At 44.1% G+C, this 53,558-nt stretch carries 45 protein-coding genes and 1 pseudogene (1 of these 46 only partly in view); 33 read left to right on the forward strand and 13 right to left on the reverse strand.

Annotation, left to right across the window (positions count from 1 at the left end; genetic code table 11):
- Both ACX0G7_RS16745 and ACX0G7_RS16750 read left to right on the forward strand, forming a co-directional pair.
- On the forward strand, window positions 1–1,236 hold the 3' portion of the coding sequence (locus tag ACX0G7_RS16745; RefSeq protein WP_458924657.1) for an outer membrane protein assembly factor BamB family protein. The gene continues 1,002 nt to the left of window position 1, outside the view; the window shows 1,236 of its 2,238 coding nt (coding positions 1,003–2,238); its start codon lies beyond the left edge, outside the window; the stop codon is at window positions 1,234–1,236.
- Between the two features lie 64 nt (window positions 1,237–1,300).
- Window positions 1,301–2,416 carry a twin-arginine translocation signal domain-containing protein gene (locus ACX0G7_RS16750; RefSeq protein ID WP_458924658.1) on the forward strand — a complete coding sequence of 372 codons (1,116 nt, stop codon included), beginning with the start codon at window positions 1,301–1,303 and terminating at the stop codon, window positions 2,414–2,416.
- Window positions 2,417–2,506: 90 nt separating this feature from the next.
- Here ACX0G7_RS16750 and ACX0G7_RS16755 read toward each other — a convergent pair whose 3' ends face one another.
- Entirely contained in the window at window positions 2,507–3,394 is an 888-nt protein-coding gene (locus ACX0G7_RS16755) for an alpha/beta hydrolase (protein ID WP_458924659.1), read from the reverse strand.
- 225 nt (window positions 3,395–3,619) lie between these two features.
- Between ACX0G7_RS16755 and ACX0G7_RS16760 the strand changes: the two genes are divergently transcribed.
- Window positions 3,620–4,171: an RNA polymerase sigma-70 factor gene (locus ACX0G7_RS16760; RefSeq protein ID WP_458924660.1), complete on the forward strand. Its 552-nt coding sequence runs from the start codon at window positions 3,620–3,622 to the stop codon at window positions 4,169–4,171.
- Between the two features lie 51 nt (window positions 4,172–4,222).
- Here ACX0G7_RS16760 and ACX0G7_RS16765 read toward each other — a convergent pair whose 3' ends face one another.
- From ACX0G7_RS16765 to ACX0G7_RS16785, 5 genes are all read right to left on the reverse strand, one after another.
- Window positions 4,223–5,473, reverse strand: a complete 1,251-nt coding sequence (locus tag ACX0G7_RS16765; RefSeq protein ID WP_458924661.1) for a polysaccharide pyruvyl transferase family protein — start codon at window positions 5,471–5,473, stop codon at window positions 4,223–4,225.
- Between the two features lie 143 nt (window positions 5,474–5,616).
- Window positions 5,617–6,972 carry a polysaccharide pyruvyl transferase family protein gene (locus tag ACX0G7_RS16770; RefSeq protein ID WP_458924662.1) on the reverse strand — a complete coding sequence of 452 codons (1,356 nt, stop codon included), beginning with the start codon at window positions 6,970–6,972 and terminating at the stop codon, window positions 5,617–5,619.
- A gap of 174 nt (window positions 6,973–7,146) precedes the next feature.
- On the reverse strand, window positions 7,147–8,850 hold the full coding sequence (locus ACX0G7_RS16775; RefSeq protein WP_458924663.1) for a RagB/SusD family nutrient uptake outer membrane protein: 1,704 nt from the start codon (window positions 8,848–8,850) through the stop codon (window positions 7,147–7,149).
- Window positions 8,851–8,862: 12 nt separating this feature from the next.
- On the reverse strand, window positions 8,863–12,243 hold the full coding sequence (locus ACX0G7_RS16780; RefSeq protein ID WP_458924664.1) for a SusC/RagA family TonB-linked outer membrane protein: 3,381 nt from the start codon (window positions 12,241–12,243) through the stop codon (window positions 8,863–8,865).
- Window positions 12,244–12,306: 63 nt separating this feature from the next.
- On the reverse strand, window positions 12,307–13,338 hold the full coding sequence (locus ACX0G7_RS16785) for a FecR family protein (protein WP_458924665.1): 1,032 nt from the start codon (window positions 13,336–13,338) through the stop codon (window positions 12,307–12,309).
- A gap of 265 nt (window positions 13,339–13,603) precedes the next feature.
- On the opposite strand from ACX0G7_RS16785, the gene ACX0G7_RS16790 reads away from it, so the two are divergent.
- From ACX0G7_RS16790 to ACX0G7_RS16830, 9 genes are all read left to right on the forward strand, one after another.
- The gene (locus ACX0G7_RS16790) at window positions 13,604–14,641 is read left to right on the forward strand and encodes a PAS domain-containing sensor histidine kinase (protein ID WP_458924666.1); all 1,038 of its coding nucleotides are present in this window, start codon (window positions 13,604–13,606) and stop codon (window positions 14,639–14,641) included.
- A gap of 94 nt (window positions 14,642–14,735) precedes the next feature.
- Window positions 14,736–15,548 (forward strand): phytanoyl-CoA dioxygenase family protein, encoded by an 813-nt coding sequence (locus tag ACX0G7_RS16795; protein ID WP_458924667.1) that lies wholly within the window; start codon window positions 14,736–14,738, stop codon window positions 15,546–15,548.
- A 119-nt stretch (window positions 15,549–15,667) separates the two neighbouring features.
- Window positions 15,668–16,126 (forward strand): hypothetical protein, encoded by a 459-nt coding sequence (locus tag ACX0G7_RS16800; protein ID WP_458924668.1) that lies wholly within the window; start codon window positions 15,668–15,670, stop codon window positions 16,124–16,126.
- Between the two features lie 118 nt (window positions 16,127–16,244).
- Window positions 16,245–16,571 carry a PadR family transcriptional regulator gene (locus tag ACX0G7_RS16805; protein ID WP_458924669.1) on the forward strand — a complete coding sequence of 109 codons (327 nt, stop codon included), beginning with the start codon at window positions 16,245–16,247 and terminating at the stop codon, window positions 16,569–16,571.
- Between the two features lie 2 nt (window positions 16,572–16,573).
- Entirely contained in the window at window positions 16,574–19,267 is a 2,694-nt protein-coding gene (locus ACX0G7_RS16810; RefSeq protein ID WP_458924670.1) for an ABC transporter permease, read from the forward strand.
- Window positions 19,268–19,333: 66 nt separating this feature from the next.
- Window positions 19,334–20,026 carry a hypothetical protein gene (locus ACX0G7_RS16815; protein ID WP_458924671.1) on the forward strand — a complete coding sequence of 231 codons (693 nt, stop codon included), beginning with the start codon at window positions 19,334–19,336 and terminating at the stop codon, window positions 20,024–20,026.
- Window positions 20,023–20,184 (forward strand): hypothetical protein, encoded by a 162-nt coding sequence (locus ACX0G7_RS16820; protein ID WP_458924672.1) that lies wholly within the window; start codon window positions 20,023–20,025, stop codon window positions 20,182–20,184. The genes ACX0G7_RS16815 and ACX0G7_RS16820 overlap by 4 nt, the downstream gene beginning before the upstream one ends.
- Before the next feature lie 137 nt (window positions 20,185–20,321).
- Window positions 20,322–20,636 carry an ArsR/SmtB family transcription factor gene (locus ACX0G7_RS16825; RefSeq protein WP_458924673.1) on the forward strand — a complete coding sequence of 105 codons (315 nt, stop codon included), beginning with the start codon at window positions 20,322–20,324 and terminating at the stop codon, window positions 20,634–20,636.
- 1 nt (window position 20,637) lies between these two features.
- A complete protein-coding gene (locus ACX0G7_RS16830) occupies window positions 20,638–21,129 on the forward strand; it encodes an SRPBCC family protein (RefSeq protein ID WP_458924674.1) in 492 nt (163 codons plus the stop codon).
- Between the two features lie 198 nt (window positions 21,130–21,327).
- On the opposite strand, the gene ACX0G7_RS16835 is transcribed toward ACX0G7_RS16830, so the two are convergent.
- Both ACX0G7_RS16835 and ACX0G7_RS16840 read right to left on the reverse strand, forming a co-directional pair.
- Window positions 21,328–21,837: an anti-sigma factor family protein gene (locus ACX0G7_RS16835; protein WP_458924675.1), complete on the reverse strand. Its 510-nt coding sequence runs from the start codon at window positions 21,835–21,837 to the stop codon at window positions 21,328–21,330.
- A gap of 19 nt (window positions 21,838–21,856) precedes the next feature.
- Window positions 21,857–22,441 (reverse strand): RNA polymerase sigma factor, encoded by a 585-nt coding sequence (locus ACX0G7_RS16840; protein ID WP_458924676.1) that lies wholly within the window; start codon window positions 22,439–22,441, stop codon window positions 21,857–21,859.
- Window positions 22,442–22,788: 347 nt separating this feature from the next.
- Here ACX0G7_RS16840 and ACX0G7_RS16845 point away from each other — a divergent pair, with 347 nt between their 5' ends.
- The 3 genes from ACX0G7_RS16845 to ACX0G7_RS16855 all read left to right on the forward strand — a co-directional run bounded on the left by ACX0G7_RS16845 (window position 22,789) and on the right by ACX0G7_RS16855 (window position 24,331).
- Window positions 22,789–23,142, forward strand: a complete 354-nt coding sequence (locus ACX0G7_RS16845; protein WP_458924677.1) for a DUF6249 domain-containing protein — start codon at window positions 22,789–22,791, stop codon at window positions 23,140–23,142.
- A gap of 142 nt (window positions 23,143–23,284) precedes the next feature.
- Window positions 23,285–23,836: an acyl-CoA thioesterase gene (locus tag ACX0G7_RS16850; protein ID WP_458924678.1), complete on the forward strand. Its 552-nt coding sequence runs from the start codon at window positions 23,285–23,287 to the stop codon at window positions 23,834–23,836.
- 111 nt (window positions 23,837–23,947) lie between these two features.
- Window positions 23,948–24,331 (forward strand): hypothetical protein, encoded by a 384-nt coding sequence (locus ACX0G7_RS16855; protein ID WP_458924679.1) that lies wholly within the window; start codon window positions 23,948–23,950, stop codon window positions 24,329–24,331.
- Between the two features lie 26 nt (window positions 24,332–24,357).
- Here ACX0G7_RS16855 and ACX0G7_RS16860 read toward each other — a convergent pair whose 3' ends face one another.
- Window positions 24,358–25,956 carry a S41 family peptidase gene (locus ACX0G7_RS16860; RefSeq protein WP_458924680.1) on the reverse strand — a complete coding sequence of 533 codons (1,599 nt, stop codon included), beginning with the start codon at window positions 25,954–25,956 and terminating at the stop codon, window positions 24,358–24,360.
- Window positions 25,957–26,064: 108 nt separating this feature from the next.
- Here ACX0G7_RS16860 and ACX0G7_RS16865 point away from each other — a divergent pair, with 108 nt between their 5' ends.
- The 17 genes from ACX0G7_RS16865 (at window position 26,065) to ACX0G7_RS16945 (ending at window position 42,613) form a co-directional block, all read left to right on the forward strand.
- Complete coding sequence (locus ACX0G7_RS16865) at window positions 26,065–26,907, forward strand: N-acetylglucosamine kinase (RefSeq protein WP_458924681.1); 843 nt, start codon at window positions 26,065–26,067, stop codon at window positions 26,905–26,907.
- A 71-nt stretch (window positions 26,908–26,978) separates the two neighbouring features.
- Window positions 26,979–27,800, forward strand: a complete 822-nt coding sequence (gene murQ, locus ACX0G7_RS16870; RefSeq protein ID WP_458924682.1) for an N-acetylmuramic acid 6-phosphate etherase — start codon at window positions 26,979–26,981, stop codon at window positions 27,798–27,800.
- Window positions 27,801–27,866: 66 nt separating this feature from the next.
- Window positions 27,867–28,430: a hypothetical protein gene (locus tag ACX0G7_RS16875; RefSeq protein ID WP_458924683.1), complete on the forward strand. Its 564-nt coding sequence runs from the start codon at window positions 27,867–27,869 to the stop codon at window positions 28,428–28,430.
- Between the two features lie 252 nt (window positions 28,431–28,682).
- Window positions 28,683–29,516, forward strand: a complete 834-nt coding sequence (locus ACX0G7_RS16880) for a prephenate dehydratase (RefSeq protein WP_458924684.1) — start codon at window positions 28,683–28,685, stop codon at window positions 29,514–29,516.
- A gap of 121 nt (window positions 29,517–29,637) precedes the next feature.
- The gene (locus ACX0G7_RS16885; protein WP_458924685.1) at window positions 29,638–30,795 is read left to right on the forward strand and encodes a pyridoxal phosphate-dependent aminotransferase; all 1,158 of its coding nucleotides are present in this window, start codon (window positions 29,638–29,640) and stop codon (window positions 30,793–30,795) included.
- 1 nt (window position 30,796) lies between these two features.
- The gene (locus ACX0G7_RS16890) at window positions 30,797–31,636 is read left to right on the forward strand and encodes a prephenate dehydrogenase (RefSeq protein ID WP_458924686.1); all 840 of its coding nucleotides are present in this window, start codon (window positions 30,797–30,799) and stop codon (window positions 31,634–31,636) included.
- A 304-nt stretch (window positions 31,637–31,940) separates the two neighbouring features.
- The gene (locus ACX0G7_RS16895) at window positions 31,941–33,644 is read left to right on the forward strand and encodes a DEAD/DEAH box helicase (protein WP_458924687.1); all 1,704 of its coding nucleotides are present in this window, start codon (window positions 31,941–31,943) and stop codon (window positions 33,642–33,644) included.
- A 56-nt stretch (window positions 33,645–33,700) separates the two neighbouring features.
- Window positions 33,701–34,792, forward strand: coding sequence for a chorismate mutase (locus tag ACX0G7_RS16900; protein ID WP_458924688.1), 1,092 nt, complete (start codon window positions 33,701–33,703; stop codon window positions 34,790–34,792).
- Between the two features lie 131 nt (window positions 34,793–34,923).
- Entirely contained in the window at window positions 34,924–35,355 is a 432-nt protein-coding gene (locus tag ACX0G7_RS16905) for an IS200/IS605 family transposase (RefSeq protein ID WP_458924689.1), read from the forward strand.
- Window positions 35,352–36,365, forward strand: a complete 1,014-nt coding sequence (aroB, locus tag ACX0G7_RS16910) for a 3-dehydroquinate synthase (protein ID WP_458924690.1) — start codon at window positions 35,352–35,354, stop codon at window positions 36,363–36,365. Before ACX0G7_RS16905 ends, aroB begins: the two co-directional genes overlap by 4 nt.
- A gap of 47 nt (window positions 36,366–36,412) precedes the next feature.
- Window positions 36,413–37,684 carry a 3-phosphoshikimate 1-carboxyvinyltransferase gene (gene aroA, locus ACX0G7_RS16915; RefSeq protein WP_458924691.1) on the forward strand — a complete coding sequence of 424 codons (1,272 nt, stop codon included), beginning with the start codon at window positions 36,413–36,415 and terminating at the stop codon, window positions 37,682–37,684.
- 21 nt (window positions 37,685–37,705) lie between these two features.
- The gene (locus tag ACX0G7_RS16920) at window positions 37,706–38,731 is read left to right on the forward strand and encodes a chorismate synthase (protein ID WP_458924692.1); all 1,026 of its coding nucleotides are present in this window, start codon (window positions 37,706–37,708) and stop codon (window positions 38,729–38,731) included.
- A 23-nt stretch (window positions 38,732–38,754) separates the two neighbouring features.
- On the forward strand, window positions 38,755–39,054 hold the full coding sequence (locus ACX0G7_RS16925; RefSeq protein WP_458924693.1) for a DUF952 domain-containing protein: 300 nt from the start codon (window positions 38,755–38,757) through the stop codon (window positions 39,052–39,054).
- A 33-nt stretch (window positions 39,055–39,087) separates the two neighbouring features.
- A complete protein-coding gene (locus ACX0G7_RS16930; protein WP_458924694.1) occupies window positions 39,088–39,393 on the forward strand; it encodes a thiamine-binding protein in 306 nt (101 codons plus the stop codon).
- Between the two features lie 232 nt (window positions 39,394–39,625).
- Window positions 39,626–41,302, forward strand: coding sequence for a L,D-transpeptidase family protein (locus ACX0G7_RS16935; protein ID WP_458924695.1), 1,677 nt, complete (start codon window positions 39,626–39,628; stop codon window positions 41,300–41,302).
- A 72-nt stretch (window positions 41,303–41,374) separates the two neighbouring features.
- Window positions 41,375–41,836 (forward strand): septal ring lytic transglycosylase RlpA family protein, encoded by a 462-nt coding sequence (locus ACX0G7_RS16940; RefSeq protein WP_458924696.1) that lies wholly within the window; start codon window positions 41,375–41,377, stop codon window positions 41,834–41,836.
- A gap of 57 nt (window positions 41,837–41,893) precedes the next feature.
- On the forward strand, window positions 41,894–42,613 hold the full coding sequence (locus tag ACX0G7_RS16945) for a hypothetical protein (RefSeq protein ID WP_458924697.1): 720 nt from the start codon (window positions 41,894–41,896) through the stop codon (window positions 42,611–42,613).
- A 27-nt stretch (window positions 42,614–42,640) separates the two neighbouring features.
- Here ACX0G7_RS16945 and ACX0G7_RS16950 read toward each other — a convergent pair whose 3' ends face one another.
- The 3 genes from ACX0G7_RS16950 to ACX0G7_RS16960 all read right to left on the reverse strand — a co-directional run bounded on the left by ACX0G7_RS16950 (window position 42,641) and on the right by ACX0G7_RS16960 (window position 51,456).
- Window positions 42,641–46,213 (reverse strand): VCBS repeat-containing protein, encoded by a 3,573-nt coding sequence (locus ACX0G7_RS16950; protein ID WP_458924698.1) that lies wholly within the window; start codon window positions 46,211–46,213, stop codon window positions 42,641–42,643.
- A gap of 258 nt (window positions 46,214–46,471) precedes the next feature.
- Entirely contained in the window at window positions 46,472–48,187 is a 1,716-nt protein-coding gene (locus ACX0G7_RS16955; RefSeq protein ID WP_458924699.1) for a RagB/SusD family nutrient uptake outer membrane protein, read from the reverse strand.
- A gap of 23 nt (window positions 48,188–48,210) precedes the next feature.
- Complete coding sequence (locus ACX0G7_RS16960) at window positions 48,211–51,456, reverse strand: SusC/RagA family TonB-linked outer membrane protein (RefSeq protein WP_458924700.1); 3,246 nt, start codon at window positions 51,454–51,456, stop codon at window positions 48,211–48,213.
- Window positions 51,457–51,619: 163 nt separating this feature from the next.
- Here ACX0G7_RS16960 and ACX0G7_RS16965 point away from each other — a divergent pair, with 163 nt between their 5' ends.
- Complete coding sequence (locus ACX0G7_RS16965) at window positions 51,620–52,885, forward strand: multiheme c-type cytochrome (protein WP_458924701.1); 1,266 nt, start codon at window positions 51,620–51,622, stop codon at window positions 52,883–52,885.
- Window positions 52,886–52,945: 60 nt separating this feature from the next.
- Here ACX0G7_RS16965 and ACX0G7_RS16970 read toward each other — a convergent pair.
- Window positions 52,946–53,558 (reverse strand): annotated as a pseudogene (locus ACX0G7_RS16970) (penicillin-binding protein); the annotation flags it as partial.

The raw sequence follows: 53,558 nt of genomic DNA on the forward strand, positions 1-53,558 counted from the left end.
GATCTGCCAACAAATCCCAATCTTGTTACTGTAAATAAGGACGGTAAAAAGATTGATGCAATTGCCCAGGTAACTAAACATGGCTATGTTTTTTTGTTTGACAGGAAGAACGGTGAACCTGTTTTCCCGATCGAAGAAAGATCATTTCCCGGATCAGATCTGCCGGGTGAAGAAACCTGGCCCACTCAACCGATCCCAACATTACCTGAACCCTTTGCCAGGCAAACTTTTGATTCCAGCGATGTAACAGACCTCGATCCGGAAACCCATCGTGATATGATGGCAAAATATCATAAAATAAAACGCAAGGGAATGTTCGCTCCACCAGGAAAAGATGGCTCCTGGATATTTCCCGGATTCGATGGTGGCGGCGAATGGGGCGGTGCGTCCGTGGATCCCGAAACGGGCGTTTTATATATCAATAGTTCAGAGTTGCCCTGGGCGCTTACCATGATCGATGTGCCTAAAAAAACAACGGATCGCTCTCTTAAAGGAATTGGTCGTGATGTTTATGGGAAATATTGTTTGAGCTGTCATGGTGCGGGGCTCAAAGGAAACGGCACTTCATTCCCCTCATTACTGAATCTTGAGAAAAGATATAATGAGGAGAAGCTGGATGCAATTATCTCAAACGGAAGAAACATGATGCCTGCTTTCAAACAGATAGCGGATAATGATAAAAAAGCGTTGATAACATTCCTGTTGAATACTGAAGCAAAGGAACCTGGTGATGAAGTGAAAATTGTTAAGCCGGGTTCGGCCAGGAAAGATGATGCTGTTTCTGTTGCTGCCACTTCGATCATGGACGAGATTCCTTTCACCATGACGGGATACAACCGGTTCAACGACAAAAATGGTTACCCGGGCATCAAACCACCGTGGGGTACTTTGAATGCAGTTGATCTTAACACTGGCAAATTACTTTGGAAAGTGCCGCTGGGTGAGTATGCCGAACTTACCAGGAAGGGCATTCCCGTGACCGGAACAGAAGGATATGGCGGGCCGGTGGTAACTAAAGGAGGACTTGTATTTATCGCAGCGTCAAAAGATGCAAAGATCCGCGCGTTTGATAAGGATTCAGGCAAGGTACTATGGGAAGCAACGTTACCCGCTCCGGGCTTTGCCACACCGGCAGTATATGAGGTTAATGGTAAACAATATATAGTGATTGCATGCGGAGGTGGTAAGATCGGCACTAAAAGCGGGGATCAGTACCAGGCATTTTCTTTGCCCTGAGCAGTCAATTTCAATAATATCCTTAACTTAAGCACAGACCTCTTCAAAAAACTAAATTGAAATAATGAAATCAAGGAGAAGATTTATAAAAACCACGGCCATAACCGGTGCGGCGGCCTGGATTAACCCCTTAGGTACAGTGTCAGCAGCCGATAAACTGAGCCGAAAAAAAACTGACGATCTTGTGATCGGGCACGGGAAGCATCGTTATAAGGTTGATAAAGCCTGGGCAAAAATTGACGCAGGAACAACTCCTCTGGCGAACTGTCATGAGATGGTTCAGGATAGCAAAGGCAACCTGATCCTGCTTGGGGATGAGCCGAAAAACAACATACTCATTTTTGATAAAAATGGTAAGCTCTTGGATAGCTGGGGACATGGATTTCCCGGCGGACACGGTTTGTCAATTTCAAAGGAGGGGGGAACTGATTACCTCATGATAACCGACTGTGGTTATTTCAAAAATCCAAAAGGGGGTAGCAACAGCCAGGCAGGGCAGGTTGTGAAAATGACCACTGATGGCAGGCTCGTGTTTGCAATCGGTCATCCCCGGACAATCGGGGTGTATAAAGATGAAGAGCCTTTCCGACCAACAGAAACGGCCGTCGCACCTAATGGTGATATTTATGTTGCAGATGGTTATGGTTCGGACTATATCATACAATATAACAGCAAAGGTCAATACATCAGGCATTTCGGGGGACACAACAATACAAATCCCGACCATAACCTTCGCAATGCGCACGGTGTTACTGTTGATACAAGGCAAAAAGATAAACCTGTTTTGGTCTGTACATCGAGGGAAGAAAATTGTTTTAAGATTTTTTCTATGGATGGAAAATTCATTAGTAAGATTGAAATGCCGGGTATGTATGTTTGTCGTGCAGTGATAAATGGTGACAATCTTTATGCAGGTACCTGCTGGTCCAAAGATGCCACGGGAAAGAGAAAGGACCGTTCGGGTTTCGTCACCATCCTGGATAAACAAAACCAGGTGATCTCAAACCCCGGTGGCACGGCTCCCAGGTATCAATCGGGAACGCTTCAGCCGGTTATGCAGGAAGAGACTGCCGTATTCAGTCATTGTCATGATGTTTGTGTTGATGATGAGAAAAACTTATACATCTGCCAATGGAACGCAAATCAAACACCCCCGGTAAAACTTACGCTCGTGTCATAATGATATGCGTTCAATTTGGTCATACGCTTTAATCGGAACGCAGGACTTACCGATACGCTATTTATCCGGATACTATTTAGAGAACCCATATTATTTAACCTCAACTTCTTTTAAATAACCTAATAGACTGAGCCAATCACCAAATCTTTCTATCCATGTGTCGGTAGGGATGTTAAGCTTACGCATACCAAAGCCATGACTCCCTTTTTGATAGGCATGTAATTCTGCCGGCTTCTTTGCGGCTAACCATTTTGTATACAAATCAATACTATGACTGGCAAGACCCAGGTTATCATCTGAAGCCACTGCAAGAAATAACGGAGGTGCGTTATCTGCCACTGCTCCCTGTATTTGTGCAGGTATATAGCCATAGATCGGGGCAACAAAATCGGGGCGATTATCCGCAGTATAATTAAATGCCGATGCAGCCGCCACAGCACCACCTGCCGAAAAGCCCATAATGCCAATCTGTGTGGGTTTTATTTTATACTCAGCGGCATGTGCACGTACATACTGGATTGCTGCTTTTCCGTCTGCAATACTCAGTGGAACAACAGCAGCAATCTTTGGAATGAAATCGCTTTTTTTCATATTGTCGGACAATTCCTGCCCGGGGTTATCTGTCAGGCTGCGTCCAAGTCGATATTTCAATAAGAAAACAGTCACACCCTTTTTGTTCAGCCATTGCGCCACATCAGTGCCTTCATGAACAGCCGCGAGAATATAGAACCCACCGCCCGGGCAAAGAATTACCGCTGTGCCATTGGCCACCGAAGGATCTGCGGGATAAACTGTCAATGTTGGTTGGGAGACGTTGTAAATAAGCTCACTGCTTGTACCAGGTTTATACACCTGTTCCTTATAAGTCCAACTTTCGGACCCCGGAGCAGAGCCATTGTATAACTGCATCACCTTTTGCTGACCGCTTACCTGCGAAGTCATAATCAACAAAAAAGCCATGGATATATATCTGTACATGGAAGTCATTTTCATAAATGTAAGCTTCTTTGCGGCAGATTCGTCAACTTCAACCATGAGAGCCCTTTCTTTGAAGCTGGCTAAAACATGGGAACAAAAATGTTGGTGAAAAATATGTCATCATCTCTCATATAATTCCTATTCGGGCTTTGCTGGTTTGAGAATAACCATTAAATTTATAGATACTATTTATACCAAAACTTGCCAGTAGAAAAAGACTTGCTGTTGAAAATTACAGAAGGCGATGAACTTGCCTTTAAGCAGTTTTTTGATTTCTATGTAAAAAAAGTTTACCACTTTACACTTGGCTATGTTAAACATAGTGCCGAGGCCCAGGATATCACCCAGACTGTTTTTATAAAAATCTGGGAAAAACGATCTGGTATCGACCCCTCCCAGTCAATTGAGGGTTTTATTTTCACCATTACATACCGGGTCATTATTGATGCGTTCAGGAGATCAAGCGCCAGGTTCCCGGAAAAAAACAGGCGGGAATTATCCGACAATATGGCTTCATCCAATCGTAGCGATGACTTGTTACATACTCACCAGTTGGAATCATTGTACGAGCAATCACTTCGGAACCTGCCACCGAAAAGGAAGGAAATTTTTATCCTCAGCAGGCATTTTGGACTGTCGAACCGGGAAATCGGCGAACGCCTTGGCCTCTCCGTAAAAACCGTAGAAAATCAAATGACTTCAGCGCTCGCTACGCTCAGACGATTCTTTTTTAATTCTGATCTTATTCCCGCAATTATATTCTTCCTGTTTTACTAACTGGCGGAATGGGTTATTTGTCAGGCAATTTTAACAACGCTGAAAAACTGCTTAGACTCTTGCCAGGCTTTGTTTGACGATTTCCATAGTGGCTTTCTGTCTGCCAACCACGATCTTCTGCGCTTCAGCTACTTTTTGTTTGGCTTTTTTCGGATTTTGCGCGACCGACAAAACGGTTGGTACCAGCTTTGTAAGTTCTTCGTCAATATCATGGTCAAACAACCATTCACCCAGTCCTATATCACGCCACATAATTCCTTTACTGGTCTGTTCTTTAAACCGGCATACAATCGCGGGAATGCCATGCCCGATACACATGATGGGAGAATGTTGTTCGTTCCCAAATATTCCTGCAGAAAGCTTATAGGTACTAAGTGCTTCATCGGTGAGCCAGTAGCGATCGCGCCAAACGACTTTTTTCTTGATATCATCGGGCAACGGATCGTACAACATTTCCTTACCTATTGCTACCTGCGTAGTGTCTTCCGGAACGATCAGTACTTTAAGTTCTGTCTGCTGCACTATTGCGATGATGGCATCTCTTAACGGTTTATGATCATGTTCTTTCATAGCCTGGTTTCGCGCGTCTTTTTCCGCACTAAAAGGGACGTTTTTGCCGGGTATCGACCAATAAGGGGTATTGCGATATTTAGGAATTACGCACATAAATTTCCCTTCCGTTAATCCATGTTCTTTCAGGAAAGTTCTTGCTGCCGCATCGTTCAGGATATCAGTAGCAAATGCACCATCTGGTCCAAACTCCATTATTTTTGATGCAGCTCCATTAGATTTAGCAAACTCCAATGAAACAGTATCCCGAAAAAAAGCAAAATCCGCCTTCGTTATTAATTCTATTCCTTCCGGAGATTTATCGCTATAGGTAATTCCATAGATGCCATAGGGTTTACCGGTCTCCTTTGACCAACGGGAGACATCCGTTTTGGCAACCAGTGAAGGTCCTGACCCATGCAGGAGAAATTCACATTCCTTAAAAGCCCTGGCTACAGCTTCGGTATCTGCACCCGTAAAAATCTCAAGTTTTGGGAAGCGTTTTTGAATTATTTCTTTAGCGCCATTATCCAAAGTATTTGTCCAGAGGCGAACTTCTGCATCCGGAACATATTTTTCCAGCAGGTGAAGTACGCCCGGTGTGTGCGCGATATCACCAATGTTTACAGTTTGCCAGCCAGATCTTAAAACGATCTTTTTTTTCGCAAGTCCTGCTTTTAAAAAATCCGGGAAAGTGGTTAACAGTCCTAATCCAAGGGTACCGTTTTTGAGGAAATGTCGGCGTGTTTGCATAAAAAAATTTAATTAGATAATTGTAAAGCGTTCTGTTAAATGCTTAGGAGGCTGACTGTATAATCTTGCTATTGAAAATCAGATAAGTTCTCTGCATACGATATTTATTAATTCATACTACAGTTATTAAATAGCCAGGAAGCTTACTTCATGCTTGCCTTGATATGGTTCATCGATGTACGCTGCCTTTCTTCCACTACCGCCATTGCGGCTTTTACTTTTGCCTTTGCCGCAGGATAATTTTTCATGATGGCTGCGAGCGTAGACATAAGTTCATCTGCTTTTACAACATCAATATCAAAAAGCCATTCAGGTAAACCGATATCTCTGAACATCCAGCCTTTTCGGCCATTAGACACCGGCCTCGCGTGAATAATGGGAACGCCTAAGGCAAGTGCCATAATGAGTGTATGGGGTTCCATTCCGAATACTACGCTGGCATGTTGTAGGATACCCATGGTCTCATCAGCATTTGTCCACCACTCCTCCCGGTACACTACATGTGGTTTTATATCTGCATCCAGCGAATCATACAATTGGATTTTTCCCTGCAATCCTTCTTTCACGGCTTCGGGAAATATCAGTACCCTTTGACCGGTATTTTTTACCCAGTAAGTAATCATCGCCTTCACCTTGTCGAGCCGACGACGATCTTCAGCCAATTTTTCCGGGGTTGAATTAGGGTTCATCAGGTCGCCCGTTTTGCCATCTTTCGAAGTATTGGTGCGAATGTTAACCGCCAGGAACTTTCCTTTCTCCAGCTTATTAGCCTGCAGGTAACGCAGTCCTGCCTCATTGTCAATAACATCAATTCCAAAACATCCATCGGGCGCAAACTCAAGAACTTTGGGATTGAATGCATTTTCTTTTACAAACTCTAATGAGTTTTTATCACGGCAATACACAAACGCAGCCCTGTTCAACACATCGCGGTAAAACAACATGGAAGGGGGCGCCATCTTATCAAATGACTGCCCGTAAGGTCCAAACGGTATTTTGTTATTATAACAATAAAGCAAAGGCGCCAACAAGCTGATCATGCCATCCCAGTTATAATTAAATAGTCCATAGTTAAAACTCATTCCGGAGTTATGGATATACATATTTGCTCTATCAAACGCGGCTTTCAGATCGCTGTTCATAGGCGAGTCTCCTTCCGCAAATAACCCGCGAACGATCTTTACTTTAGGAAAATATTTAGCTACCAGCGCTTCGGTAATAGGCCTGGGTGCTGCATGCCACAGTATAATTTCTGCATCGGGGATATAACGTTCAAGTAGCCGGAGCGTACCAGGTGTATGCCCAACATCGCCAATGTTATAGTCATTCCAGGAGGAGCGGAGTAATATTGTTCTCGCGGCGTTTCTCGTTTTTAATGGAGCGGCTAAACTGTTAGCAGCTGCGTTTGAAGCATTTGCTGCAGTAACAGAGCCCAAAGCCAATGGAAGCAAACCAAGCCCGGACTTCTTAAGAAATTCTCTTCTTCCTTGTTGTGTCATACTTAATTATTTGTGATATGGATAGTCCTTGGTCCGAAGGCCAACTGAATCACCTGAAGTATTCCAGGTATAAAAGGCAGTCACGGCAGCCCGGGTATGTTATCAACCTGAATAACAGTCTTCTCATATATTCATCCGGTTATCAAAAGCTCCCTTTGATATTTCCATGACAACTCAATACCCGGGATTTTGTTGGAATACTGCATCTGTATTGGCATCGATCACCTTTTGTGGTATCGGCCAGAAGTTGTTGAAATCACGGATGGTGGTGCCGGATGACGGGCCGTTGGGTACAGAAGGTTTAGAATTGTATTTTCTTACCCGGTCAACAAGACGTCCCATCCGGATAAGCGTTCTTAACCTGGGTTCTTCTACTACCAGTTCTCTTGCTCTTTCATCTAGAATATAATCTTCTGTAACCGCAGCAGGTAATACCGGGATAGCTTTGGCGCGGTTTCTGACTACGTTGATATCAGCAGCAGCCCGGGTGAGATCCCCTTTGCGGAAATATGCTTCTGCACGAAGCAGATAGGTTTCAGCTACGCGCATCCGGCTAAAATCTTTTACCGAGTTACCATTGAGATTATTGTTACTCAGTTGCGTGCCTTCAATTTTCCGGAAATAAGGATAGTATTGTCTTAATGTATCTACAATGATATTGGTTAGTGTACCATCATTTCTCACAATAAACAGTTCACCGTTTGGCGTCGCTCTTCTTGTCTGAATCAGCTTACCGAAGTATTGAACATCCGCCGGGTTATTGTAATAATAATCACGCCTTATATTAAACCTGGAATTCCTGATATCCGTATTATCCAAACTCCAGACATCATACTTAAGATAGTTTGTGGGAGAGTTAACGCCAATTCCACGGCCTAAACTATCATTCGGCAGGCATGCAAAATTAGCCGGGGAGCGAAGACGGTCATACTCGGGTCCCCAATATCTTATACTATTATTACCGGAGGTTGCACTGAAACTTCCGCCAACGGTGAAATTTTCAAACTGCCACGCCCACATTACTTCTTTATTGCCTTTCGATTTGTTGATCTGTCCGTCTGCAAAAACATCAGAGAAAACATCGCCCGGTTTTGAGGCATTGGCTCCGAACCTTGTGGTCATGATCTCATAATCGCCGGCTTCTTTACTGATAACTTTTGATGCAGCCGCAATAGACTTGTCATAGTTGGTTGCATCCCTGGATTCCATTCCGATGGAAATATAAATTTCACTCAGCAGGTGATAGGCCGCGGCCCTGGGTATTCTGCCATCGGGCACGGTAGTAGGTAAAATCTGAACAGCTTCTTCCAGATCTTTAGCTGCAAACTTTAGTACATCTAATCGGGAGCTACGTACAAAATCAAATTTTGGTTCAACGATCCTTTCTGCCACAATTGGAACACCGCCATAAATATTTGCCAGGAAATTATAGGTATATGCCCTGAAAAACAATGCCTGTCCCTTTATATTGTTTCGTGCATCCGTATCAATCGGTAAATCGGGGTTGTCAATATCTTCGAGGATCAGGTTTGCCCGTACAATCATTTGTTTATACGCCCAGTCCCAGTAAATAATCGTGGCGTCCAGATTCGGATTAAGCAGGGTGTAATCTTTATTTCCACGCGAATCGTTTCTTCCCCATTGGGTTAAATCGGTGCCCACCGTCATGTATTCAAAATTGTTGGAAGCGATAATATGTTCCTGCCGCGCGCCTTCATACAATCCTACAACAGCCGCATCATAACCCGCTTTATTGGTGAGCAGGTTTTCCGGGCTGAACCGATCCAAAGGAACTTCATCCAGGTAGTCTTTACCGCAGGAAAAACTAAATATGGCGATGGCAATAAACGCCAGCTGTAATTTGTTTCTGTTTCTCATAATCAGGTGCATTTAAAATGAAATATTTAATCCGGCTACAAATGTCCTCAGCAATGGCCCATTATTTCCAGGGCTTCTTCCACCTCCTCCATACTCGGGATCCCATCCTTTCCAGTCTGTCCAGGTATAAAGGTTTTTACCACTTACGTATACCTGTAGAGCCGACATCTTTACATTTTTCAGCAATTTTTCCGGGAGATTATATGAAAGCGAAACATCCTGCAGCCTCACAAAACTTCTGTCACCATAAAATCCATAACCCAGAGGGTTGCGATAATTAATGCGTGCTGCAGTGTTGATAGGATTTTCAGGTGTCCAGTAAGGCAGGTCCAAAAAGTTTGCCTGGTCATAAAAGTTGCTGCCAGGGTTTGATAGTGAGAAAGGACTAAAACCACCTTGTCTGGTGTTAAACACAAATGAAAACTGGAAATTTCCGTATGAAAGGATATTGGTTATCCCAAGGTTGTATTTTGCCTGGTTACTATTGACTACCGTTCTGTCGGCAGAGGTAATAATGCCATCGGGGACACCATTTGGACCGCTTATGTCTTTGAATTTGATATCACCTGGTTTGGCACCAGCAATGGAAGAAAAATCATCACCCTTTTGAAAAATACCATCAAAAACATAATCAAAATTAGCACCCAGGGGATGACCGATGAACCATCCGCTGGCAATGTCATCATCCTCAATCCCGTCTTTATTAACATCTCTTCCGGTCAGGGCTACAATCTTATTCCTGTTGAATGAAAAGGCAAGATTGGTACTCCAGCTGAACTTGTTCTTGCGGATGTTTACGGTTTTGAGATCCACTTCAAGTCCATAGTTTTTCGTTTGCCCGATATTTCTTAAAAACGATTCGAAGCCATTAGTGTTTGGAATAGTCTGGTTCAACAACAAATCAACTGTATTGGCAGTATAAAAGTTGATCGAAGAATTGATCCTGTTCGCGAAGGCCTGGACATCTACTCCGAAATTAAAGCTCTCGGTGGTCTCCCAACCCAGGTTTGGATTGGCCAGGGTTGTTGTATACAAACCGACAGTGGATGCACTACCGTCGCCGAAAACATAATTTGATTGACCTACCTGGCTAAGTGAAGAATATTCGCTAACGCCACGGTTTCCATTCTTTCCCCATGACGCACGAAGTTTTAGAAAATCAATTTTATTAACATTTTTGAAAAAATCTTCATCACTAACGTTCCAGCTCACTGCTACAGCGGGGAAAACACCATATTTGTTGCCGGCACCAAAGGCTGAGTATCCATCCCGTCTAACGCTCAGCGTTAATAAATATTTACTTCTAAAAGCGTATCCCAGCCTCGCCATCGCTGAATTTTGTTTATTCTCGGCTGCCCCGGTTTGAATATTGTAACTATCACCTATCTGAAGTGAATTGTAGGTAAGTGCATTATTGAAAATATTCTGGCTCGACAAGAAAGAAAATTGGCTTGTAAGTTCATAGATACCGTAAAGCAGCGTTAAGTCAAGGTCGTGATCTTTTGCAATCAGCTTCTTATATTTCAGGATGTTTTCAACGGTCACATTCTGACTTTCACCATTTCGTTTTGAGCCAGATCCCAATCGGTTTAAGGGCTCGTAAGAATTGTTATAGCCGAATTGTTTGGAGTCGGTTCTTGTATATCCCGCATTTAATTTATATGAGAGCCCTTTGTAGATATTTACGTCTGCGTAAGCATTGGTAAACAAAACATTTGTAATGGATTTGGCTTCGTTCAGCGTTGGACCCAGGATAGGGTTGGAAACCAAACCGAGGTCCTGCGGTAATGGTCTTGGCGAAACACCGTCATCGAGATAGAGGCTTGCAAAAGGACTTAAATAAGTAGTAGCTTCAAGGTTGGCTCTTACCCCTGAATTATCCCTGGATGAATAACCTGAATTAATACCGATTTTCAGCCAGTCTGTAGCGTTTACAGAAAGATTTAAACGCGTGGAAATCCTGGTGAAATTGTCTCCTATCACCGGCGATTTAGCACTCGATCTTGCCCCGGAAAAAAAGTAGTTCACCCTGTCTGCTTTACCTGAGACGCCTACTTCAAAATTTGACATTGGCGCATATTGTTTTATTTCTTCGAATGGGTCAATAGAAATTCCGGCGGCAATATTTTTTTGTTCAATGGGCTGAAAAGGAACGGGGCCACCTTCTGCAATTTCCGCGTCTTTCCTGGCAGCGAGGTATTGGTCTGCAGTTAACAGATCCGGTTTATACGCATAGTCACTCACGCCGTAGTAAGAGTTGACTGTAAATCTCGGTTTGGAAGATTTTCCTTTCTTGGTAGTAATCTCAATGACACCATTTGCTGCCAGCGAACCATAAATTGCTGTGGAGCTTGCATCTTTTAAAATGTCGATCGACTCAATATCACCCGGATTGATATCGGACAAACTGCCACCTGCATACATTATACCATCTAATACAATCAAAGGGCTATTGCTGGCGGAGATGGAGTTAATACCACGAATAATGATATTGCCCGCCTGTCCCGGGCGTCCATTATCAGACATCTGTACACCGGCGGTTGTACCTCTCAGGATCTGCGCTGCATTCATATTTGGCTGAAGTCTTGTGTCTTCTATATTTACTCTCGCAACGGCCCCGGTAAGATCTTTCTTTTTGGCTGTACCATAACCGATCACCACTACATCTCCAAGAGAACTGGTGAGACTTTTCAATTCTATCGTCAGATTCGTGATTGGGCCGGTTAGGGTTACTTCCTGGGATTCATATCCGACATAAGAAAAGACGAGTATATCACTTTCCTTATTCGCTTCTATAGAAAAACGACCTAAAGTGTCAGTGGTAGTCCCGGTAAGGGTTCCCTTGATAGTCACGCTTACTCCCGACAGTGGATTCCCTTTTTCTCCCAATACTATTCCGCGGATAGTGATGGCAAGAGGATTTCTATACCTGACACTTTCTGTGATTGCCTTGTCGTTGTTTATAGGTTCGCTTCCCGTCAGAGTAGTTTTCATTTCACTATAATCATATTCTGAAAATGTAACGCGGGGCGTTTTACTATCACCGGACACAATAATGATATAAGTGTCCTTCTTCACTTTCCTGAACTTCAATTGGAAGTCTTTCAGCAGCCTCGTAAGCGCTTCTTCTGCATTGGATGAAGCGGCCCAGGGGGCTTCAGCTTTTACGGTAAGGCCATTCACCAGCTTATCATCGAATACAATGTCTACACTGTAAGTTTTCCTGATCTGAAAAATGGCCTCACGTAAATGAAGGCTGGCATTTTTATTTTGATTGTACTGGTTTTGCCTGGTGTTGGCAGCCAGATACTGGGCAGTAATAAGTTGTGGCAAAAGGAAAAATGCCAAAACAGTGATAAATGGCAATCTTAAGTGCAGGCTTTTCTTTTTCATAATCAATCGTTTTGCTTTTCTAATCAGCATTTACATTAAACGAACTCAGTACACATCTAAGGGTTATTGCGTTTTAAATACAGGAGTCTTTTCTCTTAAAATTATTTTCCTGGTAGTTTGTTCTATTTCGAGATTGTAGATCTCAGCTATTATGGTCAATGCCTCAAGTGCAGAGGTTGCACCGAACGAACCGGTTACGGTTTTATTACCGGTCATTTTGCCACTTATTATAATAGTGTCACCAAAGAAATCACTGATATGCGTTATCACTTCATTCAGGGTAGTACTATCAAATATGAACCGATGATCTTTCCATTTCACAAGATTGCTGATAGGTTGCTGGTGTTTTACAGAGAGTGATCCCGTTTTGTCAGCCGTCACCACATCACCTGGTTTCATCAGGACCGGCTCACGTTGTTCATCCTTAAACCGGACCTTAACCGAGCCTTCTTTCAGAATCACTTTATTTGTTTGGTTACGGCTATACAGCAGGAATTCAGTACCCAGTACCTCAACATTCAACTGGCTGTTGGTAGTAACAAGAAATTTTTGATGATTGACCATATGCGTTACATCAAACGCAGCTTCTCCCTCTAACTCAACTTTTCGGTCACCTTTGGTAAAGCCCCATCGGGGGACAAGCAGGCGACTATTGGCATTAAGTACAACATGACTTCCATCACCCAGGTTAAATTCCCTGACTTCTCCAAAACGAGTTTCGTAGCTGACGTATAAAATTGATTGCCGGTAACTATAGACAAAAAAGCCAAGGGCAAAGATCAGACAAGCCGCTGCAGCAATCCACCGGGTTCCCGTGGCCCTTGCAGGAATATTTTTTACCGGAGCCTCGGCAATACCAATTGCAGGCACTTCACGGTCAAAAAGCTTTTCACTCAGATCATTCCACATCTTCTGGGCATCCAGTTCACCCGGTTCCTTTTCGGTGTCTGTGGGTGAAATGAGGTCCCAGTTGTCCTTCATCCAGATCTTGATCAGCAGGTCGTTCTGTGGATTCAACAACCAGCTGATTACCTCCTGTCTTTCAGCAGGTGAACTTTCGTTGAGAAAAAATCTATGAAGCGCGGATTTATCCATAATAAACAATCTTCTGATAGTTATTACGGAAAGATTTTTACTGACCCCTATCCTGAATGAATATTTCTAAAAAAAAAGTTTCCGGGAAACTCAATCCGGCATTGCTCCGGGGGTGATATCTATAGTATGTGGCCCTTTGGCATTGTGATCATCTAGTTGTTTCTATTTATCAATATTGCAGACTTTGTCTTATTGAATTGTAAACAAAAAAGCAAGGATTTGGAGGTTTTTAGTAGATTCGGGTCAAACCGAACTAACACCATTTATGACTGACCTGAGGAACTCAGCGTTTGATTTGTTTCATTTTTTTGACCTCACTCCAGATCTTGTTTGTATCGCCAGCAGAGAAGGCTTTTTTCGTCATGTCAATCACGCGGTTCCGGCCTGTCTCGGATATAGCCGCGAAGAATTAATGGCTGTCCCTATTGCTACTTTTATTCACCCGGATGATAAAGAAATTACCAGGAAAACGCGGTTCAATATGTTGGAAGGCGAGCCACTTACCAATTTCCAGAACAGGTATCTTACTAAAAATGGCTCAGTGGTGTGGCTACACTGGACCTCCATTTTTATCCCGGAAAAAGACCTGGTGTTTGCGATAGCCAAAGACGTCACACTAAGAAAACTATCTGAACAACAGGTGGAAGACAATGTCAGAAAATTTAAAAGTCTTGCTACCCACTTTAAGTATAGCCAGGAAAATGAAAGGAAAAAGCTGGCTAATGAGTTACATGAGGAACTGGCACAACTGGCTTCAATCGTAAAGGTTGATCTGAATTGGATAAATAAAAACACTCCATCTTTACCTCCTGCATCCAAAACGAGGCTTGAACAAGTTATTGCGATCGCTGAAGACCTTATTGGATCAATACGGAAACTTTCCTATTCCCTGAGCCCTGACATGCTTGAAAAACTTGGGCTCGATGAGACGCTTAAATGGTTAAGCAATGAATTCAGTATTCTTCACAGTATCAGTTGTGACTATGAAGGCAACGCGGACACGGAATTCCTGTCACATGAAATAAAACTTGATCTTTTCCGGATCTCGCAGGAAGCACTGGCTAATGTTCTTTATAATGCCGAAGCGACCCTCGTCAGAATAGCGATCAACATGCAGAACGACTGCATCTGCCTCTCCATATATGATAACGGGCCGGGGTTCCAAATGCAGGCGCGGGGAGAGTCAGCTGCTATCCGGGAAATCAGGGAACGGGTTGCATCGATCGATGGGCAGTTAACTATCAGGTCCCAACCCGGTGAAGGAACCACTATCTCTGTTTGCATTTATCCACCAACGCGTTAACCTATTTCAGAATTTGGAAAATATTTGTACCTTATCTGCCCGGTTAGGCTGAGAGACTAATCCTGGTCTGTATTGCTCACCATAAAATTGCCATATGAATTATCTTACGCTTCCTTCCTTAAATAATACTGTATATGTTGAGGAAAGCCTTAAACAACAGTTCAGAAATGATGGTCATGTCCTGATAAAGGGATTGCTTGACAAGGACGAATGCGGCGCCTACCGGTCTGCCATAAACGACGCAGCATACAAATACAATACAGAAAAACGTAAGATGGAAGAGCGCGATACATACGGCAGAGCCTTCCTGCAAATCATGAATCTGTGGGAAGTGGACGAAGCCGTTAAGTCCTTTACGCTGGCCAAACGTTTTGCCAGTGTTGCTGCACAGCTGCTCGGTGTGCCTGCGGTGAGGTTATACCATGACCAGGCGCTTTATAAAGAATCGGGTGGGGGATTCACCCCCTGGCACCAGGACCAGTACTATTGGCCGCTTGATACCGAGGCAACTGTAACTATGTGGATGCCCCTTGTAGATATTACCGTCGAAATGGGCATGCTGACCTTTGCTTCAGGCTCACATAAAGAGGGTGCCGTCAAGAACGTAGCGATCTCTGATGAGTCTGAAAAAGAATTGAATGAACATATCACCAGGAAAGGGTACAGGGTCACCCGCCCTGCAACAATGAAAGCCGGAGATGCGAGCTTTCACTACGGATGGACCCTCCATTCCGCCCCGGGTAACAACTCCCCGGTCACGAGGGAGGTAATGACAGTTATATATTACGCTGATGGTGCAAAAATAACCAGGCCGATCAATGACCACCAGGAAGCGGACCGGCAACGCTGGCTATGCGCAGGGCAACCGGGTGAACCAGCCGTTTCTAAATTAAATCCGCTGATATGATCGCAACATGCAATGAGTTGCGTTGACTACTGAATTGCTGAGTTGCGTTGATCTCAATATCAATCCTTGCATTGACTGCAACGATTTACTCAACCTGGTTGTCAGACCAAAAAAAACTTATGCCCAGGATCAGCTTTGTTTTGTTGTTGCTGGCTGTCACCTGTTATGGCTGCAAAAAAGAAAATAACACCAGTGGCGCCAGGCAGGATGGATTAAATGGCCGCTGGAAAATGACAGCTGTACTGGATAAACCTTCCACGATGCTTACACCACCGCCGGGTTCCGATGGCAAAGTCTTCCTGGTATTCAGCGGTAACACCTTTACCGGTAAAACATTGAAAAACACTATTAGTAACGGAGTGCTCACGGTAAATACTCGTGACTCGATAACCTTTGGCACCCATCATTCCACCCTGGTTGCAGAAGACCAGTGGGGTGGCGCTTTCAGGACCATGCTGGGAGCCTGTATGCTGCAATCCGTTCATCCTTGCCGACCATCCGCTATAACCTGGAAATCTCCCGAACAAATTGAAATCAATACCCCAATGCGGTACGTTATCACGCTGGAAAAATTTTAGCTTCAGGCCAGCATTATTTTGCCCGTGAATACGATTGGAACAAAAAAAGGTATCTGGTATTTCTATTTGTTATACATTTATAATACAAATACATTTACTGTTCGTTTATCATGCAAATATGAAGGGAACATACCTTGGAGAGTTCGAAGAAGTAGTTCTGCTGGCTGTTGCCGTTCGCCATGAAGCAGCTTACGGAGCTTCTATTGTGGAGGAACTGGAAAAACAACTCAAGAGACCGGTAAATTTAGGTGCCGTGCATTCTTCGTTGACAAGACTGGCGGAAAAGGGCCTTGTTAATTCAGAGATGGCTGAAGCAAGCGCGACGCCAATCCGCGGGGGAAGAAGAAAAAGACTGTATAAAGTGACTGCCGCCGGTCGCGCAGCACTTGGTGAGATTCATGAGATAAGAAACCAGATGTGGAAACTCATTCCAAAAACCGCCTGATCATGAACGTCAGCGAAAACAATAAAAGCAATGTAAAACCGCCGAAATGGGCGGCCTGGTTAGTCGACCGTTTCTGTACTGGATATTCACGCGAAGAAGTTCAGGGAGACCTCGATGAGCTTTTCATTGCGAGGGTTCAGACACTCGGGAAAAAAGAAGCTAAAAGGCGATACGTGCGGGATGTCATGAGCCTGATTAATCCTTTGTCCCGCAAAACAAAAACCGTAAGAAAGAGCGAAACATCGTCAAAGCTAAATCCCCGACCGCTTTTCTTTCAAGACCTGTTAAAGCATTTCCTGGTACTTGGTTATCGTAACTCCAGGAAATTTAAAGGTTCTTTCTTTATAAATCTCACAGGACTTTCCACCGGTCTGGCCTGTGTTATTCTCATTTTTCTATGGGTGAAAAGCGAATTGAATATTGGCAGGAACAATAAGAATGATAGCAGAATTTTCCAGGTTTTACAAAATCTCAATCATCGTGATGGAACCATCGAAACCATAGAACCAACCCCTGGTTTATTAGCTGAAGCCCTGTTAAGTGAAAGACCGGAATTTGAATATACTACTTCGGTTATTCCCTCTCAATGGTTTGGCGATGATGGCATACTGACATTCAACGATACCCGGTTAACTGCCAAACCCGGGTTTGTTGGCAAAAATTATTTCGACATATTCACCTGTGAATTTATCCGCGGTGATAAAAAAGCATTGTTCACTGGTAACAACAATATTGCCATCTCCGAGGAACTGGCAACTAAAATATTTAATTCCACAAATGACATTATTGGAAGAACCATAACCTGGCATCATTCGGACTTTGATGGCGAATACCAGGTCACGGGTGTATTTAAGAATCAGCCTGCAAATTCAAATGAGAAATTTGACCTGATATTCAATTATGACCTTTTTCTCGCAAAACGCCCGGGATTGCTTAATTGGAGTAATAGTGATCCCAGCACATTTGTGTTGCTCAGGAAAGATACGCAGATCGCAGACCTGGATGATATGATTAAAAATTTTCTAAGGTCAAAACAAAAGGAAACAAAGAATACCCTTTTTCTTCAAAAATATTCAGACAGATACCTTTTCAATAAATATGAGAATGGCCAGGTGTCGGGCGGAAGGATTGAATATGTGCGTTTATTTTCAATAATTGCGGTTTTCATCCTGTTGATCGCCTGCATAAATTTTATGAATCTTTCTACGGCCAGAGCCTCTGCGCGGATGAAAGAAGTCGGAATAAAAAAAGCAATTGGTGCAGGTCGTAATGGTATCATCTTTCAGTTTCTTGCCGAATCTCTTTCAATAACATTTATCTCTCTGATCCTCTCTGTCGGACTTGTGTTATTATTTCTTCCCGGCTTTAATGAGATCGTGGGACGCCGGTTGTCTTTTTCACCGGATAACAAGCTGATCTTCTCGCTGGTCGGCCTCACTGTCTTCACCGGGCTGGTTGCCGGAAGTTACCCTGCACTTTATTTGTCGGGCTTTAAACCTTCCCTGGTACTCAAAGGAAAACTCAAGGGGTCGATAGGAGAGTTGTGGGCCCGGAAAGGACTGGTTGTGTTCCAGTTTTCCCTTTCTATGATACTTATCGTTTCTGTGCTGGTTGTCTACCGCCAGGTCGCTTTTGTTCAATCTAAAAATCTTGGTTTCAATCGTGAGAATATCATTCATTTCCAGATGCAGGTCGATGGCAAAAACGATGACAAATTTTTTGAAACTGGTGGTGAACTTCAACAAAAATTGGAAACCTTTCTGAAAGAGATACAAGAAATACCTGGTGTTATCAGTGTCACAAATGCCGGGGGTCACAATCTCACCGGTGACCACGGAGAGTTTAGTGGTATTGATTGGAGGGAAGGTAACGATGATGAGAAGATGGGTTTTGCTAACCTGGAAACGGGATATAATTTCATAGAAACATTAAACATCCGTCTCTCGCAGGGTCGTGGTTTTTCGCGAAACCATACCAACGAGGAATCGAAAGTAATTTTCAATGAAAAGGCAATTCAACTTATGGGGTTGAAGGATCCCATAGGAAAAAAAGTAACGTTCTGGGGCGGGGAAAAAGAAATCATTGGTGTTGTTAACGATTTCCATTTTGAATCTCTATATAAACAGATTAAGCCATGCGTTATCCGCCTTGAACCCAGGGGCAATACGATGCTGGTTAAATTACCTGCAGAAAAACAAAGTGAAGTAATCGCCAGGCTTCACAAATTTCAGCAATCCCGCAATCCCGGGCTGGCTTTCAATTATAGATTTATCGACGAGGATTACCAGGAATTATATGTCGCGGAAAAAAGGGTATCTGTGCTCTCCAAATATTTTGCTGCTATAGCCATTATCATCTCTTGTCTCGGACTATTCGGCATGGCTGTATTTACTGCCCATAGACGGCGTAAAGAAATAGGCATCCGGAAAATTCTTGGCTCCGGCGAACTGGGGGTGATCCGTTTATTATCCGCTGAGTTTATGCAGATGATTTTAACAGCTGTTATTATCGCCATGCCTCTTAGCTATATGGCGGTGAGCGGCTGGCTTTCCAATTTCGCTTATACTATACCGCTAGATTGGTGGTTGTTCGCAGGTGCGGGGGTTGTCACCTTGATCATTGGGTGGTTAGCGGTAGCAGCCCACACCTTAAGTGCGGCCAGGATTAATCCCATCCAGACCATAAAGGAAGAATAGCTGCACGCGATCATGAAATTACCCGGAACGGGTCAATTTAATGAACTTTTAACCAAAATGACTTTGATGGCAACGTCTTCGTTCGCATCTCTTTGGTCTAACCGGGAAGGACAATCGCAGTGGTTGTCCTTTTCTATTTTTTTACCTACTAACGAAAACTTCTTGCTTCTATCCAGAAAAAATGTTACACGAAAGCTGATGGTCATTTTAGCTGTTCTACTTGGCTTCCATTTGTTTATGGTTTTCATGCGATTTGGTCTCGGGCACCTGTCACTGCACGGAATGATCAGTATGTTTTACTTTGACGACGAGAGAAACCTGCCCACTTTATTTTCGGGCGTTTTGATATTATTATGCGCGGTGTTGCTTTGGCACGTTGCGCAATTTGAGGTCCGGCGCCAAGGGTCGCTGTCGTTCTACTGGAAAGCGCTTTTCGCGGTAACACTATTCTTATTTTTTGATAAGGTTTTCAGTATTCATGAGATTGCAAATCATAATCGTTTTAAAGACATCTGGCCCGAAGGAGATGGTTATTCTTATTATGCCTGGGTTGTTCCTTACTTTTTCCTGGCAACAGCGGTCCTGATGTTTTTCCTGAAATTCCTGCTAAAACTCCCTCCGAAGAGCAGAACGAAATTTTTGATCGCAGGTGGTATGTATGCCGGGGGTGCCTTTGGATTAGAATCGGTCGGCGGAAAATATCAGCACGCCTTTGGGTCCGACCTGAACTACGCCCTCATCATCAGTGTAGAGGAATGATGGAGATGCTTGGTATGATCATTTTCCTGTCTGCTATCCTTGAGCATTTATTAGTGCTGAGAAAAAAAGAAGAAGTTGAAATACGGAGAGCCCTCGTAACCACTAAAACAAGCGGCCAGGTTGTCTCACATACCTCCCAGAAGAAGCAATCTGCGTGATTTTCAATAGCAGAGCATCCATCTCCCCGGCAAAATTCATCACTTTCTAATGAACAAAATAAATTTGTGCAATTAATCGGTTGCAATTATATTTGCAACTGAACGGTTGCTAAACTATTGACCAACTGTTCCATTTTATGAGAAGAGATATTTTCCAGGCGATAGCGGATCCCACGCGTCGCGCTATTTTAAGTTTGATCGCTATTCAGGCGATGACACCGAATGCCATTGCTGAACATTTTGACTGCACAAGGCAGGCAGTATCTAAACACATCAGGATCCTGTCTGAATGCGAACTGCTGGAAGAGAAAAAACAGGGAAGAGAAATTTATTATCATTTCAATGCAAAAAAAATGAAAGTCGTGGACGACTGGCTGGAGCAATTCAGGAGCCAATGGGAAGATCGGTTCAGCAAACTTGATGATGTTTTGAAAAAAATCAAATCAAAATAACATGGAAACAAAAAATCAGATGCAGATCGTAAAAGATGTAGCCAATAAGAAGGTAGTCATCACGCGCACTTTTGATGCTGCGCCCGCTGAAGTCTGGAGAGCCTGGACCGAAAGCGAATTGTTAGATCAATGGTGGGCTCCGAAACCATGGAAGGCTGAGACAAAAAAAATGAATTTCCAGGAAGGCGGATACTGGCTTTATGCGATGGTAGGACCGGATAATCAAAGGATCTGGGCAAAGGTTGAATTCAATAATATCAAGCCAACAACAAGTTATGAGGCGATTGATTCTTTTTGTGATGAGAATGGCACACCAAACGACGAAATGCCAAAAATGTCGTGGAAGAATTTATTTGAATCAAAGGAGGGAGGTACGAAATTGACTGTCGAAATTTCTTTTCAGAAAGAAGCAGATATCAAACAGATCATGGATATGGGCTTTGAGCAGGGCTTCAGTTCAGCCCTGGATAACCTTGATGAATTACTTAAGTAAGTTCTTCAGGACAAAAAGAGAGGTGAGCACCCTGCGGGTACTCACCTCGTTTAATTTAGCCGGTGTTTAAGGCAGTCACTGTTTAAGGAAGTCCCTGTTTAAAGAAGTCTCTGTTTAAAGAAGTCTCTGTTTAAAGAAGTCGCTGTTTAAGGAAGTCGCTGTTTAAGGAAGTCGCTGTTTAAAGAAGTTTCTGTTTAATTAAGCCTGGCGAAGTTTTTTCTTTTTCGATCCCAGGTACATGTCCAGTAACATCAATCCTAAAACAGTATTTACCATAAGGAACATATTGGTGTAATTGCTGTTAACCAGTTTCCCGTAGTTCATAGACTCGAGATTGAACGGTAAGATTGATTTTGTATCGCTGGTCCAGGTAGCCTGGCTGAAAGCATAAATAAGAAATCCGATCAAGGTGAGAATAAAAAAGCCACCAACGCCCCAGATGATCTTTTGATTCAGGTATTTTTTTGAAGCCGGAGTTATCTGTAACCTGGTGATCTCTTCCATTACGTTCCTTGTGAAGCTCATGGATGGTTCGTCCAGTTCAAAGCTTTCCTGCATCAGGCTGTGAACCTGGAGCAACTCAGCATATTTCTCTTTCCATGCCTGGTTGGTGCGCACAAGATTTTCCACAAAGGATTTGTCATCGACGGTTAGGTTGCCATCAATATAGTCCCAGATCTTCGCCTCAATATTTTCTTCAGTGTGCATAAAATGAATTTTTGGTTGTCTAATTTAGCATGTCTCTTACTTCCTGTCTGAAATGCGTCTGCATCTTTTCCTTTAACCTCGCCCTCGCCCGATGTAGTCTCACTTTCACTGCATTTGCTTCGATACCCATAACCACACTGATTTCCTCCAGGCTCTGCTCGCCCTTATAGAATAAGGTGAGGATATTTGCATCATCAGCACTCAGCAGTTGGATGGCCTCATTCACCATTGCCTGCCGTGACTTTGTTTCCATTTGATTTGCGCTCATGCCTGAATCCTGGTTTTCCACTACTGCCATCACCTTTTCATTGTCCAGCGAGCGAATATCCAGCTTCTTTTTTCTCAGGTAGCTGAGACACGAAGTTGTTGTAATGGTGTACAACCAGGTACTGAATTTCGACTCGCCGCGGAAGCTGGCCAGAGACTTGAAGGCCTTTATAAACGCATCCTGGGCAATCTCTTCCGCGTCCTCACGGTTAGGGGTATATCTAAGCGTAATGGTGAAAACGAAATTCTGGTATCGTTTCACCAGTTCAGAAAAGATCCGGGTATCTCCGGCAAGGGTCCTTTCGATTATCTCCGTATCTGTCGGTCCCGAATTCATTATTGTAGTAAGACGCTCATTTTGAAAGCAGGTTACAGCAAACCGGCGTTTCACGGCGAACATCACTGGCAAAGCCCCAGTCACGCCGGAAAACAAGTTGTTTGCGACCGAAAATTACATTTTTTCCCTGTATCACTAAACAGACTGGTAGTCGAAGACCTGGATTTTGATTCCGGGAAAATAGTTTTTGATAACCTGTAACCTGCCACTTCCGGTGGTAGTCATATGGTTGTTCTGAAGAAAACAGAACGGTGAAAAAAAAATCTGGAGAAAGCTGTAACCCCGGGATCTAAGCTGTAGTCAGATAATTTGAAACCTTACCCTTAACATTTTAAAATTATAGTTTTATGACCGAGTTAGTACCAATAGTAATGTTTGCTGGATTTTTTGCAATGGTTTTTGGAATAGTTTACCTGAGAACACGTCAGAACCTGGCGATGATTGACAAAGGAATGAACCCTAAACAATATGCCAACCGGCCGGTTCCTTACCTTAATCTTAAATGGGGGCTGTTGCTGATCGGCGCTGGAATGGGCCTGCTGGTAGCCTATATTGCTGATCTGAGTGTCGCAGTGATCGATGGCGAAGAAAACCCAACCCTCTATTTTGCCCTGATAGCCATTTTCGGTGGTCTTGGTCTGATAGCTTCCTACCGGATTGAAAAGAAAGAGTTGCTCGACAGGGAAGTAAGAACTGTTTAAGATCTCTCCCAAAATACTTTGCCATAAGAAAGTTCACCCGGATTCAATTTGCAGGATCCGGGTTTGATTTTGGAGACCCGAAAAAATACCCTGGCCGCCGGGTTTCGTTTTTCTTAATTTGCTTCCTCCTTAAGTCATAATTATGGATGTATTCAAAACAGTAGAAGAATCACAAACCACCCTTACAGAACTTATGATCCCGGCCTATGCCAATTTCGGCGGCAAAATACATGGAGGCATTATCATGAGCCTGATGGATAAGGTAGCTTACGTATGTGCTGCTAAACATGCGGGAAACTATTGTGTAACAGCTTCGGTAGATGATATAAATTTCCTCGCTCCCGTTGGAGTCGGCGAGCTTGTTTCCTTATATGCTTCCATAAACCATGTCGGTAAAACTTCGATGGTGGTGGGTATCAGGGTGACTTCTCAAAATGTAAAGACCGGCACAATAAAACATACGAATACGAGCTATTTCACGATGATCGCGATGGATGAGCATAATCAACCGTTCCAGGTTCCGGCGCTAACCTTAAAAACAGCGGAACAGGTAAGACGTTTTTACCAGGCCCATAACAGGAAAGAATTGAACAGGTTTTATGCAGCAGAGTCCAAAAGACTTAAGACTTCTTTCGAGATAGAAAAATCTATGGAGGTGCTGAAAAATGAACGCTGCCGTATTGAACTTGATTAATCAACAATCATGTTGATTCTGTCTTACCAGGCAATGATAACCTAATCCTCACCAAAACACGATTATATGCATGAGACTATCAGGATCAACCGCATTACCTGAGGGATTTCCATGATTTGCGGTCCACTGCTGTTTGGTATATCCACTTTTTTGTGGCAGGATGGCCAGTATGGCGCTTATGGGGGAACACATACACACTATCTGGAGGAACTTGCGGCATTTCCGACGATTGCCGGGATACTGTTGTTCTGGTCAGGACCCATATTCCCTTTCAGTCTGCTGGTGCTGGGTATCGTGCTGGTGAGAACGAAGGCAGTGCCTTCATGGGCCGGAGTACTGATCAGCATTTCCGGGATAACGTTTCCATTGAGCCGCATTCCCCGCGTTGAATGGATAGCGCATGTTTCCGATTTACTGATGTTTGTTCCATTTGGTTACCTGGGCCTGGTTTTTTGTCTTGGAAAAATGCAGGCAGCAACACTCAAGGAGGTATAAGGCAGTTAACGGGGTTCATCAATCCTTCAGGAGGCTGGTTGTTTTTTGACTTCGGCAACCGCGCGGATAACGGCCTGGTCGTACTGATTGTGAACTTCATAATATCCCTGCATTCTCCATAGTTGGCGCGCCATCCAGGTTTTAATTCTTTTCTGAACTTCGCGCCTGTCCGCCGCCGGCAGGTTTTCAACATTCACCTTTTCGTTTTTCATGAAGGTGACGAGGTGGTTCCACGCATCGGTCGAATCCCTGAACTCGGAAGCGAATTCCGCTGGCGTTTTAAATTTGTTGAAATAATCCTGCCGCTCCATATAATACTGATAAATGAAACGCGTGAATTTTCCGTCATAAAAAAGTGAACCCAGGGCCGGTGAAAAAGCCGCTGTGTCAAATGGTACAAACACATCCGGCGTTATTCCGCCCCCGCCATAAACAGTGCGCCCGCCTTTGGTTTTGTATGGCTTGCCAAATGCGGCTTTGAGGGTGTCTGCATGTATCACCTCGCCATTATGAAAACGACCGGTAACCTCGTCCTGGTAAGCGGCCCTGCCTGCGGCATATGATTTTTGAATACTGCGTCCGGCGGGTGTGTAATAACGGGCTACCGTGAGCCGGAGTGCCGCGCCATTACTTAGATTATACTGTTCCTGCACAAGTCCCTTGCCGAATGTGCGCCTTCCGATGATCGTACCCCGGTCCCAGTCCTGCACTGCGCCTGCCAACACCTCGCTCGCGGATGCAGAGCCCTCGTCTACCAGGATCGCCAGGTTGCCGGCTTCAAACAGGCCCGGCCTTTTGCTGTTAAAATCAATTCTTGGTTGCTTATCGCCCTGTGTATAAACAATCAGCTTATCCCCGTCAAGGAACTCATCAGCCATATTAACCGCCTCATTCAGTATACCTCCGCCATTGCCCCTTAGGTCAAGAACCAAATTCTTCATACCCAACTTTTGCAGTTTCTCCAGCGAATACATGAATTCACGATAAGTTGTACCTGCAAACCGCCCGACATGGATGAGTCCGGTGGTGTTGTCAACAAGATAAGCGGCGTCAACAGAGTAAAGTGGGATTGTGCCGCGGGTGATCGTTACCGATAGCTGTTGATTACCACGTAATACCCTGGCGTTAACGGCTGACCCGCGTTCGCCGCGTAGCAGCTTTTTTATTTTATCGCCACTGATTTTAACCCCGGCGACAGCGGAATCACCCACTTTTAAAAACTTGTCACCAACTTTAAGACCTGCTTTTTCACTCGGACCACCGATGGAAACATTTGTGATATTTACGGTATCGTCTATAATCAGGAATTCAACACCAATTCCCTCAAAATTACCCTGCAGGTCCTCATTTACCTGTGCCAGGTGAACTGCGGGGATAAAAATAGAGTGTGGGTCCAGATGAGTCAGCATTGCCTGGACAGCGTCTTCAGTCAGGGAATCTGTATCTACCGGATCTACATATTTTTTGTTGACGAGATCGACAACTTCCTGTAGCGATGAACGTTTGGAAGAGGCAAAAAAGCCTTGGGTTGAAGGAATATTTTCGCGTAATCTGTAACCGATTCTCATGCCCACAATCATTACTATTGCAAAAAGTAATGGTAACCAAACCTGGAGTTTTTTCATCTAGACGAAGGTAGTTTTTGTAAAATTTGCGGCTAAGTTCATAATTAATTCTCAATTTCGAACTTTACCTTCGCCCACCGGCAGGCTAAACAATAAATAAAGTTCGATATGGGTATTTTAATCGCAGACAGTGGTGCCACAAAATGTGAATGGTGTTATATAGATGATAATAAGCGAAAAAAGATCTTTTCCACCCAGGGTATCAGCCCTTATTTCCTTAATACTGACGAGATCGAAACCCTGCTGAGACTTGAACTGGTCCCCGGACTGAAAAAAACGGAACCTGGGGAAGTGTTTTATTATGGTACCGGTTGCAAAAATCCGGACAATGTTAAAAGTATTAAAAAAGCCATTTCAAGGGTATATAAAGCTGCCCGGATAGAGGTGGCTACGGACCTCATGGCCGCCGCGAGGGCGCTTTGCGGGGATAAAAAAGGAATTGTAAGCATACTGGGCACCGGTAGTAACAGCTGTTATTTTGATGGAAGAAAAATAAAAAAGAACAGCCCCGGACTAGGGTATGTACTTGGAGACGAAGGCAGCGGTGCCTATCTTGGGAAAAAGGTGTTACAATACTATCTCTATAATACTTTCGATGAGGAACTCCGTTATAAGTTCGATCTTAAATATAATACAAACGATCTCGCTATACTTGACCAGGTATATAAACATCCGCTTCCCAATAAATATCTTGCGGGATTCACATTATTCCTGGTTGAGAACCGCGGACATTATATGATAGAAAATATCATCGAAGACGGGCTTAATGATTTTTTCTTCACTCATCTTTGCAAATATGGCGAAAGCTGGACGCTGCCTATGTATTTTGTTGGCAGTGTTGCTTATGGTTTCAAAGATGTAATTCGCGAACTTTGTAGCGGATATGAATTTGAATTCGGTAAAATTCTGCGGGCACCAATGGAAGGATTAATCGAATACCATAAGAATTAGTTTGTCCATGGTTATGAGGAACTACATTTGCAGGCTTTCTTACTATAACTTTTTTATATCAATAGCTATTCATGGATGATTTTAATAAGGTGACGGAGCAGTCAAGCAATTACAGGCATCTGGATAAAATGGACATATCCCAGATACTGAAGCTTATCAATGATGAGGATAAAACTGTGCCCGCGGCAGTATATAAGGCGTTGCCGCAGATTGAAAAACTTGTTGCCGTTGTAGTTGACAGAATGCTCGCCGGGGGGCGTATGTTCTATGTGGGTGCAGGAACAAGCGGCAGGCTCGGCATCCTGGATGCCAGCGAAATTCCACCAACCTTTGGCATGCCGTTCGATCTTGTTATCGGATTGATCGCAGGTGGTGAGCGCGCAATTCAAAGACCCGTGGAAATGGCCGAAGACAGCTGGGAACAAGGATGGCTGGACCTGAAAGAACATGATGTGAACGAAAAAGATGTTGTGATCGGGATCGCCGCAAGCGGTACAACCCCCTATGTTATCGGTGCGCTGAATGAATGCCGTAAAAACGGAATAGCTACTGGTGCTATCGCTTGTAACCAGGGTTCGCCGCTGGCTGCAGCGGCAGATTACCCGATAGAAGTTGTAGTAGGACCAGAGTTTGTTACAGGGAGTACAAGAATGAAAAGCGGCACCGCACAAAAGCTCGTGCTTAATATGATATCGACGACCGTGATGATACAGATCGGAAGGGTCGAGGATAACAAAATGGTAAACATGCAGCTCTCCAACAGCAAACTGGTTGATCGTGGCACACGGATGGTGATGGACCAGACAGGCATGTCCGATTACGAAGAAGCAAAGAAATTACTACTCCGTTTTGGCAGTGTAAAAAAGGCTGTTGATTCGTTAAAATTAAGCTGAATTACATCGGTCCTGCACAATAAAAAAGATTTGGAAACCCTATTCCAAAAAAAGTAAATTGCCAGCATGCAGGACCTGGAACCATTTTATAACTGGCGACACATTTATACCAGCGAGCAGGATGAAAAATCCCCGTTCTATGGAAGGGTGTATTCTGAATTTGTTTTTAGCCAGACTATCTACAACTACTATATCCATCCCCAATGGGATGAATTCGGGTCACGCACGCTTTACTGTAAAATCCTGATGGCCGACTACGAGGAGCACTACATGGTCATTGAACTGATCGGGGAGTGGAATGATGCCATTGAAAATGACATCATGGAACTCAAGCGCGAAGTAATTGATCCATTCTTTGGTTTCGGGATCACTAAGTTTATACTGGTGGCAGAAAACGTTTTAAATTTTCATAGCGGGGACCGTGACTACTATGACGAATGGTTCGAGGAGGTTACCGATGAAAACGGATGGATCGCCTGTGTGAACATGCCTGAATCAACCCAACATGATTTTAAACGCGCCAAAATAAACCGTTTCATAGAACTGATGGAAATAGACAATTGGAGAATTTACCGGCCATTCCATCTTTTTAAGAAAATTGACCAGGAGATCATGAAACGGCTGGAGTAAGCCGCCAGCAAGGTTTCAATCCCTGCACCCTGGCTTGGGTTCCGTAATTTAACCTCAAAATAAATTTTGTTATTTGCGATTACTTGTTATTTTTGATGCCATGTTATTAGCGAAAGCATACCGGTTCTTCTTTTTTTATTTTAGCTTCTATTTTAGAAGTGAGCCGGGAATGCTTTGTTGAATCATAAAATTAAACTGACAATCAACATAGAATCCCGGCCTGAGTGCCGGGATTTTTTATTAAATACGTTTATGCAGACACGCGTTTCGATCCAGGGTTATGAAGGTAGTTTTCACCAGGTGGCAGCCCGGCAATATTTTGGCAAGGATGTTACGGTGATACCCTGTGGCAATTTTCGGGACGTAGTTAAAATCGCAGGTAATAAAAAAGAAAGCGAAGGTGGCGTAATGGCGATCGAAAACTCGATAGCCGGAAGCATCCTGCCAAATTATAACCTTCTTCAGAAAAGCAACCTGAAGGTTACCGGCGAAATCTATCTGCAGATCCGGCAACACCTGCTGGTGAATCCCGGCGTTACTATTGCTGATATCCGGGAAGTTCATTCGCACCCCATGGCCATCCAGCAATGCCTTGCTTACCTCGACAAATTTAACTGGAAGCTTGTTGAAACGGAAGACACTGCGCTCAGCGCAAAGCATATTCATCAACACAGGAGCAAACACATCGCCGGAATCGCATCCAAACTTGCATCCGAGTTATTCAATCTCGACATGATTGCTCCGAATATTCACACCATGAAATCGAACTATACCAGGTTCCTCATCATTCAACGCGAAGGCATGTCGAACCCGGTAGCAGATGCCAATAAAGCTTCGGTTAATTTTCATACGGATCATTCCCGGGGAAGCCTGGCGCGAGTGCTGACTGCAATAGCAGAGGGCGGAATCAACCTGAGTAAATTGCAAAGTTTCCCTATACCAGGGAGCGACTGGAAATATTCGTTCCATGCTGATATGGAATTCGAAAGCATTGATCAGTTTGAAGAGGTGATCAAAAGAATAAAACCACTGACAGAAGAAACGAATGTCTATGGTGTCTATAAAAAAGGAAACGTGGTTAGTTAATGGATAACAACATGCAGTTTTGCATTTGAAGCTGAAACAGAAAATTGAAATGATACATTGATAGAAATAATACATTGATAAGGGAGATAACCTTATATAATATCAGAAGCAAACTATAACAATGGTAAAAACATCAGGGAGACTGGAAGGAATCGGCGAATACTATTTCTCAAAGAAGCTGAGGGAAATAGATGAGCTTAACAAAGCCGGCAAGAATATCATCAGCCTTGGTATTGGCAGTCCTGATCTGCCACCACATCCTGAGGTGATCAAGGTATTACAGGAGGAGAGCAGTAAGCCATCGGTACATGCTTATCAATCATACAAAGGTTCACCGGTCCTGAGAAAAGCGATTAGTGAATGGTACAGTAAGTGGTATGATGTTAACCTCGATCCGGAATCGGAAATACTGCCCCTGATCGGCTCAAAAGAGGGCATCATGCATATTTGTATGACCTATCTTGATCCGGGCGATGAAGTGTTGGTGCCCAATCCTGGTTATCCCACGTACCGCAGTGCAGTTGCGCTTGCGGGGGGTAAAGCCATATCGTATGAATTAACGGAACTTAATGCATGGGAACCGGATTTCGATGCGATCGAAAAAACGGATCTGACCCGGGTAAAGCTGATGTGGATCAATTATCCGCAGATGCCAACCGGCAAACTTCCTTCTGAACAGCTCTTCAGAAAGATTGTTGATTTCGGAACCAGGCATAACATACTGATCTGTCATGATAACCCATACAGTTTTATCCTGAATGATAAACCCGCGAGTATCATGCACACTCCCGGGGCAATGCACACAGTCATTGAATTGAATTCACTCAGCAAATCGCAGAACATGGCAGGATGGCGCGTAGGCATGCTCGTCGGCAATGGAGACCGGATCAATGAAGTGATGCGTTTCAAAAGCAACATGGATAGCGGCATGTTTCTTCCTGTTCAACTGGCCGCCGCGAAAGCATTATCCCTTGGGGAAGAATGGTACTCCGGCCTCAACAAAGTGTATGCACAAAGAAGGCAAAAGGTATTTGGCCTTTTAACTTTACTGGGATGTGAATTCGATAAAAGGCAGGCAGGGATGTTTGTGTGGGCAAAGGTGCCGGCTTCCGAAGAATCAGGATATACACTCAGCGATAAAGTGCTATACGACGCACAGGTCTTTATTACACCCGGCGGTATATTTGGAACAGCAGGTGACAAATATGTGAGAGTGAGTTTATGTTGTAAGGAAGAGAATATCGATGCTGCGATTGAACGAATAAAAAAATCAATGTAAGATGCAGGTCACCATTATAGGCATAGGATTGATAGGCGGATCACTGGCGTTGGCATTAAAAGAAAAGTCAATTGCAACCCATGTTATTGGCGTAGACAATAATCCCGTTCATGCACAAAAGGCTATGGATCTTGGGTTGGTTGATGAGATACTCGATCTTGAATCTGCCGTTGGCAGGTCATCGCTTATTATTATCTCGATACCGGTTAATGCGGCCGAAAAGATGATCACCGGCTTGCTTGACCTGGTAGACAAACAGGTAGTTATGGATACCGGTTCTACCAAGGAAAGCCTGATCAATATTGTGAGGGGACATAAAAAGAGGAGTCGTGTTGTAACCACTCACCCCATGTGGGGTACCGAATACAGTGGCCCCGAAGCAGCGATGCGCGGCGCCTTCCAGGATAAGGCGGCAGTGATCTGCAACAAAGATGAAAGCGATAGTGATGCAGTAGCCCTTGTGGAAAATCTTTACCGCGCACTGGGTATGCATATACTTTATATGGATGGTGCATCTCACGATCTTCATGCGGCCTATGTAAGTCACATATCGCATATTACGTCATTCGCCCTGGCGAACACCGTATTGGAAAAGGAGCGCGAGGAAGATGCCATATTCGAACTCGCCAGTGGTGGTTTTGAGTCAACGGTGCGACTTGCAAAATCGAATCCGGAAATGTGGGTGCCGATACTAATGCAAAACAGGGATAATGTGCTCGATGTGCTTAATGAACACATTACCCAGCTAAGAAAATTCAAGAGTTGCCTGGAGAAGGAAAATTATACTTACCTGCAGGAACTGATCGAAAATGCCAACAAAATCAAAAGGATCCTGAAGTGAGCTGGAACTTTGACACGATATTTTTTCTTGGTTTCGGGCTGCTTGCCCTGTACCTGGGATTTACCGGATCAAGATGGCTTTTTTGGGGAGGTACGCGGCATGAGAGGCTGGAAAAGCAACTAGGTGCAGGATATCGAAGAATTATCAACTTGTTGTTCGGATTTTTCTGCGTCATAATCGGGTTTTATTTTTTGTTTAGACATACTTAACTGGCTGACTATTAGAGAAGAGGAAAAACCGAATCAAAACTAAAACTGGCTGTAAGGCACTAAAATCGTACCTTCGCGCCAAATTTTTTAAAATTATGATGACATTTGAAGGGTTGGGTTTACATCCTACATTGGTTCAGGCAACCGATGCATTAGGTTTTACAAACCCAACACCAATTCAGGAACAGGCGATTCCTGTATTATTAAGCGGCACAAAGGACCTGGTGGGTCTGGCTCAGACCGGAACAGGCAAAACTGCTGCATTTGGACTCCCGTTGCTTCAGCTCGTAGATGTTGCACAAAAACATCCACAGGCGCTGGTGATCTGTCCGACAAGAGAATTATGTATACAGATAGTTAGTGAAATTGAACTATTCAAGAAGTTCATGCCCGCCATGCATGTAGTGGCGGTTTACGGAGGTACATCTATTGGAATGCAGATCAGGGATTTGAAGAGAGGTGTACAGATCATTGTTGCGACTCCCGGTCGCCTGATCGATCTCATTGAACGTAAGGCAATCAACCTGGAACAAATCAGCTATGTAGTATTGGATGAAGCAGATGAGATGCTGAACATGGGTTTCCAGGAGGATATAGAATTTATTCTGACCAATACGCCTAAACGCGAAGCTACCTGGTTATTCAGTGCAACCATGCCCCCGGAAATTAAGAGGGTAAGCAAGAAGTACATGAAGGACCCGGTTGAAATTACCGTTGGCAAAAAAAATACAGCTAATAAAAACGTTGATCACCAATTCTACGTTGCTTCTGCGCATCATCGTTATGAAACGCTCAAAAGAATTATTGACTTCAACCCAGGGATCTATGGGATCATCTTTACCAGAACCAAGATTGATGCCCAGACAATAGCTGAAAAGCTGACCCGGGAAGGTTATGATATTGATGCCCTTCATGGGGATCTTACCCAGCAACAACGCGATAAGGTAATGGGAGAGTTCCGTGAAAAGACGATCCAGTTGCTTATAGCTACGGATGTAGCCGCCAGGGGTATTGATGTGAAAGATGTATCTCACGTAATCAACTATGAATTACCTGATGACATCGAAGTCTATACCCACCGTAGTGGTCGTACGGGCCGTGCAGGTAATACAGGTATCTGTATTTCGATTGTCCATAGCCGTGAGGTTGGGAAGCTGAGACAGATTGAACGCATGGTGCAGGTTCCCTTCCACAAAAATGAGATCCCGACCGGTAAAGACGTTTGCCGCAAACAGTTTTTCCATTTTATGGAGAAGTTGCTGAACGCAGATATCAGCCATGGAGATTATGAAACTTACGTTCCCATGCTCCAGGAAAAATTTGCTGATGTTACCAAGGAAGACGTTCTGAAAAGAGTAGCCGCCATGGAGTTCGACAGGTTCCTGAAGTATTACGAAAATGCAGAAGATCTGAACGTACGCGAAAGAGTGCGTGAATACCGTGAACCATCAGGTGTTGGGAGTGGTGATCGTCGTGAATTCGGCCGTGGCCGTGAAGGCAGGGACGGACGTGATTCCCGGGGCGCAGAACGCCCGAGGCGTGAATTCAACTCCGGCGGAGACTTCGCCAAGTTGTTTGTTAACCTGGGTACCAAGGATGGTTTTTACAAAGCAAGCTTCCTCCAGTTTATACTCGATATGAGTGAACTGAGCAAAGATGTACTGGGACGTATCGATATGAAGGAAATGAACAGCTGGATTGAGATTGACCGGAAATCTGCCCAACAAATGATTGCAGCGATCGACGGTAAAAATTATAAAGGTCGTCGGATTCGGATGAACGACGCCAACAGCCGGTAATCATCCCGGCCACATTAAAATAAAAGCATTAACAAAGGAAAAAAAACGCTTCAACCATGACAACAGTGGCAACAAAAAATGTACAGGAGATACTGCAGGAAAAATGGGATAAGAGACCACTCATTATTTCCGGCCCATGCAGCGCAGAAACAGAGGAGCAGGTAATTCAAACCGCTACACGCCTTGCCAACACCGGGAAGGTGGATATGCTTCGCGCAGGGATCTGGAAACCCAGAACCAGGCCTGGAAGTTTTGAGGGCATCGGAACGAAAGGTTTGCCATGGTTACAACAGGCCCGGAAGATCACCGGTCTCCCTACCGCAATAGAAGTTGCCACCGGCAAACAGGTTGAAGATGCTTTACATTTTGATGTGGATGTACTTTGGATTGGTGCCCGTACAACGGTTAATCCTTTCAGTGTGCAGGAAGTGGCTGATGCTCTGCGTGGGGCCAAAGTTCCGGTACTCATCAAGAACCCGATCAACCCCGATCTCGAATTATGGATAGGAGCCGTTGAGCGTGTGGCAAAAGCCGGGATCACACAGATTGGCCTGATTCACCGCGGGTTCAGTTCATATGGTAATACAGAATACAGAAATGCACCAATGTGGCACCTTGCCATTGAGATGAAACGTCGCAACCCCGGCATGATGCTGATCAATGATCCTTCGCATATCTGCGGCAGGCGTGATATCCTTCTTGATGTTGCACAAAAGGCGATCGACCTCGACTATGATGGATTGATGATTGAAAGTCATATCGATCCCGATAATGCCTGGAGCGATGCGAAACAACAGGTCACACCGGAACGCCTCGCGGAAATGCTTGGTGAAATTGTCTGGAGAAAAGAAGATATCAATTCAGAAGAATATCATGCTGCACTCGAAAAACTTCGTCAGCAAATCAATCATCTTGATGATGAGTTGATGCAGGTGCTTGGACAGCGCATGAGGATAGCCGAAAAGATTGGACAATACAAGAAAGAAAACAACATCACCATCCTGCAGACCAACCGGTGGAATGAGATCCTGGAAAGGGCATTTGCAAAAGGTGAAAAGCTGGGCTTAAGTAAAGATTTCATCACCAAATATTTCGATGCTGTTCATATGGAGTCTATCAGCCATCAGAACAACATCATGAATTCATAAATCAACGGGACAGGTTTTCCTGTCCCGTTTTTTTTCCTGCTCTTTAGTCCATTCGCTATTGGGCGCTTCCTGTTGAATTGTATCATTACCTTTTTACTGCTTGCACCACACCCTAATAATCGCGGTTATCCATGACTGATAGTCACACCAGGACTTTCCTTTTTGTACATGTCATCTGGACCACCCTGAACAGGGCCCCGATATTAAAAAGACCGGTTAGAATGGTGCTGTTCCCGTTTCTTCAGAAAACCAGTGAAGAAAAAGGGATCAGGGTTATATCGATCCAGGGGGTAGAAGACCATCTGCATGTGTTGTTACAGTTGAATCCGGCTCAGAATCTTTCCCAGGTAGTGCGGAGCCTCAAACACGATGCGGCCGGCTGGCTCAAAGACACCAACCTGCTTGACAGTGAACTGGAGTGGCAACCCGAATTCGCAGCGTATACAGTAAGTCCAAGCGGGGTAAAACAGGTAATGGACTTTATTGCTAACCAGGAAAATTATCATAAAACAAAAACGCTTGAATCGGAGCTGGCTGTATTTGATAAAAACTATACTGAATGAAAAAAGTTTCCTATACTTTTTCAACACAAACAACAGACTATTATTTTGATGGTGAGTTCGCCAGGCTTGGAGAGTTACTGGATAAAAATCAGGCAGTCCTTATCACTGATGAAAATGTTTTTCGTGCGCACAGAAAAAAATTTGACGGATGGAAATACATTATAGTACCTGCGGGCGAGCAGTTCAAAGTGCAGTCAACCGTCAACGGCATTATCGAAAGACTGATCGGTCTTAATGCCGACAGGAAGACTTTTATCGTTGGAATCGGCGGGGGAGTTATCACGGATCTTGCAGGTTTTGTTGCTTCGATATACATGCGGGGTTTGCGGTTTGGCTTCATACCGACAACTATCCTTTCAATGGTGGATGCTTCAATCGGTGGCAAAAATGGTATAGACGTTGGTCTTTATAAAAACCTGGTAGGTATCATCCGGCAGCCATCATTTCTGCTGTATGATGTTTCACTTTTGAAATCCTTGCCTCATACCGAGTGGGTGAGTGGGTTCGCTGAGATCATAAAACATAGTTGCATCAAGGATCTCCGGTTGTTTAAGGAATTGGAACAACATAAATTGTCTTTCTATAAAAAAGATGCAACGGCTTTAAAAAAATTGATCAGGCGTAACGCCATAATCAAGTCCGATGTGGTAAAGGAAGATGAGTTTGAAACAGGCGAAAGAAAATTGCTGAACTTCGGGCATACGCTGGGGCATGCAATTGAAAATATGTATAAACTTTCTCATGGGCAGGCAATATCAGTGGGAATGACAGTAGCCAGTGAATTATCCGGGAAGCTGACCGGCTTTCGGGAAGCAGACCGTGTAGTAAAGTTACTTTCTCGATACGGCCTTACAACTCATATGGAATACGATAAGGTAAAGGCATTTAATATCCTGCGTATGGATAAAAAGAAAGAGGCAGACAAAATGAATTTTGTGCTGTTGACAAAGATCGGGAAGGCTGTTGTACATCCAATCCCTTTAACAGAGCTGGAGAAGATATTCAATTAGATTAAGGTCCTGCGAATTTGATACAATAACGATATTGACTACATAAGATGATTGCAAAAGTTACACCTTCTTTTTTGACTGGTTCAATCCAGGCGCCGACTTCAAAGAGCTCGATGCAGCGGGCGTGCGCAGCTGCACTACTGGCTCATGGAACAACCATTATCAAAAACCCCGGCCAAAGCAATGATGACCGTGCCGCAATCGACGTTATAACAGCACTCGGAGCAAAGGCGTATTGGGTAGATGGTAATCTTGAGGTTGTCAGTTCGGGTATCATGCCGGTATCCGGTACCATCAATTGCGGTGAAAGCGGCCTCGGTATAAGAATGTTTACTCCAATCGCTGCTTTAAGCGAACAGCCTATAACCATTACTGGTTCAGGAAGCCTTACTACCAGGCCCATGCATTTTTTTGATGAAATATTCCCTGCATTGGGAATTGATATCGAATCAAATCAAGGTAAGCTTCCCCTGCATATAAAAGGTCCTTTGAAGCCTGCCAACATAGAAGTGGATGGTTCGTTAAGCTCGCAATTCCTTACAGGGCTCCTGATGGCATATGCTGCGGCCGGCGCAAGTGATGTTTCCATCAAAGTAAATAACCTGACCTCTAAGCCTTACATCGATCTCACTCTGGCCGTTATGAAGCATTTCGGGATCCAGGTCGAAAACAGGAACTATGAATATTTTTACTTTCCGGGAAACAAGAACCCCAAAGCTTATCAAGCTCATAGCTACACAGTGGAAGGTGATTGGAGTGGTGCCGCATTTTTATTGGTAGCGGGAGCAATTGCAGGCAATATAACCGTGAAAGGCCTCGATGTACATTCAACGCAGGCCGATAAAGCCGTATTGCATGCACTTGCAGGGGCAGGGGCTGTCATGTCAATAGAGGCAGGTCAGATCCATATAGCAACCACTTCGTTAAAGGCCTTTCATTTCAACGCTATGGAATGCCCTGATCTGTTTCCGCCACTGGTTGCCCTGGCAGCCTGTTGTGAGGGCAAATCAGTCATTGAAGGAGTGTCCCGTCTTGCGCACAAAGAAAGTGACCGTGGTCTCACATTACAGGAAGAGTTTGCGAAAATGGGTATCAAGATCGTTTTGCAGGATAATATCATGATCATCGAAGGGGCAACCGGACTGAAAGGATCTGTAGTGCATTCCCGCCATGATCACCGTATTGCCATGGCTTGTGCTGTGGCCGCGTTGAAAGCTGATAAACCAGTGATCATTGAAGATGCGGAGGCCATAAACAAATCTTATCCTGATTTTTTTGATGATATCAGGCAGCTCGGGGCTATTGTTGAATACAAATAAGTAAACTTAAAACAGGTTGCGATGAACGCATTTGGCAGACTTTTCAAAATCGCCATCTTTGGTGAATCACATGGCGAAAGTGTAGGGTTGAATATCGATGGCTGTCCACCTGGATTGTCTCTGACAGTAGAAGATTTTCTTGAAGACATTGAACGGAGAAAGGGAGGTAATCAGAAAGGTACCACGCCACGCAAAGAAGATGATCTTCCTATTTTTAAAAGTGGGGTTTTCAATAACAAAACGACCGGAGCCCCGATCACCATCTTATTTGAGAATAACAACACCCGTTCAGGCGATTATGAAAAACAACGCGCGGTGCCACGTCCCGGCCATGCCGATTTTGTGGCACATCAGAAATATGGAGGCTTCGAAGACTTCAGGGGTGGCGGACACTTCAGCGGCAGGCTCACCGTTGCGCTCGTCGCAGCGGGTGTGATAGCCAAGAAATTACTTAAAAATGTAACGGTTGTTGCAAAGATCACAGAAATCGCGGGCCTAAGCGATCCTGAGGCCGGCTTGCAACGCGCTATTGATGCCAAAGACTCTGTTGGCGGCATAGTGGAATGTCGTGTCAATGGATTGCCCGCAAGCCTCGGCGAGCCATTTTTCGATTCCGTGGAATCTTTGCTTGCCCATGCAGTCTTTGCAATCCCTGCAGTTCGCGGCGTCGAGTTCGGTACCGGCTTTGCCGCCGCGAAAATGTTTGGCAGTGAGCACAATGATGCCATTGAAGACAGCACCGGCAAGACGCGCACCAATCATGCCGGTGGCGTAGTAGGCGGTATCACAAATGGCAACGAACTGGTGTTCCGGATAGCCATCAAGCCTACTTCTTCGACACCAAAACTTCAGCAGACCTTAAACTGGGAGACCAACCAGGTGGAATCTTTTTCTGTAAAAGGAAGACATGATCTTTGTATTGCCTTACGTGTTCCCGTGGTGCTGGAAGCCGTGACTGCAATGGTACTCGCAGATCTTATGATGATTGAACAGAGGATACCCCGGGTTATTGCTGAATTGCCTGTACCAAAATCTGAAATCAACTGAAGACCGACAACTCATCCCTCCTTATGCCACTAATTTATCACATTACCACGAAAGCTGCCTGGCAAAAGGCTATTGAAACAGGCATCTATGAGACACCATCCTTAACCAATGAAGGGTTTATTCATTGTTCACAGGCCGGGCAGGTAAAGGGCGTTTTATCGCGGTATTACGCGGGCCAGGAAGACCTGGTAAAGCTTGAAATTGATACCGATAAGCTGACAAGCCGTTTTATCTATGAATGGTCACCTTCAACAGCGGATACGTTCCCACACGTTTATGGCCCTGTAAATATTGAAGCGGTAGTAGCATCAGAACCCATTTGATACCAGTTCCTAGTTGCTCTAAAATTAATCCTTATGCATCAGTACATAATCAACGCCTCCCTCCAGATAATACCTGTTGTCCAGGACCGTCATCCTTATTTATGGGTGGATGAGGCTATTTCAGTTATTGAAGATTCGGGAATCTCCTATGATGTGGGACCTTTTGCCACAACCCTTGAGGGCACCTATGAACAGGTGATGAAAGTAATCAATGATGTGAATGAATTTCTTTTAAGCAAGGGTTGTTCAGAATGGATCAGTAACATCCAGATCCAGGTCAGGTCAAATGGAGATATCACAGGTGATGAGAAAACCAGTAAATATAAATCTGGTTTTTAATATATCTCATCTTCCATTTCAATCGTTTAGTATAGAACAGTTTTTTTTCTTTGGCAACGTCGGAAAACTGGTGCAGGCAGTTACACCTACGCGCCCCAGCGTCGTTTCCTCAGGTAAAACACTTATGAATTTGAATAAAAAGTAGCATTTATATTCATTTTTGTATATCATTGTAGGCGTTGACCATGAGGTGCCTGAATTGAAGTAATATAAAATAACCAGCCCTAGCCACATGATCCTTAAAAGCAAGATCCTATTATTAGCCAGGCTCATAATCCCGGTGATCTTCGCTTCCTGTGGACCCCCGGAAAAACCGAAAGACAATGATATTGTGGCTGTCGAGGAGAATATTAACAGCCGTATCAGCAAAAATCTTCAGCAAACAATAGAGTATGCGGTAATTAATAAGGGCAGGGTTAATGACTCCATCCTGCTTGCCCAGGTACACCTGGTTGAGAAAATTTATGCCGGCAACGGGTACAAATCTGTATGGCGAAACGATCAAAAGTGGTTGCCCGCGGCAGACTCCCTCGTCGAATTTATCAGGAGATCCAAAGAATTTGGCCTGTTTCCCGGAGATTATCACCTGAAGCCCGTCCAGGGTTCCTTATACCAGCTCGCGAATGATACCATAGCTGTGAAAAATGCGGCGTTGTGGAGCAGGGCGGACCTGATGTTGACCGATGCCTTACTACTGATTGCCAGGCACCTGAAATATGGAAGGCTTGAAAGGGATAGTGTTACCCTAAGGCCCGATAGCGTAATCAACGAAGAAATCTTTCTCAATACGTTCAACCAGGTGGTGCAGACAGGTGATATAAGGAATACGTTGCAACAGCTGGAGCCAAAGCATCCCGATTATGATTCGTTGAAGCTGGGCCTCAAATCGTTCCTGGATTCAATTTCATTCAGGAGATATACTTACCTGCTTTATCCCGATAAAGATTCAATCAGTTTCTATAAGAAATTACAGAAGCGCCTTTTTGAGTCAGATATTGTTCAGTCTGCCGTGGAGCCCATGGACACTACTGCCTGGCGCACAGTTATATCAACATACCAGAAAGAAAAGGGCTTGAGAGTTACCGGGAAGATCAACGAAACAACGGTAAACAGCCTGAATAATACTGATTGGGAAAAGTTTATCAGGGCCGCGATTACACTTGACCGTTATAAGCTTTTAGCAGACACCATGCCCATGACTTATGTATGGGTCAATATACCGGCTTATATGTTGAAAGTGGTAGATACAGACACGATGGTTTTTGAATCAAGAGTCATTGTGGGCACTACCAAAACACGGACCCCGGTACTTACATCACAGGTATCGAACTTCATAACGTACCCGCAATGGACGGTCCCCTACAGCATCATATTTAAGGAGATGTTACCACAGATCAAACGTGATGTCGGGTACCTGGCAAAACAAAATCTCATGATCGTCGACAAAAATGATTCTATCATTGACCCGTATACGATCGACTGGAGCAAGCTGAATAAAAACAGGTTTCCTTATCTGATCAAGCAGCGACAGGGAGATGATAATTCCCTGGGTGTCCTTAAATTTAATTTCGCGAACAAATACAGCGTTTATCTGCATGACACTAATGCCCGTTGGATGTTTGGTAAAAGCGACAGGGCCCTTAGTCATGGTTGTGTAAGAGTTAAGGATTTTCAGCGCCTGGCCAATTTCCTGGTCAGAAATGACACAATAAAATACCATCCTGATACGCTTAAGAACTGGATCAGCCGCCAGGAAAAACATGTGGTTTCAGGTTTCGCAAAAGTTCCGGTCTATATCCGTTATTTTTCCTGTGAAGGCAAAGGAGGCAGGATTAAGTTTTATCCGGACATCTATAGCGAAGACCGCATTTTGAGAAATCGCTATTTTGGTGACAAGACGATCATGTAGTCGATATGATGTCAGGTAATTACAAAGCAATTAATACAGGTTAGTACTATGATTTGAGCCAATACTGATTCTATGAAAACAACCATCTTATTTTTAACCTTCATGTGCTTTACCCTCCTTCAATCGGCAAGGGCACAGGATAAAGCGGGTAAACCGGGCCAGAAATCAACACAGAAATCTTCGGCTAAGCGCGTAAAAAAAACAGCTAAGATCCAGTATGGCATGGCGAGTTTTTATCATAGTAAGTTCCAGGGTAGAAAAACTTCTTCGGGCCAGCTATACGATCAGGATAAGATGACGGCTGCTCATAACGGGCTGCCAATGAATACCTGGATCCGTGTTACAAATATAAAAAATGGCAGAACAGTGGTCGTCAAAGTCAATGACCGCCTGCATCACCGCAACGAGCGCCTGGTGGACCTCAGCCGCACAGCCGCTTCCAAACTGGGATATATAGGTCGCGGACTCGCACGTGTAAAAGTAGAAGTGCTGGGAAAAATTAAACCGACTGAAATTGCAAAAAAGGAGTTGTAAATTTAACCCTTAGGCTGGCTATGAAGAAGATCGGGGCGATTTCTAAATCTTGTCTTTATGAGAAGGGGTTTTTTATTGGTTTTTTGTTTCACTACGTTTTATGATGTTGCTTCCAGTCAGGTTAACGGATTTATCCAGGATCCAACACTCTCTGTCTTCTTTGCCTTTAATGATTTCAAGTCCGCAGCAAATGTTCGTTCCAGCTCATTATCAGCCGCTATAAAAAACGATCAGTTTGGAAAAATAAGTGAAATGTCGCCGGGCCTCGGTTTAAATTATATTGAAGGTCTGGACGATCATTTTGATGTTTCCATTTCGCTTACGGGATCGTTCCTTGACTACCCGTTTGAAGACAAGCCGCCGCTTAATAAAGACAACTTCCTGATGGAAGGTGATGTTTCTCTGAGGGGAAAAATGTTTTCTAACAAAAGTGTCGTATCTCCCTACCTGCAGGTTGGTGCCGGAGCTTCTTTTTATGCAGGTTATTATGCTGCCTATATTCCGGCCGGTGGGGGATTACAGGTTAGCTTTTTTAATGAAGCTTACCTGCTTGTTAATGCACAGTACAGAATACCGGTCACGCCGCTTTCTTCATATCATTTCTATTATAGTATAGGTCTCGCAGGAAAGATCGGGAGGAAAAAACAACACCGGACACCTGAGCAGGTGATCATGCCCGTTAGAGAGATGTCTGACAGGGATACTGATGGAGTTGCCGATGCAGAAGATGCCTGCCCGGACACAAAAGGATCAATACAAAATAAGGGTTGCCCGTAATAACTAAATATTTCGACAGCAGTGATTTTAAAAATCTATCCTTCTGGTCTCACCTTTTCGGTTCTTTATTTCAATAGCTGAAACGTGTTCATTAATTTCAACGAATGATGATGACTGCGATTGAAAAGATGATCCCGCGTAATTCTCCATCTTACGTTTTCTCCCATTTTTTAATGTGAGTTTAACTTCTGTGTCATCACCATTTAGTGGGATCAGTTTTCCTGATTTTCTTTTGCGGTATAATTTAAGCCTGTCCTGGTTTTGGCTCCCTACCAGGAAATAATCCTTATTACTGCCCCGGATCTTTGCAAGCGCCTTGGCATTGCCAGGGATATAGATCCCACTCTCTGCCATGGTCAGCACTTTGAAATTCCCTTTACCATCGCCATTCATGATCAGGCCATTCAATGCATCATATCTTCCAATGGCGGGTTCTGCACCGAAATCGTTACCTGCCAGTGCAAGATCAAGATGACCATCGCCATTGAAATCATCGGCTACTATTCCAAATACCGGTGCAAGCTGTGCCTGCCAGGGTAGGGGGCGCATTAAAAATTTCCCATTGCCCTGGTTTTCGATATACGCGCTTTGCATAAAGCCAGCTTCAAGTGTATAGGCTGAGTCAATAACGCCGGGAGGAAACATGTTTCTTAGTTCGGCCCCGGCAAAGGATCTGTATGTCAGATATTTCTTTTTCAATGCCGGCAGTTGATCGATGATATCATTTCTTGACTGAGCGGCAAATTCTCTTTTGATCCCGGTTGAATCAAAAAGATATATGGATGGGATCGCTACCCAGCCTCCGTTGTTGGCAAAATCACCCGCATATATTCTCAGTGGTTCTTCCATCGTACCACGATAAAATGTATTGGTCCCAAGGTTTCCCGCAACATAATCTATGTCGCTATCATTGTCGAAATCGCCGCCGGTAATACTGTTCCACCAACCCCTGAACTTATCTGTTCCGGTGGATGATGATATGTCTTTAAATATGCCTTGCTGGTTCCTGAAAAATCTTATTGCAGACCATTCGCCGGCTACAATCAGGTCAGTCCACCCGTCGTTATCAAAATCAGTGAACATGGCATCGCAGCTCAGTCCAATATTCTTCAAGCCAGGAGCAGACGCATTGCTGATATCTGAAAACTTTATGTGCCCGGGCTTTGAATCGTTCCGATATAAATAACTACTCACCGCCTGGGGATACCGGCCCGGAAATACCCTTACACCAACAAACAGGTCGAGGTCGCCATCCTTGTCAAAATCAGCTGCCTTCACGCAGCTTTTGCTTGCATTGTTGAGGGGCAATACTTCGTTTGCATACCTGAATACTCCCTTGCCGGTGTTTTCATAGAACCTGTCGTCATAATACTTGTCGCCCGGCGCAGCTTCCACACTACCACTTGCCAGGTACAAGTCAAGGTCGCCATCCGTATCCGCATCAAACAGTAACAGTCCGGTTGTCTCTGATGCATTCGGGGTCACCGTTTTATCTGCAATTAATGGTCGTCTGACATATTTTCCATTTGGCTGCTGCATAAGTAAAGTAGTCGGTAAATTACCGGTACCGCCAAGGCAAATATCTTCGTAACCGTTGTTGTCAACATCTCCGATTGCGATGCCGGGCCCGTATTCAGAAAATTTATGCGGCAACAAACGCTGGTAATTAAAATCAATAAAATCCTTTTCGCTATGATGATAAGTGACATTCAGCAGATCGGTCACATCTGTGAAAAGGCCCTGGGGTGCTGACGGTACATGCGCTGCAGGGATAGCATCCTGTTGAGTGACCACCAGTGTTTGATTTTTGTTCACGTTAACAAGAGTCTGCCTGTTACCACCTGGCCATGTAACCACTACTGAATCTATAGTAGCTGAATCCGGAAGTCCAAACAGCAATATGTTTTCAACACATGACAGGTAGCCGCGAACCGGTGAATTTTCCCAGCTAAGTTGTTTGTTGCCAAAAAATATAGTGGCAATGGCACCAAGTCCATCCCTGTTGCCGTGGTTGCCCCTGAACTTAATTTTGATGAAGTCTGAGCTGGCGGTATCGTTTTCTTTTGCTGCATCATATAGCCTGTTTTCGTAAACAAAAGCTTCCTGGTTGATGTTGTTAACAACATAATCAAGGTCACCGTCATTATCGAGATCAGCATAAATGGCCCCGTTGGAAAAAGACGGTTCGTCAAGTCCCCATTCTTTTGTTTTATTAACGAATTTCAGATCACCTGTTTGCTGATAAGCATAATTGCTGACCCTGATCTGCGGTATCTCGTCCAATAAGGTTTGTTTGGAAGCAATCTTTCCAGCCATCGTTCTGAATGATACAAAATCGTGATCAGTTACATCGCGGGGGTAGCCATTTGTGATAAAGACATCTCTGTTGCCATCGTTGTCAAAGTCGGCAATCGAGGGGTTCCAGCTCCAGTCAGTCTCAGCAACTCCAGCAAAATATCCGAGGTCAGCGAACACAGGGTCACCGGTTGAATCATTGCCGAGTATCCTCGGTCCCATATTGATCTGAAGCGTGTTTCTTACATACTGGAAACTGTTTTCGCCGGCCATCATGGTCTGGTAGACATAATAATTATTGCCGCTCATATTCTTTTTCTTCCGGTAGTTGTCTTCCGGATTCATGTCTACGGCAATGATATCGTTGAGGCCGTCACCATTCACGTCCGCGACATCATTACCCATCGCATTCTGTGATGTGTGTTTGAAATAGATGTCAGACTTATTGGTAAAGGTTCCGTTCCTGTTATTTATGTATAAAAGATCGCCATCATAAAAATCGTTTGTTACATAAATATCTTTCCAGCCATCATTGTTAATGTCCGCAATGTTTACCCCCAGACCATAACCGGGTTCTTTGATCCCGGCCTGCGAAGAGACGTCAGTAAAAACAGGATGCTTTAACGATGCGCTCCAATCGTTCCGATATAATTTATCAGCATCAGCGCGGGCACTATCACCGGGGTTTCTGCCAGACAACTCTGCTACATTTCTTTGAATCAGCTTTGTTTCTACTACATACAAGTCAAGATCCCCGTCGTTGTCATAATCAAAAAAAGTTCCCTGCACAGAGTATCCTGTATCTGCGATCCCATATTCATTTGCAAGCTCCTTAAAAACCGGGATGCTATCTTTATTCTTTCCCTGGTTTACATATAAAAGGTTTCTTCTCCGGTTTGGATCTTTCTTTATAGCCATGCAAACATAGATATCCTGGAGTCCATCACTATTGATATCTACGACTGAAGCTCCATTGCTCCACATACCATCACCGGATACTTTCGCAATCTCAGTAACATCTGCAAATTCGAATTTTCCTTTGTTCAGGTATAACTTGTTGCCTACTGTACTGGCCGTAAAATAAAGGTCGGTCAGGCCATCATTGTTAAAATCACCAGCGGCCACACCGCCGCCATTATACAAAAACTCAAGGTCTATAGGATTTACAGAGTCATTTTCAATCACTTCATTGTTGAAATAAATATTAGTCGATATGGCTTCTCTTTTTGTAAATGCCTTACCTGGCCCTGTTCCGCAAGCAGCGACGATTTCAACCAAAAGCAGGAATATCAGAAGTTTTCTCATCGCGTCCATATAGCATACATTGATAAGCAGGCGAAAATTTATGATGTCAATTTAGGATTTAATAAAGTGAGATTCAAACAAAAAATTCAGTGAGATTCAAGCAAAATAATGAAGTGATTTGCAGGCAAAAATAAGCTGAGATTCAAGCAAAATGATAATGTGGACTGCAGACAAAAAAGACGTGATATCCAAACAAAAAAAACATCCTCAATGGAGGATGTTTTTCAAGCAATGTATGTTTTGTCAGCTTTTACTCAATTAGTATCCGGGGTTCTGGGTGAGTGTTGAGCCATTTTTTATGGCTATTTCAATCACTGTTGAGGGGATAGGGAAATACTCGTTTTTATTCTTGGTGAAGGAAGCAGTTTGCTTGTATGTACGTTTCAGCTTTTCCTTTTCCAGGTAAGCATTAAGCGTTTCAGCAGCTATGCCCCATCTTACCAGGTCGAAGAATCGATGTCCTTCATGTGCCAGTTCAAGGCGGCGTTCGAACCGAACCGCAGTTCTTGCAGCATCTTTGCTGGCGAAAGCAGCAGGGTAAGGATTGATAACATAGTTAGCAGGTGCTCCTGTAACCCAGCTTGCCGGATTTTTGGCCCGGTTTCTAACCAGGTTGATCCTTGTCCGGGCTACCTCCATTGATCCAACCTCGATCTCTGCTTCGGCAGACATAAGTAATACATCAGCATATCGGATGATATAAATATCCTTTGCTGTAATATTTCTCCAGCCTGAAGAAGTCAAAGTGTTCATATCCTTCTTGGAATAGATATGCTTTTTTGGACTGAATGGACCAGCATAGTTCTGATCACGTACCCATGAGTACCCCGGGTGCGGACCCCAATCCCAGAATGGAACACCTCTTCTTCCCACACTCCAGTCAAGGCGTGGATCAAGCGGAGTGGTATTGTCATTTGTATATGGATCGGCATCTTTTAATCCCTGGTCATTCTTAAGATCTGAGTTGTTAAACGTTGTTGGGAGCGGCAATCCATCGGCACCTGTTTTAAAAGCATTGACCAGGTTTTGCGATGGCTGGAAAAATCCGCAGCAACCGAAGTCACCACCATAAGGAAATGCTAAACCCAGCGATGCTTCACCAGTCTGGTCAACAGTTCCGGAAGCTGCAGAAGAAATAGCAAATACGGTTTCTTCATTGTTGTCAAACTGAGCGTCGAAATTCTTCCAGTAAGCATCCTGTAAACCATATTTGGTTCCCGAAGATGTGGTTCCATTCGCGATGATCAGATCATACAGCGCCTTGGCATCAGTAAATTTATTCTGGAACATATACACCTTGGCTAGGTATGCTGCTGCGGCCCATTTGTTGACACGTGCCTTTTCACTTTGGGTTGCAGGCAGGTTATCATAGGCAAATTTGAAGTCGGCTTCGATGAGCGGCCAGATCTCTGTAGTGTTATTATATTTTGTGGTAGTGTCCGAAATATAAGGAACATTTTTCCACAGCCTTTTAGCATCGAAATGGAAATGCGCTCTCAGGAATCTTGCCTGTCCCAGGATGTTCTTCTTGTCATCAGCAGACAGGCCCTCGATATCCGGGTTGTTAGCCAGCCTGATAACATCATTTGACCTGGCAACACCTTCGTAGAGCACTATCCACTTGTTATAAAAGTACCTGTTAGTGGGCTGGGATTTGTATTGCTCAACTTCGGTCATCTGCGGTTGGTCATTAGCGTCAGTGCCTTTATAGGCATCATCTGCTGCCACACCGGCGGTAGCCCAGTTAACTGCTGAGCCTTCCCATCCGTCACCGGATACACCCTGTCCGTCTATTACACCATAGGTGCCTATCAGCAATGCATCCAGTCCTTTCTTATTGGCAATAAGGCTTGACTCGTACTGTCCGTATGGCTTGGCATCAAGGAAAGATTTTTTACATGCCTGTATGATCAGCATTCCAAACAACACCACCGGCAGCAGACCATAGAGTGATATTTTTTTAAATCGTTTCATATAATTTTTTTTTCAGTGGTTGATTAGAATGTGACATTAAGACCAAAAGTGATAATCCGTGGAGTAGGGAAGTTTCCAAAATCAACTCCAAGGCTGTTTGCATCCGATCTCCTGGCACGGTAGTCACCGCGTCCTACCTGCTGAGTAGTGATTTCCGGATCAAGACCTGTATAATCAGTAATGGTAAACAGGTTTTGCGCCTGCAGATAAATCCTCAGCCTTTCGATCCCGATCTTTGCCATCTTATCAGCTGGTATAGTATAACCTATTGCAAGATTTTTCAACCGGAGATATCCGCCATTCTCAACAAAGTAACTTACAGGTACCTGTCCGCTCGCGCCATCAGACGCATCCAATACCGGTAATTTTGCATTACGGTTGTTTGGTGTCCAGCTATCGTATAAAACTCTCTTATCACGATTGCCCTGGAATGTGTTGAAGTCTGTCCAGTATCGTACATAGTTAACGATGTCACCACCATTTTTCCAATAAAGGAAGGCAGCGAAATCAAAATTTTTGAAGCTCGCACCAAGGTTTAAGCCTGCTGTGAAGTTTGGGTGCGGGTTGCCCATGAATGTTCTGTCGTCAACAGTGATCTTTTTATCCCCGTTTAAATCTTTATATCTCCATTTACCTATACCCCTGTTAGCCTGGTCCAAAGCATCAACTTCTGTTTGACTCTGGAAGAAACCATCAATGATATATCCATAAAAGCTGGAGATAGGCTGACCAGTCACTGAACGGTTGAACGGATCTATCCTTGATCTGTTTCCTTCAAAGAACGGATCTGCGATAACGCCTACCTCGTTTCTGTATAATGAGAAGGTGAGTCCTGCATCAAATTTGAAATCTCCGGATATGTCTGCACGGTATGACACAGAAAGATCCACTCCTTTATTGGTCATTTCTCCGATGTTTGTCGGCTGCCTGTCAACGTTACCATAGATCGTCGGATCCAGTTGTTTTTCATACAACAGATCCTTTGTCAGACGGCGATATAAATCAAGAACGATGTTGATCCTGTTGTCCAGGATAGATGCATCAAGTCCGATATTGGTGGTATAGGCTTCTTCCCACTTAACATCGGGGTTGCCTACCCCGTTGTGCCTGAGTCCTGCAGAAAAGCCGGTATTGCCCCCGTCGATGGGATAGCTGGCGTTACCCCGGTCAAATTCAAACGTGGTAAGAAATCCAAAGTCAAGGATGTTATCATTACCAAGATAACCGTAACCAGCTCTCAGTTTCAGGTCATTCAGCCATGAAATGTCTTTCATGAAATACTCTTCCGATATCCTCCATCCCAAACTACCGGAATAGAAATTACCATACTTATTGTTCGGACCAAATCCATTTGAAGATCCATCCCTCCGGAAAGAAGCACTCAACAGATATTTGTCATTAAACATATAGTCAAGCTTGGCAATCACCGGTGAGTACTTCCGGTAGCGAAATTCATAACTGGAACCGGATGGAGTTGTATTAAGACCTGAGTTTATCTGCCAGAAATTCCTGTCAAAAGAAAAATAATTATTTGTGCTCGCATCTACACCACGACCTGAACCTTGTACCATTTCAGTACCTAACAGGAACTTGACATCATGTCTGTCAGCAAAGATCTTTTGAAATCCGAGTGTGTTATACCAGGTGGTAAGATATCCAAAGCTTTCGCCTTCGTTGAAATTACCTGTACCGCCCCTGCCTTCTGCATTCTCATATTGTGGTACGCCAAAATTGTAGTAATGGCTTGTTCCATAATCCATCCCCAATACTGTTTTCAAGGTGAAGTATTTCAGGAATGCGATTTCAGCGTAAACAGATCCAATGATACCAACTTTCCGGTCAACATTATCCTTGCCTCTTTGCAGGTTTGCAAAAGGATTGGATGCGTTTCCAAGGTTTGATCCCCTGGTTCCTGCATAATTGCCTTTCAGATCAAATACAGGAACGATAGGCTGCATACGATAAGCCATTGATATCGCATTGCCTTCATCCTGGTTGGTAAAACCATGTTTATCTATGTAGTTAACCTGTAAGTTTTCGCCGATTTTCAGGAAGTTCTTAACTGTGAAGTTTGTGTTTGCCCTTACTGAGTATCTTTTGTAGTCAGTGTACTTTATGATACCTTCCTGGTTAAAATAATTAATACCAAAAAGATAGTTGCCTGCCGCGGTTCCCCCTGATACAGTAAGACTGTGATTCATCATCGGCGCATTCTGCGTAATGGCATCCATCCAGTCGGTTCCGGTTTTGTTAGCAGGTACTATCAGGTAGGTACCTGCACCATTCACATCATTAAGATCAAGCTTATACAGACTTGGGTTTGCCAACGGGTCGCCCGCCTGCACACCGCTTGCAGTTCCTGCCAGGATATATTCCGGAGTTACTGGAGTTGCAGTAGAAGTTTTGCCACCATTGTATTGACCGAGATTGAAACTGGTGGCGGTTTGACCAGGAATGCCTTTCTGAAGGCCCAACAGGTATTGTCCGTATTCTTCGGTATTCAGAAGATCGTATTTTTTTGTCAGCGACTGAACACCATAATAGGCATCATAAGTTACTTTCGACTGACCTTTTCCTTTTTTAGTGGTAACGATAATTACCCCGTTTGCAGCCGCAGCTCCATAAACGGCCGCAGCAGAGGCGTCTTTCAACACCTGCATTGATTCTATATCCGTAGGATTAAGATCAGAAATAGAACCGATACGAGCTCCATCAACAATATAAAGTGGCTCGTTGGCATTGAATGTTGTGAATCCACGTATCCTTACAGAAGCGCCGGCTCCCGGAACACCTGAGGTTCCCACGTTCACGCCCGAAGCCCTTCCCTGCAGGAGACTTTCTACGTTCGAACCCGGGTTCGCAACAAGTTCCTTGGTATTAACCACGGATACCGAACCAGTGATATCTTTCTTACGCTGGGCAGTGTAACCGGTAACAAGTATTTCATTAAGGGTAGAATTGCTTGGGGCCATTTCGATAAGGAGGGTATCGCCGGCGGAAAGTGGTACATCAACGGCGTCATAACCTACCGAAGTTATAGTCAGTACGTCATCTGCCTTATTTGTCTTGATACTAAATGAGCCATTTGTATTCGTCTGTGTACCAGTACTGGTGCCTTTCAGGGCAACACTCGCATTGGGGATGGCTGCTTTTGTGCCCTTGTCGATCACCCGGCCGTTGATGCTTCTCTGAGCAACCACGGTCTGTGTCAAAACCATAAGGAAAATGAGCGGTAGCTGGGATCGTACCCGGCGGAGGAGTTGTTTCATACAGCAGAGTTTCATTGATTAGATGAGGAAATTAACATAATTTTAATACATTCAATCTTATCCAGTAGCTAAATTTTAAATTTTTATTAACACACTGTTTAAAATTCTTTAATTACAATAAAATGATTGCTTTATATAATTATAAAATATATAATATTATTCAATGGTTCGTATCCGGGGCTTTACTATCGGCATACTAAGTGGATTTTTTCTCATAAGTCACTGTATGCCAGACGCTGAGGTTCGTCCCATCAACATTTTCAACCGGAAGGGCGAACAGTTTGCGGGAACCCTTAGTTGTAGTTCCTGTCACAAGCCCATTACCACAGCATTCACACATACACAACACGCTTGGTCCAGTGCAGAGGCAAACGAGGAAACAGTGAAGGGAAATTTTCAACCCGGAAAAAATGTTTTCGCGCTTAATTATTACGAACGTGTGTATATGGAAAAAAGGGACAGTGGCTTGTACCAACAGGCCATACACGGTAAGGTAATAGGGGAGGCGAAGCGTTTCGATATTGTTGTCGGTTCTGGCCAGGGCGGTCAATCTTATCTTTATTGGGAAAAGGACGGTTTATACCAGTTACCAGTATCTTATTACACGCCCGCAGATACCTGGTCGGGTAGTCCAGGTTACAATGACTTCGCGGTTAATTTCAAAAGAACCGTAACACCCCGCTGCATGGAATGCCATGCTACCTTTGCTGGATCCATGTTTCCAGACAATATCGCTTCCAACCGGTTTAAAAAAGATTCCATTATTTATGGTGTCAGCTGCGAAAGTTGCCATGGCCCTGCTGCCAGGCACGTGAACTACCATAAACTTCATCCTAAAGAAAAGAAAGCAAGATTTGTAGTGGCAGTGGCTGATTTAAGCAGGCAGTTACAGCTCGATATCTGCGGACTTTGTCATTCAGGGTTACAAGAGTCGGTTAAACCTGCCTTTACTTTCTCCCCGGGTGATTCGCTGGTTAACCACTATAGAATTAATCATGATATTAATAACCCGGATAACCTGGATGTGCACGGTAACAAATTTGCGTTACTCCAGTCGAGCAAATGCTTTCTGCTGAGTCCGTCTATGACCTGTTCAACGTGTCATAACACACATGAAAATGAAAAAGGTAAACAGGAAATTTTTGCGGCCAGATGTGTGAATTGTCACAAAGACGAGCACTCGCAAATTCCGCCACCTGCACCTGAGGACGGGAGCCGTGGAGGAGCACCGCTATCGCGGGATGTGATCAGGCAAAATTGTGTAACCTGTCATATGCCGGCGAAATCTTCAACATCCCTGACCGTTAAACTGGAAGATGAGTTCCGGAAGACGCCGGCCGTACTCAGGACGCATCGGATAGCCGTGTATCCCGAAGAAACGGGGAAATTGTTTCAGTATATTGACTCGGTGGCTGGCCGAAGTAAATAGCCGGTAAAATCTTGCAGGAAATGGGCGATGGTTGTAGCCAGGGGAAGGATCATATTATCCTCAGTTTTCCTTATCCTTCTTTTTGAAAAGTCGTTTAAAAAATCCCCCTTTTTTTTTCTTGTCCTCTTCCGCGGGCACGGTTGGTTTTATCTCTGTTGTTTCTTTCTTTTTGCCTTTCGCTTCCTCGAGCACTTTGGATTCTTCCAGCGACTGCTTTGACTCTACCGGTACATTGCCGGCATCAGGGGTGCTGAGATATTCGTCAGCATTACCGTTGCCTGATTCATTACTTTCATTTTGAACCGGCTGCGTATTGATAAGGCGGTAATCGTATTCTACTTTCATATTCTCCGGTTCCGGAAACTTTGCCTGCCGGTCAAGTCCCAGCGTTTTATCTGCCAGTGCCTTCTTAAAAAAGTATTCGTAAATCGGTCTTGCAGCCTGTCCGCCTTCTCCAAGTTTACCTTCAAGCCTCACAAACGGATCATCGCAACCGATCCAGACACCTGCCTGCAACTGAGGCGTAAAGCCCATGAACCAGGAATCCGAATAATCATTGGTGGTACCTGTCTTTCCGCCCATTTCTGCAACGCCAAGTCTTGATCTCAGGCCTGCAGCGGTACCGATATCAACCGGTCCCTGCATCATGCGGGACATAATATACGCTGTTGAC

The organism is Flavitalea antarctica (assembly GCF_054461535.1).

Coding starts and splice junctions, on each gene's coding strand:
- ACX0G7_RS16770 (WP_458924662.1), bottom strand. CDS start 6,972: ATGACACAACAAGGAAGAAGAGAATTTCTTAAGAAGTCCGGGCTTGGT.
- ACX0G7_RS16775 (WP_458924663.1), bottom strand. CDS start 8,850: ATGAGAAACAGAAACAAATTACAGCTGGCGTTTATTGCCATCGCCATA.
- aroA (WP_458924691.1), top strand. CDS start 36,413: ATGATTGCAAAAGTTACACCTTCTTTTTTGACTGGTTCAATCCAGGCG.
- ACX0G7_RS16815 (WP_458924671.1), top strand. CDS start 19,334: ATGGCAACGTCTTCGTTCGCATCTCTTTGGTCTAACCGGGAAGGACAA.
- ACX0G7_RS16845 (WP_458924677.1), top strand. CDS start 22,789: ATGACCGAGTTAGTACCAATAGTAATGTTTGCTGGATTTTTTGCAATG.
- ACX0G7_RS16895 (WP_458924687.1), top strand. CDS start 31,941: ATGATGACATTTGAAGGGTTGGGTTTACATCCTACATTGGTTCAGGCA.
- ACX0G7_RS16875 (WP_458924683.1), top strand. CDS start 27,867: ATGCAGGACCTGGAACCATTTTATAACTGGCGACACATTTATACCAGC.
- ACX0G7_RS16945 (WP_458924697.1), top strand. CDS start 41,894: ATGAGAAGGGGTTTTTTATTGGTTTTTTGTTTCACTACGTTTTATGAT.
- ACX0G7_RS16810 (WP_458924670.1), top strand. CDS start 16,574: ATGAACGTCAGCGAAAACAATAAAAGCAATGTAAAACCGCCGAAATGG.
- aroB (WP_458924690.1), top strand. CDS start 35,352: ATGAAAAAAGTTTCCTATACTTTTTCAACACAAACAACAGACTATTAT.
- ACX0G7_RS16955 (WP_458924699.1), bottom strand. CDS start 48,187: ATGAAACGATTTAAAAAAATATCACTCTATGGTCTGCTGCCGGTGGTG.
- ACX0G7_RS16885 (WP_458924685.1), top strand. CDS start 29,638: ATGGTAAAAACATCAGGGAGACTGGAAGGAATCGGCGAATACTATTTC.
- ACX0G7_RS16800 (WP_458924668.1), top strand. CDS start 15,668: ATGCCCAGGATCAGCTTTGTTTTGTTGTTGCTGGCTGTCACCTGTTAT.
- ACX0G7_RS16865 (WP_458924681.1), top strand. CDS start 26,065: ATGGGTATTTTAATCGCAGACAGTGGTGCCACAAAATGTGAATGGTGT.
- ACX0G7_RS16830 (WP_458924674.1), top strand. CDS start 20,638: ATGGAAACAAAAAATCAGATGCAGATCGTAAAAGATGTAGCCAATAAG.
- ACX0G7_RS16930 (WP_458924694.1), top strand. CDS start 39,088: ATGCATCAGTACATAATCAACGCCTCCCTCCAGATAATACCTGTTGTC.
- ACX0G7_RS16750 (WP_458924658.1), top strand. CDS start 1,301: ATGAAATCAAGGAGAAGATTTATAAAAACCACGGCCATAACCGGTGCG.
- ACX0G7_RS16835 (WP_458924675.1), bottom strand. CDS start 21,837: ATGCACACTGAAGAAAATATTGAGGCGAAGATCTGGGACTATATTGAT.
- ACX0G7_RS16905 (WP_458924689.1), top strand. CDS start 34,924: ATGACTGATAGTCACACCAGGACTTTCCTTTTTGTACATGTCATCTGG.
- ACX0G7_RS16920 (WP_458924692.1), top strand. CDS start 37,706: ATGAACGCATTTGGCAGACTTTTCAAAATCGCCATCTTTGGTGAATCA.
- ACX0G7_RS16850 (WP_458924678.1), top strand. CDS start 23,285: ATGGATGTATTCAAAACAGTAGAAGAATCACAAACCACCCTTACAGAA.
- ACX0G7_RS16785 (WP_458924665.1), bottom strand. CDS start 13,338: ATGGATAAATCCGCGCTTCATAGATTTTTTCTCAACGAAAGTTCACCT.
- ACX0G7_RS16840 (WP_458924676.1), bottom strand. CDS start 22,441: ATGAATTCGGGACCGACAGATACGGAGATAATCGAAAGGACCCTTGCC.
- ACX0G7_RS16900 (WP_458924688.1), top strand. CDS start 33,701: ATGACAACAGTGGCAACAAAAAATGTACAGGAGATACTGCAGGAAAAA.
- ACX0G7_RS16965 (WP_458924701.1), top strand. CDS start 51,620: ATGGTTCGTATCCGGGGCTTTACTATCGGCATACTAAGTGGATTTTTT.
- ACX0G7_RS16805 (WP_458924669.1), top strand. CDS start 16,245: ATGAAGGGAACATACCTTGGAGAGTTCGAAGAAGTAGTTCTGCTGGCT.
- ACX0G7_RS16820 (WP_458924672.1), top strand. CDS start 20,023: ATGATGGAGATGCTTGGTATGATCATTTTCCTGTCTGCTATCCTTGAG.
- ACX0G7_RS16790 (WP_458924666.1), top strand. CDS start 13,604: ATGACTGACCTGAGGAACTCAGCGTTTGATTTGTTTCATTTTTTTGAC.
- ACX0G7_RS16755 (WP_458924659.1), bottom strand. CDS start 3,394: ATGTACAGATATATATCCATGGCTTTTTTGTTGATTATGACTTCGCAG.
- ACX0G7_RS16780 (WP_458924664.1), bottom strand. CDS start 12,243: ATGAAAAAGAAAAGCCTGCACTTAAGATTGCCATTTATCACTGTTTTG.
- ACX0G7_RS16960 (WP_458924700.1), bottom strand. CDS start 51,456: ATGAAACAACTCCTCCGCCGGGTACGATCCCAGCTACCGCTCATTTTC.
- ACX0G7_RS16860 (WP_458924680.1), bottom strand. CDS start 25,956: ATGAAAAAACTCCAGGTTTGGTTACCATTACTTTTTGCAATAGTAATG.
- ACX0G7_RS16880 (WP_458924684.1), top strand. CDS start 28,683: ATGCAGACACGCGTTTCGATCCAGGGTTATGAAGGTAGTTTTCACCAG.
- ACX0G7_RS16935 (WP_458924695.1), top strand. CDS start 39,626: ATGATCCTTAAAAGCAAGATCCTATTATTAGCCAGGCTCATAATCCCG.
- ACX0G7_RS16795 (WP_458924667.1), top strand. CDS start 14,736: ATGAATTATCTTACGCTTCCTTCCTTAAATAATACTGTATATGTTGAG.
- ACX0G7_RS16950 (WP_458924698.1), bottom strand. CDS start 46,213: ATGAGAAAACTTCTGATATTCCTGCTTTTGGTTGAAATCGTCGCTGCT.
- murQ (WP_458924682.1), top strand. CDS start 26,979: ATGGATGATTTTAATAAGGTGACGGAGCAGTCAAGCAATTACAGGCAT.
- ACX0G7_RS16890 (WP_458924686.1), top strand. CDS start 30,797: ATGCAGGTCACCATTATAGGCATAGGATTGATAGGCGGATCACTGGCG.
- ACX0G7_RS16940 (WP_458924696.1), top strand. CDS start 41,375: ATGAAAACAACCATCTTATTTTTAACCTTCATGTGCTTTACCCTCCTT.
- ACX0G7_RS16825 (WP_458924673.1), top strand. CDS start 20,322: ATGAGAAGAGATATTTTCCAGGCGATAGCGGATCCCACGCGTCGCGCT.
- ACX0G7_RS16925 (WP_458924693.1), top strand. CDS start 38,755: ATGCCACTAATTTATCACATTACCACGAAAGCTGCCTGGCAAAAGGCT.
- ACX0G7_RS16855 (WP_458924679.1), top strand. CDS start 23,948: ATGATTTGCGGTCCACTGCTGTTTGGTATATCCACTTTTTTGTGGCAG.
- ACX0G7_RS16765 (WP_458924661.1), bottom strand. CDS start 5,473: ATGCAAACACGCCGACATTTCCTCAAAAACGGTACCCTTGGATTAGGA.